Genomic DNA, 56,863 nt, shown 5'->3' on the forward strand with positions numbered 1-56,863 from the left:
ATCGCTTCGGGAGACAGGTCGTCAAGCAGCCGCGACAGCGCGGCCTGCATGGCGGCATAGGTGGCGAATTCGTGCGTCTTGAGATCGCGGAAGGCATCTTCGATGCTACGCTTGGCATCGAGATAGCCGGCTCGGCGCCGTGCGAACATGATTTCGAGGATGTCGTCGGTTCCCGGAACGAACTTCAGCGGATTGTTGTCGGCGGCACTGATCATCGTTCGCGGTGTGCTCTTGGCCAGCATCTTCGCCGCCGCGCGTGCCTTCAGCAGCAAGGTCAGTTCCTCGACCACCATTCGCAGCACCGCACCGATTTCGGCGGCAACTTCATGCGGGTCGCGCGATTGCAGCAATTCCGGCGAAATGCCGGCTCCGGTCGCGATTTCGCTCAGCACTTCGTCCCTGGTCGAGGGCAGGGGCGGTTGCGACGGGAACGTCGACGCCGCAACGCGCTGCCCGGACCGTTGCTCCGTGGGATCGAAAAACCTCCCATCTCCGAATTCCAGCGAGCGGCCTGCCGCGAGCGGCATTTCCCGCTTCATCGAACCGTGGCTAGGATGACCCGTCGCGGCGCGCTCCTCGACGATCGACACGAAGATGACATAGCGGCCGATCAGCATCCGGTCGCCGTTGACCATCTGATGCGGGCCGGTCATGCGCTGGCTTGAACCGTTGATGTAGGTTCCGTTGCGTGAGACGTCGTGCAGCCAGAACGCGCCTGCCTCGTAGCGGATTTCGCAATGCCGGCCCGAGATGAACTTGTCGGGGTCCGGTAAGATCCAGTCGCAAGCATCGCGTCCGATCTCGAAGCTGCGATCCTGCGCCGCGTAACCGGTCGGGATGCCCGGAGGCAAGGCGTCGACATTGTTGATTTGCAGACTGATGTACATCCAGGATCGCCGTCGAACACTGACCGATACTCCACATTCTAGCAGTTTGCACATCCAACAGGACAGCGGCGTTTCGAGGCGATGCATGGACAGGTTAAGGTTTTCCGCGGGCGTCCCTCTTTGGCCAGCGGGACAATATGTGGTAGGCTCAACATGGCCTGGGGCGGCGGGCCTGAAAAGTTCCTGATGAGATGGCGGGAACTTCAAATCCACCGCGCCGGCGGCCGCGTCCAGGAGGGGCACGACCCATGCCGAACGAACGTGCCACGGTTGTGCAGACACCGGTCGGCGCCGAGCTGACCTTCACGCATCTTGTCGGCCGCGACGAGATCAGCCGCTGCTTTGCCTATACGGTCGGGTTCGTCGGACCCAGTTCCGACATCGACCCGGCGAAGATGCTGGGGGGCGGGGTTTCGGTCGAAGGCGAATCCGATCCGAAACGGTGGTTCAGCGGCCTTGTGTCCGAATTTCGCCTGACGCGCATCGAGGACCGGCTGGCCTACTACGAAGCGGTCGTCAGGCCTTGGCTCTGGTTTCTCGGCAACACCACCGATTGCCGGATCTTTCAAAACATGACCGCGGTCGAGATCGTCGAAAAGATCTTCTCGAAATACGGAACGGCGAAATTCGAGAAGCGGTTGCAAGGGTCGTACCCGTCGCGCGAATACTGCGTGCAGTACGATGAGAGCGATCTCGATTTCGTGCAGCGCCTGCTCGAGCACGAAGGCATCTTCTATTTCTTCGAGCATGACGAGGGCAAGCACACGCTCGTTCTGTGCGACGCGATGAGCAAGCTGAAGCCGGCGCCGGGCTACGAGAAGATACCTTATAATTTCGAGGGACAGGGCTCGCGGCGCGACGTCGAATACATCACCGAATGGATTCCGGGCAGTTCGGTGCGGCCGGGAGCCTATGCTCACACTGACTATGATTTCAAGAAGCCGGGCGCCGATCTGATGGCGAAGTCCGCCCAGCCGTTCAGCCACAAAGAAGCCTCCGGCGAGAATTATCGCCAGCCAGGGGCACATCTTGATGTCGGACGCGGCGACACCCTGGCCGGTATCCGGCGCGAGGAACTCCAGGCCGTGCACCAGCGCATCACCGCGGTCGGAACCGTGCGCGGCCTCCATTCCGGCTGCACCTTCAAGCTGGAAAGCTTTCCGCGCGATGACCAGAACCAGGAGTATCTGGTGGTCAGCGCCGAATACAGGCTGTTCGATCCCGGCTACAGAACCCAGAACGAGGCCCACAGCGAGAATTACAAGGTCGTGCTGGGTGTCGCGCCAACTGCCTTACCCTATCGCCCTCCGCGGATCACGGCGCGGCCGATCATGCGCGGGCCGCAGACGGCGACGGTGGTCGGGCCTTCAGGCGAGGAGATATTCACCGACAAATATGCCCGGGTGAAGGTGCAGTTCCACTGGGACCGCCTGGGCAAGAAGAACGAAAACAGTTCCTGCTTCGTGCGTGTCTCGCAGACCTGGGCCGGCAGCGGCTGGGGCTTCATCCAGATACCGCGCATCGGCCAGGAGGTGATCGTCGACTTCCTCGAAGGCGATCCCGACCTGCCGATCATCACCGGCAGAGTCTACAACGCCTCGCAGATGCCGCCTTACGGCTTGCCGGGCAACGCAACGCAATCGGGTTGGAAATCCAACTCCTCGAAAGGCGGCGGCGGTTACAACGAGCTGATGTTCGAGGACAAGGCCGGTTCCGAACTGGTCAACTTCCAGGCGCAGAAGGACCACAACCTTCTCATCAAGCACGACCGCACCAAGCTCGTCCAGCACGACCAGTCCGACCGCATCGACCACGATGCCAAGCATTCCGTCGGCCACAACCTCGACGAGGACGTCGGCAACAACAAGACGGTCAAGGTCGGCGTCGACCAGACCACGAATATCGGCTCGAATGACACCGAGACGGTGGGCAAGAACCGGTCGCTGACGGTGGGGTCAAACGAGACGATAGGCATCGGTTCGAACTCGACGGAGACGATCGGCTCCAACCACTCGCAAACCGTGGGGATTGTCCAGACGGTGACTGTTGGCGCTGCCCGCATCGATACGGTCGGCGCGTCCGAGACACGAAGCGTTGGCGGCCCGCAAGAAAATACAATCGGTGCGACACGGTCGGTCACGGTCGGCGCGGCGCAGAGCCATACGATAGGGGCCAGCGACAGCTGGAACATATCCGCCAGCCAGAGCATCGAGATCGGCGCGGACCAGGGCATAAAAATTGGCGGCGCCCAGATGGCCGAGATCACCAAGACCCGCAAGACAGAGATAGGCGCCGACGACAGCACACAGGTGGCGGGCGCACATGAGCTGAAGGTCGGAAAAAAGAGCCTGGTCCAGATCGCCGACGACTCGGCCTTCAACGTAGGCAAGAATTATACGCTTGAGGCGAAGGACTCGATCACGCTGAAGTGCGGAAGTGCGGAAATCATCATGAAGAAGGATGGGACGATCAACATCAATGGCAAGGATATTTCCATTGATGCTTCCGGAAAGATCAGCGGCAAGGCATCCGGCGATATCAAATTCAAGGGCAGCAAGATCCACCAGAATTAGAGGGACGAAGCATGGCCGAAGTTCGTGATCGCATCGATGGTGTCGTGATCGGCATTTTCCTGGGATTTGACGACACATCGCCGCTGGTGGTCTTTCCTGGAAACCCTGTCGAGACAGCGATCGCCGCGCGAAGTCTGACCAAGCTCGACGCCAGCATGATCGGCGCTGAAGTTGCGCTGCTCTTTCAGGAGGGCGATCCCTTGCACCCGCTGATCGTGGGTAAACTTGTGGAGCCTTCGCGTCGGGCTCACGCGCAGCAGATCGTGCGCGACGGTGAATTGGTCCACATTGTCGGCAATGAGCGCATCGAACTGCGTTGCGGCAAGTCCGTAATTATCATGGAGAAGGATGGCCACATCACCATCCGGGGAACCTATGTCACCAGCCACGCCAGCGCGGCCAATCGAATCCGCGGCGGCTCCGTGAATCTGAACTGATGCCGGCACCAATCCTTTACGAGATCGTGCGGCAGCATGTGGAACAGGCAGCCTTCCTGTGGACGGTGTACCATTACCATTTGCTGCATCCTGATGAAAACCCGGACATGGATGATGAGCGCCTTGCGAGGTTGATAGAGCGCCTTGAAGCGTTTCTCGATGGAGCCAGGGTCGCGGGTGAGGCCGGCCGAAAGATCGCGCAACAGCGCTTCGAAGAATTCCCGGAAGCGGGAGAACTGTTCGTGGTTCAGATGCTCTCCGCTCATAAGCCGATCCGCATCATCGACCTTGATCTTGCCAAGGTGCAGCGCTTTATCGAAGTCAATTTGGGAAAGGCCTGAGGCGACCCTCCACGGGTAACGTCCCGAGGCAGACTATTCCGATCTTTCGAGGAGTTCGGGAGGCACAGGCATGAGGGTCCAGCCCGTGCCGTCGTGGCGAGCCAAGCCTTCACGATCGAAGTACCAGATGATGCCTTGCTTGACCTCGATGTTCTTCGGGCTGCGATACTCGGCGGGCAGGGGTAGGGTGTCCAACAGGTTCAGCTTGGTGTCGAATATGAAGATTGCTGTCTTGCCCAACACGTAGAGTTTCGAGCTGTCGAAGCGGATACGGAGGAACTTCTCGAGTAAACCTTCGACGGAGGCGTCCTCCATCGTGCCAGGTCCTGTTCCCGTAACAATAGTACCGCCGCCGCCCACGGCAACAAGCCGCGATGCGTCCACAAAGACAAGATCATACAAGGACTGATTGTTTGGGAGTTCTGCCTGGCCCCATTCCCCGTCGTTGTAGAAGTAGAGGCAACCTCGCGCGGCATGCTTGGGGCGGCTGTGGGTGTATCCGCAGACCGCCAGTTTGTTCGGGCTGATCGCGGCGATGCCCTCCAGGAAATTGTTTGCCATCCCATCGACGTCACGCTCGCAAATCCGGACCCATTCATCCTTCCTTGGTCTGAAATAGACTTGGGAACCGTCGCCGCAAACATAGAGGATGCCCGCTTTTTGGGTGATGCCAAGCGTCGAGCCGAGATCCTCGGCATCCTCGCTGAGGACGCCGGCACCGGGGATCTTTTCGTAGTCCACGTCCTCGGTAAGAAAGTAGAGGTCGCCCTCATTGGTCAGAGCGACGAACACATTCTCGTTGTCGCTCTCGAATGGGTAGGCGCAGACGGAAACGACTGTTCGCGGGATGTCGACATCCGCGACCTGTTGCTCTGTCGTGTCCTGAAACATGAGGAAACGCGAATACGGATCCTCGTCGTCGAGCTCGGTTGGGACCGCGGCGATAAGATCTGGAGCAATGTAGCCCGATGCTCGAATCTTCATCTGCGTACTCCTGGCGTGTCGGTCTATCTTCTGGGCTTTGGCGGCTTCATCGTCTTCTTGGCTTCCTTGCCGGGCAATGGGTTGGAGGTTCTGCCCTTCTGGCTGGCCGCGAATGCGCTTTGCTGCGCCTCAACCGCTTCCTTTGCCTTCTTGATGCAATTCGCATTGAGGTCCTGAAGGTCGTCAAGACATGAAATGGTTGCTTCGGTAATCTTGCTCATCGGCGCAACGCCGAGTTTGCCCTGCCCTTTCAACTTGGCTTTCGCATCCGCTAGTTTTTTGCCTTTGAGTTTGGCCAGACCGGGCCGGCCCAGCGTAACGATCTGTTCACGGTCAGCCTCATGAATCCGTTCGTGATCATCAGGACTGAGACAGATGCATACCCCCTCTCCAAGTGTCGGAGCATTGGCGATGCGCGTCGATGCAACATCCGCGTTCGCCCGACTGCCCGTTCGGAAACACTTGTCCGGTACGATATGATGTGCCTCGCCGCCATTGTCGTTGCAGACCGCCGCGATCGCGTCATAGGAGCCAATCAGGCATTTTTCCGTGCTGTAGATGACTCCGGCGCCGGTGGCCAGTTTCGGAAAGGTCAGCGTATTTCCCTGCGGTGAAGCGTGATTGTTGGTCGACAGGTCCGTCATCCGGTTGACGGGCTCGCCGTCGGCCTTGACATTGCTCGACCAGGCGACGGCGTACTCCTTGCCGGTATTCTTCGATGTGATGATGCCTTTCTTGGTCGCGCAGCCCGCTTCCGTGCCGCTTGTCTTGGTGTAGTAGGATTTGTTTTTCTGCGTGATCGTCTGGCCGCCGATCTTGACGGTGCTGGTGCCCTTGTCCGTGTCGCTGTCGAAGCCGAAAGAAGGATAGGGAATAGGAATGCCAGGGGGCGTTGCCGGATTCTCCGGCGGCGTGAAGCAGACATCGGGAAAGGCCGCTATGACCTTGTTGCCCTGCGCCTTGCAGGCGACTTCGAGACTGTTGGCGTAGACCGTCATCTATGCAGCCTCGCAGCGAAGATGGCTGCGCCGCACGCGCCGGAATCTTCGGACGCCTCGATCAGGACCGGATTGCCGGCCGCGTAGCCCTTCCTTGCCGCCGCGAAGGCCATGCCGATCATCACCGGCACCGCCGCCGCTCCGATATTTCCAAGCGATTCACCCGGCGACCACAGGTCCTGAAAGTCATGGGCACCTCGCACGAGCCGAAGGCTTGCCAGGGCCGTTTGCTTGAACCAGTACTGCTCGCCGATAAGGTCCGAAATACGGAACCCCAACTGGTTCATCTCAATGCCGGCCTCCTTGAGTGCGTGCCGGTAGGCGGTCGTCAATCCGTCCCCGCGCAGCGGTTCGTCAGCCTCGTTGTAGATGTATGCATTCTCTCGGGCGAGGCCCAGACCGTGCAGCCTCAGTCCGGATCCATGACCAGCATGGGTGCACAGCACAGCGGCCGCGGCCTCGCCGGGAATAAAACCGTTCGGATTGTTGGTGGCCAGCAAGCGACGGTTCGCCAGATAGAAGCCTATCGCCTCGGGAGTGAGGTAGCTGTCCACCCCTGCAACAATGACTGCTGAGGTTCCCCCTTCGGCCAGCAGCCGGCGCGCCTGTTCAAGTGCCACCAGACCGGATGGCCGGCCATGCGATATGGTGCGCGATCGTGGGTCGACGGCCATCTCAAGGATCGCACATACATTCCGCAAGAACGCGGAGGCATCCTGGACGGGTGAACCAGGCCGCGACGCCTCCGGAAGGCACAACAACATCGGCGTCCGTTCGCGCGCTTGCGTGCATATCTCGCTTATCGCAGCCGCCAGCATATGCGTCATACGTTTCTGGCCGATCCATTTTCGTGGCATGGTGACAGGGGAGCCAAGCAGCCACTCGCCTTCATCATCGGCGTACTGCGTCTCCTTGAAGCCGTCCAGGCGTGCGCGGAGCGCCGCACAAGACGACGGCGCATCAAGGCCGACAGCCGTCACCATCCCGGTCGCCACGATGTCGAGCGCAGCCGTCATGCGTCCTCTGCCTCCGGCTGAATCGGTTCCGCGATCGGCCGCACATATGGCTTCTTGACGGCTTTGGCGTGGAGCATGCCTGGCGTCGGCGGCCCGACCCAGCATTCGGTAAAGTCGAGGATCGTGCGCTGGAGGCGTTGCGACACACGCCAGACCAATGAAAAGCGCCGATTTTCGGTGTCGAACAAAACAGTGTCCGGATGAATATCGGCCTCGAATGCCTTGGTGTCGCCCTTGAACATTGCAACCTTGATGGCCGTGGCTGGCATTCTGAAATGTTCGCGCCCCCTTGGTGTCAAATTGATGAGCTGCATTTCCTCGCCACCGCGCGGCGGATCGATTTGCTGGTCGGACGGGGCCACCTGGAAGTAGCGTTCGTCGAAGTCCGGCGGCAGAAACGGGAAAATGTTGTTGGCCCAGTTGTCGTCATAGGTGCCGCCATATTCGATCCGGCCCGGCCAACCGCGGCCCATCGGGCCAAAGCTCATCGGCTTGTAGTCGCCGAATGGCGAGCGGATCTCTTCGCCAACCGCTTGCGTATTCGGCAGCCGCAGCCCGGGGATGAGGCGCTGGTTCCTGGTGCGCGACCAGCCGGTGCCGACCGGGTTGTATTTGTAGCTGGCCGGCAGCTTGTCCTCCGCATCCAGCCTGTCGACGCCACCCCAGGCGACGTCATAGGAAATGGGCAGTTTCAGGAAGGGTTGCGGCGATGTGGCGGTAAAAACCGGGCCGATGGCGCGCCATTCGCGGTGGCCGACGACCTCGAACAGTTTTGACCAGTTGCCAATCTTGATGCCGACCGGCACGCGCTCGGCCCGCCGCCCGCCCGGCGCGTAGGCGAAGCCATTGGCGATCACGTCGCAGCGCGGTTTGCGGAAGGCGAAATCGGTTTCCCATAGCGTGGCGGAGTAGCCGGGTTCACCGGTTTGCGTGTCGGCAAAAACCAGCGGCACCTGTTCTGCCGATCTTTGCACCAGCCCGCCGGGCGTCGCGGGAAAGTCGAACGTGCCCTTGACCACCACGACGACCCACTCACGCCCGGTCGTGTCGGCGCTCACGCTGAACTCGTGCCGGTAACCCATCTGGTTCCAGATCCGCATCAGCTGGTCTCCCAGCTGGCGGCGAGGATTTGTTCCAGCATCGTTTGTGGCGATTGTGGATCGATGTCGAAAATGTCCGAACGGGCTGTCCACATCACCATGCCGCCGATGACTTCTTCACCCGGCTCGACTGATGGCACCGGCAGCCCGGCCAGCGCGGCATCCAGTTCGTCTGGCGTCAGCTCGCCGTTCTGGGCGGCGATGGCCGCCGCTTCGATCTGGGAAAACCACGCGTCGGCGTCAGCCAGCAAAACGGGAGCTTCGACGAGCTGCGCGACGACGCTCAAAGGAAACTTCCTGCCGACCCTGTCGGCGCTTTGCACGATGATGCCCACCGATGCGCCGAAGGAAGCCGGGCCAGCCAGAAAGCGCAGCGCGGTTGTGCTTGGCCAAATTTCCGGGCCAAACAGCGGCACGAGATGTTGCGCCAGCCAGCGGTCCCAGTCGCGAACAAAGTCGCCCGGCAGCCGCCGCGTCACGAAGTCGCCGGTGGCGGGCATTTTGCCGTAGAAGCCGGGCACGGTCATATCTGCGGCGGACATGAGAATTTCTTGAACATCTGGAGATTGTAGGGGTTCTCGACGCTGGCAGCCTTGAGTTCGAAATCGGCCCACATTCCCTTCGTGCCCAGGCGCAGGCTGTAGACATCTGACAGCGACGTGCCGGCGAAACGGCCGTTGCGCAGCATCCGCAGCCACGCCCAGCTCCCGGTCTCGTTGAGCATGATTTCGGGCGAACCGTCGATCGGCTGGAAGGCGAGCGAAATGACCCCGGTGCCGTCCTTGCCCGGCCACGTCATCGGTTGCGGCCGCGTCGCATTGTTGAAATAGACGAGGGTCTGGCCATCGAGATTGAGCGTCACGCGCGTGACGTTCGGAGACAGGTCCTTCGGTTCGAGCGTGAAGCTCATTACCGGTCCGGTACCACCGGGAAAGAGATCGTCGCGGATATGCCTGGCCTGCTCGAACGCCGCCAGCGCCGACGGATCGAGGCCGAAATCGGCGCGCCATTTCCACGGCTGGCTGGTGGTGTCGACATAGTTGATCAAATGGTCGTTGATGAAACCGTCGATCAGCCCGGCCGGTCCGAACAGGCGGGCGAAATCACGCACATTGACGTCGACCGCGCTGTCGGCGCTGAATGGATAGCGGTCGTTCAGCGCCGCCTGGCAGAACGGCAGTATGTCCGCGCGCCAGATGGCGTTGAGCTCCGAAGTGACCGCCTTCTGCGTCAAATTGCTGGTGTCGCCGGCAATGCCGCTAAGCCAGACGTTGATAGGGTCGGGCAGGATCTGCGCTTGCCTGGCGACCGCGCCCGTCAGCTCGGCAAGGCCGCCCTGCTTCTTGATGGCATCCTGCGGATTGGGGTTGGCGGTGACCGTCTGCAGCACGTTCGACAGCGCGGTCAGCGCGACAACGGCGGCATCGAGCGCCGGCGACTGGCCGTCGACCTCGGCAATGGTGCTCTTCAGCGGTTTGAAATGTTCGGCCACCAGATTGCCGGTCAGGTCCACCTCGGTGGCCGAGCCGGCGCGGGGCAGCAGTTTCGCACCGCTTGTCGCCAGCTTGCCGAGTTTTCCCAGCTTGCCGAGCAGTTTCGAGGCGCCCTTGGCCGCTGCCTTGTTGTCGGCGGGCGCGTCGTCGGAACGCGTCAGTTCGGTCTCCTGAACGACTGCGGTCAAGAGCCGCTTCAGCGCTGAATCCGCACTCGAGAGATCCTTCAGGTTTTCGCTGGCGACATTGAGATCGGTCAAGGGCGCGAGCCGCATGTCGCGCAGGAAGCTGTCCCATTGCGCGATGTAGTCGTCATAGTAGAGTTTTAGAATATCCTCGGACAGCGCCGAGACCGAGGTCTCGGAATTCTCCGAGCAACCGCCGGCGAAAACCGCGCGATCGAGCGCTGCCTGGGCGGCGACATCGTCGATGCGGTCGAGAATGGCGTCGTGGAAGCCGGCATAGGTGAAGGCTCCGGAAATGCCGACGCGAAGCGTCTTGTCGGAGCGCCGCGCAAACACCTTGCCGCCATTGGGGCCGGCGAAATTGGCGGGGATCCACTCCTTGAGCCCGGCCACCTCAGGATCGGCCAGCAGCTGCTTGTAGGCACGTGCCGGCAACGAGATCGTGCACACCGTTTTCAGCGCTTCGGCGACCAGCGCCTGGTCGGGCGCGACGTAGCTTTCGTCGACCGCCATGCGGCGGATGGCGGCAAGCTGATGCTCTTCGGCATCGGCGGTCGGAAAGGGTGCCGCGGCCGCGAATTCCGGCAGGCTGTTCACCCACCAGTTCTGGGCGAAATCGGGGTCCATCTGCGACAGGCCCGTCATCATGCGATAGGTCTTCAATGCGCCGAGCATGAAATCCGGATCGCGGATCTGCCGCCACATGGTCGCCTCGAGCAGCGCCACCATGCGCGGCTCAAGCACGTTGCGGAGCGCATGGTCGTAGGTGTCGGTCTGTGCCCGCACCAGTTCGGCCGAGGCCGACGGCCCGAGCAGATCCTGGGGCGCGCCCGGCGGTGCTGTCCGGGCATTCGCGACCGCATCCATCGCCTCGAGCGCGCCGTCTATGGCCGGCTGCTGCACCGATGCCGGATTTGCGGCAGTTGCGGTCAGCGGGGTTTGCAGCGCTTCGAACTGGCTTGCCTGCGCCGTGATCGCGTTGCGGTTGTCGAAATAGGACCAGGTGAACAGCCCGCCCGCCAGCAAGGCGGCCGCAGCACAAGCGGCCGCGGCACCGCGCCAGATCCAGGCGCGGCGGCGCTGCGCCAGCGGGTCGAAGGTGCCGAGGCCGGCTTCCCTGAAGATGACGTCGGTGAGCAGGTTCTTCAGGAAGAAGCTGCGTTTCTCGACCCTTTGCGCGGGCAGGGCCCGCCGCGGCGGCAGGCCGAAGGACGACGACAGCGCCGCGGTCAGCCGGTCGATGGGGGCCCCTTCCTGCGTCGCCGATGTCAGATAGAGGCCGCGCAGCCAGGCGGCTTCTTCATACCGGCTTTCGCCGAACATCGCCTCGACCAGCACCTGGATCGGTTCGGACAGGCTGGACAGCTGGGCAGGGAACCTGAAGATCTCGGCGCGGGCGGCGAGCTTGTCTTCGTCCTCCAGGCGCGGCACCAGTCGCCGCTCCAACTCCGTCGCCAGCGTCGAAATTTCGCGTTCGATGGTCTTGGCATCGACACGCGCATCCAGCGCGAAGGTCGTTCCCCAGACCTGTTCGCGCGAGGCGGTCGACAAGCCGCCGAAGAAGGCCTCGAACCCCTTGATCAGGTCGGCCTTGGTCAGCATGAGATAGACCGGGAGGCGGATTTCGAGCCGGTCGTTGAGCTCGGCCAGCCGGCGGCGGATCTTGCGGCCGTGTGCCTTGATTGCTTCGTCCCCCTCCGAAAGCACGTCGATCGAAAGCGCGACGATCACGCCATTGAGCGCGCGGCGGCCGCGATGCTTCTTCAAAAGGTCGAGGAAGCCCAGCCATTCCGCCGCGTCGACATCGGGCTGGCTCTCCTGCTGGACATAGCGGCCGGCAGTGTCGATCAGAACCGCGCTTTCAGAAAAGAACCAGTCGCAGTTGCGCGTGCCGCCGACGCCTTGTAGATCGTCGGTGAGGTCGATCGGAAAGTTCAGGCCGGACTGGCGCAAGGCGGTGGTCTTGCCGGTGGCCGGCGGCCCGACGATCACGTACCACGGCATCTCGCGCAGGAACTTGCGCCCGCCGAGTTTGCGACGCTTCAGTTCGGCCATCACCTCGGCGAATTTGGCCCCCACGGCCGCGACGTTCTCTTCACCAGGCCCGAGGGGCTTCTCCGCAACTGGCGCGGCGATCTCGGCGACGAACATGCGGTTGGCGCGGATCGCCCGGCGTTGGGCGACGATCAGCCAGATCAGCCAGAAGATGATCAGCCCCGCGATCATGGCAATGCGCACATTGTCGGAATCGAAGGGCGAATAGGGGCCGACCCTGACGATCGGACCGAACACCCAGATGACCAGCGACAGCAGCGTGATGCCGATCAGCGTCCACAGCCAGCGCGACGTCAGGACCGCCCAGAGGAAGCGCAGGATGAACATCTCACAGCCTCTTTTCGACGAGCACCTCGACGCGGCGGTTCAAGGCTCGCCCCTCGCGCGTGCTGTCGCTGGCCACCGGATCGGTGGCCGCGCGGCCCTCGGAATGGACGCGGTCCTGCGGCACGCCGTTCTGCACCAGCATGTCGGCGATCGTCTGGGCGCGCGCCTCCGACAGCCGCTGGTTGGTCGACAGCGGATTTGTCTTTTGCAGGGGAACGCCGTCCGTATGACCGATCACCGTGATGTTCCCGATCAGCTCCTGATTGGCCAGGATCACTTTGGCGATCGAAGCAATCAGGGGCTCGAAGCCGTCGCTCAGTTGCGGCCGCGACGACTGGAACAGTTCGGGATTGGAGGCCTGGATGATCAGCTTGGCCAGCGAGACGCTCTCGGTACCGCTGAGCGCGGATTTGAGGTCGGCCGGTGCCCCGGCCTGGAATTCCGGCAACAGCGCAAAATCCACTCTTTCCGGCGGCGGGGCGTCGACCTTGGGCGAGGTCCGGCTGATGTCGCCGCGTTCAGGCGGCGGCAGCGCGCGCACAAGGGCCGAAAGCTCGACCGCCTGGCTGCTCAGCCCCATCGACAGCCCGATATGGATGGCCGTGGCGACAACCGCCGCGCCGAGCGCCATCACCCAGATCGGCACGATGAAGCGCTGCGGCTCGTCGGATGCGATGACGCCCTTCCAGTTTGGCGACAGCGGCGCGCCCTCGGCGTCGGCATCGCGCAGGAAACGTGCCGCCGCCACGCGAACGGCGTTGAGCGAGCGGTCGCCTGAGCGGCCGGGCACGCGATATTTGCCGCGGAAGCCGAGCGCCATGCAATCATACTGCAGTTCCAGCAATTCGCGATCGCGGTTGGGATGGCGTTCGAGTTCGTCGAGACGCGTGAAGAACTGCGTGCCGGCATCGACATCGCCGCGCAGCATGACCACAAGCGGCTGCCGCGGCCAGGCGCTGGCCCCGCCCCAGGGCGTGTTCAGGGCGAGATCGTCGAGCAACGCCGCCACCACCCAGGCTGCCTGGTCGGCACGGTCCATCGAGGAGCCGGTCGCCATCGCCGTGTCGCGTGCCCGAACCAGTTCTTCGAGCAATCGGGTGCGCAACGCTTCCGGGTTCTCCGGCGCCAGCGCGCTTTCAAGCTCGGGCGCGAATTCGAGCAGTGGCGCGAATGCGTTGACGAGCGCGTTCGGGTGGGTGCGAGACCGCTTCATCGCCGCGCCCGGCAGCAGCGGTGCCATCGGCCGTGGCGTCGGCGCGCCGGTCAGCCTTATGCGGGTGCGTTCGCGATCCTCCGACAGTCCGAAAGGATCATCGCGGCTCATCATCTCACCTGTTCACCGAGTAGCAGTCCACCTGCGGCTCGCTTGGCAACACGCCCGAAACGCCGATGACGAAGCCGGGGGCATCGAGCAGCGACGCCCAGTGCTCGCTCTTCTGGTCCAGCTCGAGGCATAGCCGATCGCCGTCGTAAGGGATCTCTCGCGGTTGGGAATGAAGCGGCTTCAGCGGAATGCCGGGCAAACGCGATTTCCACAGGCCCTCGAACTGGTCGGCCGAGCCGACAGTCGCCTGATTGACGAAGATCTTGCGCAGCGCGTCTTCCGACAGCTCCGAACCGACGCGGATGACGATGCGGCTGGCCACCAGCAGCTTCGGGTTGTCGATGCGGATCTTCCACACATTGGTCGAATGCCGCATGACCGGCAGCGCCCGCGATTTCGGCTCGATGTAGCGCAGGCTGAGGATGAGCGAGCGTAGCGCATCCGCCAGCGCCATGTAGGCGGGGCCGGGCGCCATGTGATCGTAAGCCGGCAACTCACCCAGCCGCCGCGCGCTCGATCCGTAGGTCGCCATCGAACCGGCGAGCCCGGCAAGTTCCAGGTAAAGCTCGGCCGGATGGAAGACATCCTGCGCCAGCATGTGGGCCAGCCGCGGCCGCGCCGCATTGGCGAGGTTGAGCATCAGCAAATCTTCGACGCTGCGCCCCGGTCCGCCCATCACCATCTTGCCATGCGCCTCGGCGATCTGGTCGAGGCCGGTGACGACTTCCAGCAGCAATTGCCGATACCAGGCCACCGCGCCGGTTACCAGCGTCGGCGGCAGGAAGGTCTCGTCCAGCGAGACGCCGCCATCGGCTCGCACCCCCTTGAGGTCGGCGATCGGCAAGGCGGTGTAGCCACCGACCGACTTGCCGGGTGCCAGCAGCAGCGCCTGCGGGCGGGCGATTTCAATTTCTTCAGGGTCTGAGCCGCCCTGGACGGCGTCACGCACCGAGACGATCCGCCCGTGATAGCGGGCTCCCGAGGCGGCGGCGTGTGCCGGATCGAAGCCGACACCGCCGGGCGGCTCGAGCGGCAAGGCGACCAGCACCGGTCCGGCGGCCGTGTCCGGGGTGACCGGTAACGGTCGCGGCGCGTCCATCATCTCGGGAATGGCGAAAGGTGTCCCGTCCGGGAAGATGCCCCGTGCCGACAGGATGGCGACCTGGCCGGCGTCGAGCAACGCCTGGTCCAGCGTCAGCTGTTGGAAGCCGAACGTATGCAACTGCCCGGCCTGCAACGCGCCGCGCACCGTCGCCTCGAAAAAGCGATCCTGCTGCTGGAAATGCTGGGTCCGCAGGAAAAGTCCTTCGGACCACAGCACCCTGTTTGCATCGCTCATGCCGCTACTCTCTGCATGGAGCTTCCCTTATCTTGGCCGCTAGGCGGAAATGCCACCACTGCCAAGCGTGACGTTGATGGTAAATTGTGATCCCGCCGACACTGATTTGGTTGTCCGCCAGTTCCGGCCGCCGGGTTCGCGGATAAGTGCAACAAAGCCCAGCGCCGTCGCGTCCGGCTCGACCGTGATGGTCTTGGACGCGGTCTTGCCCGGCCCGACGGCAATCTGGTCCGATCCGATGAGGTCGCCCGCGAGTGCCGTGCCGGCATCCCCCTGCAGCGCAAAATAATCTGCGGAATTGAATTTCCCGGTGCTTTTCAGCCGCATCACGAGGACTGTAACTGGCCGGTCGCCCCCACCTGGTCCCGGGTTCATGCCGGCTCCGCCGGTCAGTTTCACGGTGACCACGGATGGTTTTGGCGGACCGCTCTGGCAAGCCGCAAGCAGTCCGGTCGCGCCCAGGGCAACGACAAATTCGCGTCGGTCGATCATGTCTCACTCCTCCTCATATGCATCCCGAAAATCAGCGCCGATTTCGCCAAGGAAGCTTTTCTCGGCGCTCTCGGCAATTTCACGATGGCGTTTCTGGTAAAGCTCCCACAGCTTGGCGCCGCGCCCGCCCGCAAGCAGGTTGCCGAGCGCCGAATTCGACTTCAGCTCCTGCTCGATCGCCGCCGGCTCAAAACGGTCGACCATACGTCGCAAAGCGGCCTGCACGCCGCGCCAGGCGCGCACGTGGTGTTGCGCGAGATCGCGAACCGCGTCGGCGATTGACGCTTCGCCGGCGAGAAATCCGGGGCTGCGCTCGGCGATAAGCGTGACGATGGCGTCGTCGACCGTCGGCAGGAACTTGAGCGGATTGACTTCGGATGCCCCGACCATGGTCTGGGCGACGCGGGCGTTGCCCTTTTCCTCGGCCCGCTTGCGAAGAAGCTGCATCAGGCCTTCCATCATCAGGCGGTATTCGCGGCCGAATTTCTCCATTTCTGCGACGCTGTCGCGTCCGGGGAAATCGGCTTCCTCGACGCCCATGCCGCGCAGGAATGCGGAGCGAAGCGCCATGTCCCCCAGTTGCGCCGCTTGCGGCAGGCGGGCAGGTTTTGCGGCAGCGCCCGTCCGCGCTGCGGCGCCTGCTGCCTGCACAGGCAGATCCCAGGGATTGGCGGATTGCGGTCGTGAGGCGATGCGCTCATGCTGTCCGTTCGAGCCGACGCCGTTTGCCGAACTTGGAGCGGCCGCTGGTCCGAAACCAAAGTCATCATTGAATTCGAACGGCTTTCCGGCGGCGGGTTCAGTTGGGCGGTTAAGAGAGGGCACAGGGTCTATGCTGAACGGATCCGCGAAGCTTGCCGCACTGCCAGTTTCGGGATGAGGATCAACGCCCGTCGAACCAGGCGTCGAAACCGGATCGAGGCTGAACGGGTCATCGAAAGCAGGCGAGCTGCGCTGACTGGAAGCAGCACGCTCGAACGCGCCAGCAACCGGCTGCTCGAACGGGTTGGGCAGATCGGCCGGTCGTGGCCGTCGCGGCTCTTCCTCGACCTTGGCGGAAAAGAAGTCGTCACCGCCGATGCTTATCGGCCCCCGCGATGCCTGCGGCAGGCGTTCGGGAACCGGCTGGCTGGCTGCTGCCGGTGCCTGGGCGGTTGGCGTCTGCAGTTCGACATGGACGACATAGTCGCCAAGCCTCAACCGCATGCCGCTTTGAAGGCGCGTCGACTGGCCGGCACCGAGCGGGCTGTCGGAGTCGTTTATGTACAGTCCGCTGCTCGACGTGTCGGTGACGAAGTAGCCGTCTCGCCCGCCCGTGATCCTGCAATGGGCGCGGGAAACGAACATGTCAGGATCGTTGATCTGCCAGCCTGCGTCGGCGCTGCGGCCGATCACCAGCTCGCCTTCGTCCAGCCGGGTCTGCCGTACCGCCTGGGTGCGTGGCCCTTGCTCCAGCGTCAGCAGCAGGCTCATGCCGCGACCCCCGCCATTTCCGGCCGCCATCCGACAATTGTCCGCAGCCGCAGATCGTCAGCATCGCCCCTTTCGGCGGGCCGCGCAAGCCAGGCGGTCCGGCCGAGCTGGACCGCGCCGATACGCGGCGGCGGCACGGCTTCGCGCGCCAGCACGATGCGCAGGTCGACGTCGAGCGTCTCCCCGACCATGTCGCGAACGGCCTGCTTGAACAGTTTGAGGCGCGAACCTCCCGGCAGGAACGCCTTGAACTCGTCGAAGCCGAGAGGGCCGACGCGCAGCTCGATCCTGCTTTGGCGGTTGAACACGCGCGGGCCGATCGTCGCTCCCCGGCCTAGCCCCGTATAGGCTTTCGCGAGGCGCGTCTGCAGCATGGTCGGAATGGTTATCCAGGCGGCGATGAATTCCTTGATTTGAACCGGCACCCTGAAGGCTTCCGCCAGGAACAGAGTCAGCCGTTCCGGACCATCGATCTGACTGGCGAGCGAAGCGGCTTGCCGAAGCTTGACAGTGTCGAGATCAGGATTCTGGGTTCCGGGAAGCCCGATACCCGCCATCGCTTCAAGCATGGCGCGAACGCGACCGCCGACCGCGCGCTCGACCTGAACCGCCGGATGCGCATCCGCCCAGGCGCGGTAGTAGAGGGCCATCATGCGGTGCTGAAGGATGTTGACGAAGTCCACGAAGGTGGTGTCGCTGGTCTGCTGTGAATCGGCGCCCGCGAACCACCGCTGCGACAGGCGGTCGAGCACCCAGCGCGTCAGATGCAGCGGCATTGGCCCCTCGGGTCCCAACAGACCGAGATTTGCAACCGTGACCCGGGCCGGTGCCTTGTCGCTGGCCTCGCGAAATTGCACCAGGTCCCGCGCGGAAAAGGCCAGCCGCACATGCTGGCCGAGCCTTGCCGGCTCGCGGTCGGGGCTTCCGGAATGGCCGAACAGGCGGCTCCGCTGTTCGAGACGGCGCAGCAGTTCAAAAAAGTCGAATCCTTCAGACAGACCTGCGGCCCGGTCCGGGCCGGCCTTGTCCAGATCAGGCGTCTTGTCTAGATCAGGTAGCGATTGCCGGGCGTCATCGGCCATGGCACATCCTCCTGCTTCTGCAGCAGCCGCGTGCGGGTTCGCACGAAGCCGTTTATTCCGGCATGCCGGGCAAACAGCCGCGCTAGCAAGGCCGACAGCAGCAAGGTGCTTTGCCCGGCCAGCACCGACTGATCGACATGCAGCGTCACTTCGGTGCCACGTCCGAAGCACATCGGCCCGTCGATCTGCAGTCGCTCGATAACCGACCGCGAGTCGATGCGCACGATCGAATGCACGTTGCGGGCAAGGCTTGGATCGCCCCGGTCGGCATAAAGATCGAGCAGCGCATGCAGCGGATCAACGCCGCGGCCGTCTTTGGCAAGGCTCAAGAAATTGAGCGCCAGCTGCGCCACCAGTCGCCAGGCGAGATCGTCGGCTCGGGATTCACCATCGGCTCCGGCGGGCAGTGCCGCGGGGATGGCCGGCTGCGGTGGACGCAACGCGCCGAGCAGCCGGACGGATTCGACCGGATCACCGGCCTCCAGCGTCAAGGTCGGATTGTCGTCGAGGATCGGCAGGTCGCGATTAGTGCAAAGCGCCATGATGTCGAGACGCTTCACCGGCCGGTTCGCGGGGTTTCCAAGCGGCCGCGATACGGCCAGGAAAACGTCGTCCCCGGTGTATGAGGTGCGGGTCAGGCCGTCACGCCGTTCATCCTCCGTTGCCCGGCGTGGACGCCGCTCCGTCGAATATACCCAGCCGCTGCCGCGGTTCTGCCCGAGGCTGAACAGCTCCGGTATCTCGGCGTCGCTGCCTTCACTGTCGGCATCCTCGACGCGCAGGACCCGATAGATCTCGAAGTCGCGCGCCCGCGTGCGGTCGGCGTGCAGCACCTGCCGCGTCTTCCGCTGATCGAGCTCGACGACGTTGCACTCACGCTCGAACAGATTGATGATCGGCGTCGCGAAAAGCTCGAAATCCGCCGGCGTCAGGTCGGCGAGTTCAGGCACCGGGCGGCGGAACAGGAAGATGATTTCCAGTCCGGCCTCGCATTTGCGCACCACCTGTTGCAGTCCCATGACCCGCGCATAGTGAAAGCGCTCCGGCATGACGAAATATTCGCGCAGCAGGCGGTACCCTTCGAATGTCGGACGGGTGCGCGGCATCAGGGCCTCGTCGTCGCTGATGCCGACCATTTCGGGTGCCGGCAAGGGCGACAGCCGGTTGGTCTTGCCTTCCGGTCGTGCGCCAATGGCCACGCAAGCGCCGAAAATGGCGTCGAACAGAAGCGGCGCCTTGGTGCGTCCAGCAAAATAGAGGTCGAGCCGGTCGAGCGCCAATTCGTCGAGTTTGCCTTTTCCGGTCCGCGTCAGCGCGAGGCGCAGCGCCGCCTCGCCGGCGATGCCACCAATCGGTCCGATGCCGGCCGCCGCCAGCGCGCTGCGGTCCTGAAAATAGCTGACCGAAGTGATCGCTATCGGCCATAAGGTCATGTCCTGTGCGGTCGAGAACGTGCAGCGCGTTGACAGGCCGGGTTGCAGGCTGGAGACCAGCCGCGTGTTGCGCTTGACGACGTGGCCGGCCGGCATGATCTGCACCTGCTGTCCGGGTTTCAGCACCGCCATTGCCGTTGCCGGCGCCGGCGTGACGAGATCGGGATAGAGGACATCGAGCATGCTGCGCGAAAATCGCGAGCGCTCGGCGTCGACCTTTAGTCGGGTACGCGCGGCGAGGAAGGCGACACCGTCCAGCAGCCGTTCGACATAAGGATCCGGGCAGGGCACCGTATCGAGGGAGAGGTTGCGCGCCACTGCCGGATGCATGTCGGCGAATTCCGCCGCAAGGCCGCGGATATGGGTCAGTTCCTCCTCGTAATATTCGATGAAGACCCGGTCCATCTCAGGCGTCCCTAATTTCGGTCCGCGCCAAGCCGTTGTCGAGATTGATCGTGGTGCGCAGGCGCATGCGTTCCGGTGTGGGCGTCATGATCAGCACGGCGTCTATCTCGATCTTCAGGCCCACGGTCTTGTCGCCGACGGTGACGCTAACCTTCGTCGCGCTTTCCTTGAGCCGGGGCTCAAAGGTGGCGAGCACCGAGCGGATTTCGCGTGCCAGCACGTCGCGGTCGAAGTCGCGGGACGACCTGCCCGAGAAGGAAGGCACGCCGTAATTGACCACGCTTCGACGCACCTCCGGAAAATCTGCGAGCGACGGCGGATTGTCCGCCATCTGCTCGTTTTCCAGGTCGGAAAGCAGCAGCGTGGCCTCGAAGCGCTCGGTATTGAACAGCGCCTCGATGTCCCGCCGCACTGCTTCCCGCAGCACGCGGGCCGACACCACCACGCCACGGCTTTCGATCTCGACGCGGTGCTGGGTCTGAAAGGCCAGGCGATGCAGACGTCGTTTCTGATCGGGCGTCAGCTCCGCATCCGCATCGATGGTCCGCGCACTGCCGGCAACGAGGGTATCGAGACGGTCCGCGCCAAGCTCGTCCAGCAGGACATGGCGCAGCCCGTCTATCTCCGAGGTCAAGCCCGGCAGGTCGTTGACGAGGCGATCCCACAGCGACGGCTGGACCGCCTCGCTTTTCGCCCGCAGGCTGCCCGCGATCTGCTGCTTGCCCGCGCCGGGCCGCCGAACCTCACTTGCCGACATAGACATCCATTTCGGCTTCGTCATTGCCGTCATAGACGAACTTGATCTTCTTGTAGGCGAAGCTGACCTCTTCCTGGATCAGGTCTTCCTCATCCTCTGCCTGCGACATGTCGTATTCCATGATCGAGGCGTCGGTGAGTGTCACGACCAGATAATCCTTGGTCTCGCCATCGATGGTCCGGCGTGCGGAGAACACCACTTCATCAAGCGCTTTGTTCTCGAACAGGGCCTTTTTCAGATAGGGCGAGGATTTGTCGTAGTGCTTGATGAACTTGATCATGCCCATGGATACGCGCCCACGGCGTGACAGCGAATTTGGATCATAAGGTGCGACCATCTTGTAGTCGACGCCATGGATTTCGATCTCGTCATCGTGGCCGTCGCGGGTGCTGGGCCCTTTGATATCGGGAACCTTCAGAAAACCATCAATCTTGACTGGCATTGTCTTTCTCCACCGCTTTCAAACAAAACAAGGTCTGGTTGCTGCAAATCAGGTCTTCACGGACGGCAGTTCCGATACCAGCCGCAGCGAGGCGTTGATGCCTTCCAACTGGTAATGCGGGCGCAGATAGAAGCGGGCGTTGTAATAACCCGGCCGTCCTTCCACGCTGTCCACCTGGACTTCGGCTGCGGCAAGCGGGCGCTTGGCCCGCGCCTTGTCGTCGGCAAAGGCCGGGTTGGCCAGCACGTAGCGGTTGATCCACTCGGTCAGCCATATCTGCATGTCGGAGCGTTCCTTGAACGAGCCGACCTTGTCGCGCGCAATCGCCTTGAGATAGTGCGCGAAGCGCGAGACCGGAAAGAGATAGGGCAGGTTGGCGCTCAGCCTTTCGTTCGACTGCGCGTCGGGGTCGACCAGCCGGCCGGCGCGCGTCTCGTCGTCCTGCAGCGAATGGGCGCCGATGAAGGCGGCCAGATCGGTATTCTTTCGATGCAGGATCGGCATCAGGCCGAGCTTGGCCAGTTCGGCCTCGCGCCGATCGTCGATGGCGACTTCGGTCGGACATTTCATCGCGATCGAGCCGTCGTCGGTCGGGAAGCTGTGCACCGGCAAATTGAGCACAGTGCCGCCATTCTCGACGCCGCGGATCTGCGTGCCCCAGCCGAAAAGCTTGTGGCTGCGGTTGATGTTGACGCCCATCGGGAAGGCGGCGTTCATCCAGACATATTTGTTGTGATCGCCTTCCACCTCTTCCTCGAAGGTGAAGCCCTTCACCGGAACGGTATCGGTGCCGTAGGGCAGCCTGGCTAGAACGCGGGGCATGGTCAGGCCGATATAGCGGGCGTCCTCGCTCTCGCGCAGCGACTGCCACGAGGCATAGGCCGGGTTGGAGACGATTTGCTGCAGGTCTTGCGGGTTCGGCAATTCCTGCCAGCTGTCCATGCGGAACAGGCGCGGCGAGGCGGCTGCGATAAACGGCGTGTGCGCCGAGGCGCAGATGCCGGAGATGTTGCGCAGCAGACCGACGTCGCGCGGGTGGTTGGAGAATTCATAGGCGCCGATCACACAGCCGATCGGCTCGCCACCCAGCATCGAATACTCGTCCGTATAGACCTTCTTGAAAATCGGGCTCTGGTCCCACATCTGACCTTCATAGTCTTCAAGCGTGTCGGCCAGCTGCTCCTTGGAGATGTTCATCACCCGGATCTTCAGCTTCTGATCCGTCTCGGTGTTGTTGACGAGATACCACAGGCCGCGCCATGTGCCTTCCATCTCGCGCACTTCCGGCGCGTGCAGGATCTCGTTGACCTGTGTCGTCAGCATCTTGTCGATGCCCGCGATCAGCGACTTGATCGACTTAATCGCATTGGATGAGATGGTCGTGGTGTCGGAACGCGATTGCGCCGCGAGCGCGAGATTGCGCACGAGTTGCTGCAGCTTCTCGCTGTCGTCCTTCTTGACCTTGAAGTCCTTCTCGAGGAGGCCGCTGAATTCGTCGAGGTTTATGGCTTCGGCCTCGGCGGTGACGGCGGCGGTCTTTTGCTGTTCGGCCATGGTCTACTCCCCTGCCTTGTCGTCGTCGGCCAGTGCCTGGCTGGCGATCTTGCCAAGCAGCGGCTCGTTGTTCAGCAACTGCGCGATGCGTTTCTCGGCGTCGACGCGGCCGTCCATGAAGCCGAGCAGTTCCTCGAGTTGGCGGCGCATCTTGAGGATCTCGGCCAGTTGCGGCACCTGCTCGGCGACCTTGTCGGGAGCGAAATCACCCATCTTGGTGAAGGTCAGATCGAGCGCCAGTTCCTCGTCGCGCTCCTGGCCTTCGGCTTGCGGCAGCGTGTTCTTCACCCGGGCTTTGACGCGGGGCCCGAGCGCTTCCATGAATTTGGGGAAGCGGTTCGCGTCGGTCTCGACGAAGGACCGGTCCAGCACCGATTTTGACGCTTCCTTGGTCTGCGAAGCGCCGGAAAGGTCGGCCATCACGGCCATGACAAACGGCAATTCGATCGTCGTCGGGCTACCGTAGGTTTCCACGTCGTAGGCGATCTGCACCCGTGGCGCGCGATTTCGTTCGATGACCTTCGCTTTGCTTTCGGCTGGCATGTCTGTTACCTTTCATCCTTCTGAGCCGCCTTCTTGACATCGGGAACGCCGGCAAGGAGCCGGAATTCCTTCAGCCCAGACGGGGCGAGATCTTCCATCAGTTCAACGAAATCCATGTGCACCATGCGGCGCACACGCCGCGCCAGATGCGGTATAGGGCTCGACGGTTCGGTGCGGTCATAGAAGGCGACGACCAGGTCGAGGCACTTCACCACGTCGTCGCGCGAGGAGATCCGGTCGGGAAGCCCCGTGCTCGAGTCCGTGTAGCTTGCCGCACTTGTCATAGTCTCGGCTCCATGACCGTTTCGAGCTGGCGTTGCTGGTTCTGCCGGAATGGGCGGCTTGGCCGCGCCATTCGCCACCGCACCCGCTGCCGAATTCCGTTCGAGGGTCGTCAGCAAACGCTGCAGAAACCGCTTTAAGTCCGGGACCGGAGCGCCGCCGCCTTCGAGGCGGGCGCTCAGCGCGGTTTCGACCGCGTCAAGGGCCGCGATCGCCGCCCGCGCGTCGGCGACCAACGCGACCATCTCTGAACCGGCCTGATCGATCTGTGCCGCACATCCGGCGCGCACCCGGTTCAATAATTGCCCGTGCGTACTCACCAGTGCGGCCTTTTCCGCCATGTTCAATCCCGAGGCGGCTTCCTGGAGCATGACACGGTCGTCGAGCGCGCTTTGTTCCAGGTCGCGTCCGCTGATTGGCCCGATCGCGCGTGGCGCAAAGAAAATCATTTGCCGCAGGTTCGCCAACAGCCCGTCCTGACCATTCTGCAGGTCGAGCAGCGCGTTGATCCGGCGCAAGGCGGCATCGCGAGGCAAAGCGTTGGGCCGCATGGCCGGATGCATGGTTTCCCAATGCTGATCGAAGGTCTGCGCAATGAGGGTCAGACCCTGCGCCAGCCCGGCCAGTCCGTCTTCATTGGCCAGCGCACGCGTTACGATGACCAGCAGGCGCAGGTCCCGGCCATGCGCGCGCAAGTCCGCCGCCTTTTCCAGCACCGCGGACCAGTCGACCGGAATGGTGCTTTGCGAAGTGGGCTTGTTGTTGCCGTCGTGGACGACCTTGACCTCGGGCTCGGTCAGGCGCTCTAGCTCATGGAAAGCCGGGTCGTTGCGCAAATCCTCCCCTGACGGATTTTCACCGTCGAGCGGAGTAAGCCAGAGTGCGACATCAATCACACCAACCCCCAACGTCCGACCCTCGAACCGTACGTGACCTAACGTTATCACACCGTTGCACTTTACCACAATTCGACGACTGCTTAAAAATTAACAGAAGCTAAATGCCGCCGCCCTTGAGCGTGATTGCCGAACCCTGAATGTGAAATGCATTGCATGAAACCGCCAATTCCATGGTTATTTGCCGCCGGTGGTGCGGGACTTTGCACAAACGGAAGGTAGCGGCTGAACCGCGTATCGAGGCCCCGTCCATCACACGTTTTGTCAAGTGACGGCTTATGTGGCAGTTTATCGGCTGGCAGATCGCAGGAGCACGGTTCGATGGAACAGCGCCGGTCATCGCAGACCTTCAAACGCAAGGAGTTGGTGGGCAAGCTAAATCCTGTGGGTGTCCGCGCCTTCAAGGCTGCTGCCGACAGTGCCAAACTGCGCGGCAATCCTTACGTCGAGCTCGTACACTTCATCGAGCAACTGGTGCTTTCCGACCGTTCGGATGTGCAGATGATCATCTCCGATGCCGGCGTGGACGCGAGCAGGCTTACGGCCGATATGCCCCGCGCTGTCGACAAGCTGCCTTATGGGGCCACATCGATTGAGGAGTTCTCCGACCATATCTTTCATGCCATTCAGGAAGCCTGGAACCTCGCGACGTTGGAGTTCGGCGTCGAAGAAGTCCGCAGCGGCCATATAATCCTTGCCTGCCTGAAGACACCGGTTCTGGAAGGCTTGCTGTCTAAGATTAGCGGCGAGTTCGACAAGATCGACGCCGACGCGGTCATCGCGCGGTTCGCCGATGTCGTAGAGGGCTCACTCGAAGCCGGTGCTTCGACCACGGTCTCCACCGCGGAGGCGCCGAAGCGGGCTCCGGGCGGCGATTCGGCGCTGGCGAAATACGCCACCGACCTCACCCAGCGCGCCCGCGACGGCAAGATTGATCCGGTCGTCGGCCGCGATCCGGAGATCCGGCAGATCGTCGATATCCTGATGCGGCGCCGGCAGAACAACCCGATCCTGACCGGCGAGGCCGGGGTCGGCAAAACTGCGGTCGTCGAAGGCTTTGCCTTGCGTATCGCCGCGGACGACGTGCCGCCCACACTGCAAGGGGTCAGTGTGCGCATGCTCGATGTCGGATTGATGCAGGCGGGTGCCAGCGTGAAGGGCGAGTTCGAAAAGCGGCTGAAGGCCGTCATCGATGAGGTACAGTCTTCCGAAACCCCGGTCATCCTGTTCATCGATGAAGCCCACACCTTGATCGGCGCAGGCGGCGCTGCTGGAACCGGCGATGCGGCCAATCTCTTGAAGCCGGCGCTGGCGCGCGGCGAACTGCGTACGATCGCGGCAACGACCTGGGCCGAATACAAGCAGCACATCGAGAAAGACCCAGCCCTGACCCGCCGTTTCCAGGTGGTCAAGATCGACGAGCCTTCGGAGGCGGTGGCCGTTCTCATGTTGCGCGGCGTCGCCGGCGTTCTGGAGCAGCACCACAAGGTGCAGATACTGGATGAGGCGATCGAGGCGGCGGTCAGCTTATCGCATCGCTACATCCCGGCGCGCCAACTGCCTGACAAGGCGGTGAGCCTTCTCGACACCGCTTGCGCCCGTGTCGCCATATCGCAGCACGCCACGCCAGCCGAGGTCGAGGACATCATGCGTCGCCGCCAGGCGCTGGAGGTCGAGCGCGGCATCATCGGCCGCGAGGCCGCGATCGGCATTGAGGTGACCGATCGGCAGGCGCGCGTCGAGACCGGGCTTGCCGAGAGCGAGTTCACTCTGGCCGCGGCGCAGCAGCGTTGGGATCGTGAAAAGGCGCTGGTTGCCGAGATCCTCGAATTGCGCGCCAGGCTGCGCGGCGAGGGCGTGCCGCTCGATGTGGCGACGGACGCAGTGGCCGATACCGAAACGGCAGTGGCGGACGCAGAAAAGGCACCAAAGGCTGAGCCACCCAAGACTGAGCCCAAGGCCGAAACGACGAAGACCACTGCGGCCAAAGCCAAGGTCGAGGTGCCAGTGGTTGCGGATCCTGCGCCGTCAGATCCGGCGGCCGACCTTGCGCGTCTGCGCGAACTCATGCCTGAGCTTGCCGCCGCTCAGGGCGAGACACCGCTGATCCTGCCGTCCGTCGATCGAAATGCGGTGGCGACCGTGGTCCAGGACTGGACTGGTATCCCGACGGGACGGATGCTGTCCAGCCAGACCGAAAAGGCGCTCAAGCTCGCCACCACGCTTTCGGAGCGGGTCGTCGGCCAGGATCACGCCATGGAGATGATCGCCAAACGCGTGCAGACCAGCCGCGCCGGGCTTGGCGCGCCGGAAAAGCCGGTGGGGGTGTTCCTGCTCTGCGGCCCCTCGGGCGTCGGCAAGACTGAAACCGCCTTGGCGCTGGCCGAAACGCTTTATGGCGGCGAGCAGAACCTCATCTCTATCAACATGTCCGAGTTTCAGGAGGCGCATACAGTTTCTACCTTGAAAGGAGCGCCGCCAGGTTATGTTGGCTACGGGAAGGGCGGCATCCTGACCGAGGCGGTCCGCCGCAAACCCTATTCGGTGATCCTGCTCGACGAGGTCGAGAAGGCGCATCCTGACGTGCACGAAATCTTCTTCCAGGTCTTCGACAAGGGGATGATGGACGACAGCGAGGGCCGGCGGATCGATTTCAAGAACACGCTGATCCTGCTCACCTCGAATGTCGGCTCCGAAGTCATCATGGACCGGACCAGGAATGGCACGCTACGGGCAGGGCTCGACGATCTGGACACTGAATTGCGCAGCCCACTGCTGAAGGTCTTCCCTGCGGCCTTTCTCGGCCGAGTGGTGACCATTCCTTATTATCCGCTCTCGGATTCGATGATCGAAGCGATCACCCGCCACCAGTTCGCCAAGATCGCTCGTCGGCTGCGTGCGACCAACGACGCGGAATTGGTGATCGGCGACGGCGTCATGGACCTAGTCAAGGCTCGCTGCACCGAGATCGAATCCGGTGGGCGGATGATCGACGCCATTTTGACCAATACGCTCCTGCCTGAATTGAGCCGCGGCGTGCTAAACCGCTCGCTCGAGGGCGAAAAGATGACAAAGGTGACTGTTGGTGCCTCCAAGGAGGGCTTCACCTATTCCTTCGAGTAGCTTCACGCAAATGTTGATGACGCATCAGACGATTTGCTTCGGGTTCTCCATGCAAAGGCACACTAAGCTACTAGCCGAGGCTTGCTATGATGCGCCCCGCGGCAATCAGGGCTCCGGAATCCAGGTTAACGGGTTAGGTTTCCGAGGATAGTCTGGAGGTAGGCGGTATCCCATCCGGCGATCTTGCGCCTGCTCTTGAGGGATCGCTTGTCGGCGATTGTTCTGAGGAGGTTGAAGGCGAAGTGTCTGACGACCGCCATGTTTTTGGCGCCGTGGCCTTTGCGCAGGTGTGACTGGTCGTCGTTGAAGACGACATCGAGCACCCAATGCAAGCTGTTTTCGATGGCCCAATGGCCTCGCACCGCCTGCGCGGCCTGTTTGGCCGATAATGCGGCGGAACTGATGTAATAGCGGGTATCGAAGCGCCCACGATCCTTGAGTTCGGTGCGCCACGTGACCCGAATGATGGTGCTGGCGTCGGGCAGGCGCAGTTCGCCGGGAAAGCGCTGGTCGCCGCTGAGCCAGTCGGCTTCTTTGGCTGACGGTGACCATGCGCTGTTCGATGCGGCCATGGCCCTTGTCGACATCGGTGTATCGCTGTCCAGGCTGGTCAGCGGCGCATCGTTGAAGAAGGTCTCGATCTCCTGGCGAAGCGTCGGCTGGTTGGCTTTGACGGCAAGCAGATAATCGGCCTTTGCGTCGCGGATGGTCCTGGCGATCGTGGCATTGGTGGCGACGGCATCGATCGAGACGAGCGCACCCTTCAAGCCGTCGTTGCCGGCAAGTCTTTCGATGAGCGCGGGAATCGCCGCGAGTTCGCTGGATTTGTCGGCCACCGCTTCCTGCCCGAGCACCAGGCGCGACGTGGTGGCGAAGGCCGAGACCAGATGCAGAGCTGGCTGGCCGGCGCTGCGGTCATGGCTGCGCCGCGAGGTCTTGCCGTCGATGGCGATGAGTTCGGGACGATCGGGCCAGACCTGTCGGACCCAATCGGTGAAAGCCGCCGAGAACAGGTTGGGATCGATCCGGTTCATCAGGATTGTCAGCCAGCGGCCGCCGGGAACACCATGATCATAGGGCAGATAGCGGCGCAGGAACGCAAGATGCGTCTGGCCCCAGTCGGCGATCAGATCGTAGTCGTCGAAATCGCAGATCGTGCCGCACACCACTAGAAACAAGACTTCGGGCAAAGATGAGCCACCCGCCAAGGCTCACGCGGGTCCTTGATCGCGGCAAATGATCGAGCAGCGCCCGCAGACGCGATTTCTCAAACCCTTCAAGCACTACAACTGCCATGGCGACGCTCCGAATCAATCGAGCCCATGGAATCAGCTATCCCGCAATCCCGAAAGCGCGTTAACCCGAGTTCGAAGCCCTGCCGCGGCAATAGATTGGCTTGACGCAAACGGCTAGAAGAACGACGGTAATTTTTTGCCTGCCACGGCCGTGCATCTGCGCGGGTCCGGCGTTCCCGCGGTCGTAGTCGCCTTCCTGGTTGGAGCGGTGACGGTACTTTTTAGAGACGGCTTGGGCATGTCGTAGGACAACGCGAGTTGTGAAATCGCCCGATTGGTCCTGATAGTTGGTGAAACCTCAAAATATTTTTTCCGACGATTTTCACTTTAAAATCAAAAGCGTAACTTTTTGACGGTTTCGATGTCGGAATTTGCGCGGCGATGAAAAGTATTTCTTTTTAATTTCAACGGGTTATATGCTGTTTAAACAATCGAGTGGAGTAGGGGCCTGCCGACCGCAGCTAGCACTCGGCGGACTATCCCTCCGTCCACTTACACACCTCGATCTGCTCTCGGCTTTCGCACTCGTTCCTAAACAGGTTGATCTGAACCGCGATTGGCGGGGATGTAAAGCGCCAAACGCATTGCATAGCGCTTCGGCGTAGAACGGCGTGCAATTCGGCGGGACTGCTACTCTTAATGGCTTGGTAGCGAAGCGGAGAGTTTGATGCGGAACACGGCATGAAGGCGGCATCGGTGTTACTGATTCAAGCGTATGGCGAGTCCTCATCGATCGATGCCGCTATCGTCGGCAATGCTGGGCGAATTAGATGGTTTGATCTGCCAGGTGTTCATGTCGCAAAAGCTGGACGTTGGAACGGCGACCTGTGGACTTTCCGGCCGGCGACTTCGAGCGTGATCCCTGCGATAGCGGACGGCGTGGTGTGATGCTTACGACTGCTGAGGAGCGGCGATGGTCAGCGCATCCGGCGATGCGTCGGCACCATAGCAACTCGATAGCAGGTTCCGTCGGTGCTGGACTTTCATGGTCAACCTTCTCATGCATTGGCGCCACCGTCGATGGTGAGCCCGGCACCATTGATCGATTGAGCTTCGGGGCTGGCGACGAAGGCGACCAGCGCCGCTACATGGTCGGGTCGTCCATATTGTTTTATTGCCATACGCTGGCGTTGGTGCTCGGCGTAGGGACCATCTGCGGGGTTCATATCCGTATCGGTTGAGCCGGGATGGATAATATTCACAGTGATGCCGCGTGGCCCTAGATCGCGTGCCAGCCCCTTAGTAAAACCTACCAATGCGGCTTTGCTTGCCGAATAAAGCGTGGTCCCAATGTCAGGTACGCGCTCGGCGAGGTTGCTTCCGATAGAGATGATCCGGCCTCCATCAGAGAGATAAGGCAGCACCGCAAGCGAGGCTAGCATGACGGCCCGAACGTTGATGGCGAGAGTATCGTCGATGTCCTTGAGGGAAACTAGCTCAAATGGGCCGGCACGCCAGATGCCGGCGTTGTTGACAAGGATGCTGATACCGCCCAACTCTCTGGCCGCCCGATCCACTGCGGTCTTGATTGAGGTTGGATCAGATGCTTGCATCTGAATGGCAATGGCGCGTTGTCCAGATGTTCGAAGCTCGTCTGCGAGGCTGTTGGCAGCATCGGCCGACCGTTCATAAGTTATGGCTACGTCGGCGCCCTCTGCCGCGAGCCGGCGCGCGATTGCAGCGCCGATACCCCGGCTCGCACCAGTTACAAAGGCATGCTTTCCTTTAAGGGACATTTGGATCTCCATGCGATCTGACTGAATTAGTTTTGGCAAATGTCACTTGAAACCGGCGCAAAGAATGGCTGGTCAAGTTCTGAATATGATCTTGTTGTTCGATCATGCGGGCACTACAGCCAAGTGCGAAGGACCACTTCCCGGCTTCTCAAAGGCGATCATGCTGTCCCGGTATGTCCCTATCTTCTGGACATAGCGAACCCCAGCCGCTTTCATGTTCGTCAGATCGTCGGATCCAAGCTCCCTTACGACGCGCCCGGGGTTTCCCACCACCAGACTACAGTCTGCGATCACGGTGCCTGCCTTCACGAGTGTGTTGGCCCCAATCAGGCAATTCTCGCCAATGCGGGCGCCGTTCAGAATGGTCGCTCCCATGCCGATCAAGCTTCCGGCCCCGATCGTGCAGCCATGGATGATCGCACGATGGCCGACCGTAACGTTATTGCCGATGTACAGGGGAAATCCGGGGTCAGTGTGAAGGACGGCGCCGTCCTGAATATTGGTCCCATCGCCGATGATTATCGGATCATTGTCGCCACGGATCACGGCGCCAAACCAGATGCTGACATCCTCGCCCAAGGTGACATTGCCGACGAGCACCGCGTCGGGGGCAATCCAGAACCGTTTGTCATTAGCTATTCTTGGCCGGATACCCTCGAGGGAATAGATTGGCATGAGCGTCTCGCTTTGAGAAATTTAAGGAGCTTCGATTGGCTTGTGGCCGGCTAAAGGCATTGCCAACAGTATGGACGCGTCGGTGCCGGAGATGTTGCGCAGTCTCCTAGCCTCGCCAGGTGCAAAGCGGCATGAATCCCATGGCGAAAGGACCACTTCCTCTGCGCCGTTGGAAACCAGCACTTGTCCGGCCAGAACGACATAAAACTTTTCGGCAGGCGACGTATCCAACGTAGTGCCGCCGCCGGGCTGTATCGTCGACACACCCAGCCACAACTGATCTGCGGGGCCCGCTTCGCGACCCTGCAGCCTGACCATCGTCATATGGTCGTGGCCGGCTGTTTGGTAAGCGGGGGCCGCCTCGAACCGCGTTATGTGCACGGATCGAAGTCCTGTGGCATGAGAATGACGCGGTCCCGAGACGAGCCCATGACCAGCTGATACGCATCATAAGCGCGTTCAAGTGGGTACATCGCGTGGGGCAGGATCGGAAACGGTCTGAGAGCCTTTGTCGCAAAGCCCTGCACGAGCTGCCTAAGGATCGCCCCGCTCGCCAACGATCCAAGGGCAATCGTATCGATCCCTACATAGGTGTGACGGCCTTTGTAGAAAGCCAAGATATCGAATGTCACAAGCCGTTCAACGGCCGCGATGAAGATCGCCCTTGCGCCGGCGGCCATGGAAGCTTGGCCCATGTCATAGGCGGGATCGCCCACTGTGTTGAAAACGACGCTGGCTCCGCTTCCTGCTGTCAGTTCACGAACGCGCGCCGGCACGTTGTCGTGGGTGGCGTTAATGATCTCGACCGTGCCCGTGGAATGGCCAACATAGCTCTCTTCGCGCCGCACCACGCCGATGACACGAGCGCCGCGCCACGAGGCGATCTGTGCCGCAGCCTGTCCAACCTTGCCGTTGATGCCGAGGATCAAAACTGTATCTTCCGATGTCGGAAGACCCGCACGGGACAGACCCTCCCAAGCGGTGACGAACGGTACGCCGATGCCGGCGGCTTCCTGCATGGTCAATTCTTCTGGAACAGGGACGATGGCATCGGCCTCGACAATAAGATGGCTCGAGTGGCTGCCGTCAGTGCGGATACCAAGATCGCCGGATGAGCCAAAAACCTTGAGGCCAACAAGCGTTTCTGGTCCGGCTATGACTTTACCGGCGTAGTCACGACCTGGCGTGCGCGGGAAGACGGCGTATGGCATGAGGCCGGTCGCCGCCTTGGCGTCCGAAGGATTGACAGCAGCCGCTAGTACCTCGACGATAACTTCGTGATCCTTGGGCACGCGCAGTCGGTGGCTGGCAACCGGAAGCGCGATTTCGGCATAGCTTGACACTTTTGCCTCGAGGCGCAGCGCATGTGCCTCAATGCCTTGCGTTCGCCAGTTTCCAGCGGGTTTCATATTCATCTCCATGGCATCAAAGGATGAGACGGCAGCGAAGGATTTGGCGGTTCAGGCAGCCAAGGGCGACAGGCCAATCAGCGCGCGTGCCTCGGTGGGCGAGGCGATCTGACCGCCCAAGTCTTCGACGATCCGCCGCGCCTTCGCGACCATCGCTGCGTTGGACTGAGCCAGGACGCCGCGTTCCAGATAGACAGAATCCTCGAGGCCGACGCGGATATTGCCGCCGGTCAGGTAGGAAAGTGCGACCGCCTGAAAGGCGCTCCTGCCAATGCCGATCGCGGTAAAGCAGGCGGTTTCAGGCACGAGGTTGCGTGCGTAGACAACAGTTTCTGCGCTCGGTTGGAAGCCGTACTGCACACCAAGGATAAAACAAGTCAGCAAGGGCCCGCGCAGCGTTCCGTCCTTGACCAAATCATGCAGCAGGGCAATGTCGCCGGAATCGAACAGTTCCAGTTCAGGCTTTACGCCGGCCGCGTTGATCACTGCTGCCATGCGCCGGACATTGGCTGGCGTGTTTATGACGACCTGGCCAGCGGAGTTCATCGTGTTAAGATCGAGCGTGCAGATATCCGGCTTTAATGCTGCGATATGCTGCACCCTCTTTTCCGGGATAAGCAGTGTGGTGCCAGGACCTGCAACCCTGGGGTCTTGTTCCGAAGGTACGAATCGTCCGCCTGGACCGGTGGTCAGGTTGATGATCAGCTGAGAATTCCTGGATCGTATGCGGTCGATGACTTCCCGGTACATCGCGATATCCATGGAAGGCGCCCCGGAAATCGGATCGCGCACGTGAATATGAATAATGGCCGCGCCGGCATCCGCCGCGGCCAAACTCGAGTTGGCGATCTCCTCAGGCGTTACAGGCAGATAGGGCGTCTGCGACGGGGATGTGAGGTTGCCCGTGACGGCACATGTGATGAACACCTTCGGGAGGGGAGAGCGCATCCGACACACCCCTACAATGCACGGCCGCCATCGACCTGGATCGTGTGTCCGGTCGAATAGGTCAGCATTGTTGCGCAAGCGAGGATCGCGGCGGCGATATCATCTGCCTCGGCAATTCTGCCGAGCGGTGTCGAGGCGGCAACCTTCGCGTTAAAATCCTCGCCACGTCCCGGCACGAACTGTGTGTCCACCACGCCCGGCGAAACAGCGAGCACCCGGACCTGGGGGGCCAGCGCCCGGCCCAGCGCCTTTGTCATCACGTCGATTCCAGCTTTGGCCGCGCAATAGGCTATTGATGATCCCACGCCCGTGAACGCGGCAATGGACGACAATGAAACCACGAGTCCATCGCCCGATGCCTTGAGCAAGGGAGCAAACGTCCGGATCGCCGCGAACTGACCTCGCCAGTTAACCGTGAACATGCGGTCGATAAGATCATCGGTCAGCGCGTCGAGATCACCGTGCGGAACTGGCACGGTATAACCGGCCGCATTGATAAGCACATCGAGCCTTCCGTAGCGCTGCTCAATCACCTGCTTCAAGGCAAGCAGCGATTGCGTGTCGGCAATGTCCGCGGGCAATGCCTCGCAATGGGCGCCGCTCAGTTCCGCCACGATCTCCCGCGCGGCCCTTGTGTCCTTCTCGGTTTCCAGATGCGTCACGATCGCTTTGGCACCGGCCTGGACAAAAAGCCGACTTGTCGCGGCCCCAATGGCGCCCGCGCCTCCCATGACGAGGGCGATCTTGCCTGTCAGCAATTTGGGAAACGGCGCTCGAAGAACCTCGCTTTGGGTCTGTGTGGAGTGTTCGCTCGTCAATGGATGCATCGCGGTCGGATCCTTCTTGGAGACTATTTGATGGGCGGGACAGGGAGCTTCGCTTCGCCGGGTTCCATGACGAACGCATAGTCGAGGCTGTACCAGTCGCCTTTGACGTCGGCGTCGGGCGCAGCGCCCGCACCTTTCCGATAATCGCCGATCAGGTGGCGCGTTACCCCGAAGACGACGTCGCTCTCCAGATGGGTGTCGTCATCGACGAAAACTTGGGTGATGAGTGTCTTGTATCCCGCCTTGAAACCAAGGAAATGCAGGTGCGCCGGCCTGTAAGGGTGACGGTTCTGCGCTCGCAAAAGATCGCCCACCGGACCCGACGTTGGCACAGGGTATCCCGCAGGTTTGACGGAACGGAACCAGAAGCGTCCGCCGGCATCGGTCCGGAACTTGCCGCGAAGGTTCATATCGGCCTGCGTGGAATCCTGGTTCTCATAGAGGCCGACCGGTGAGGCCTGCCAGACATCGACCTCGACTCCGGCGAGCGGATTGCCTTCGGGGTCGCTAATGGAGCAGGTTGCGAACAGCGCTGAGCCAGGCGTATCCGAACGAAGGATACTGCCGCCGTTGTGCGTTTGCGGCGAATACATTCGCCAGAACGGACCAAGCAGTGCTGCCGCGGTTTCGGTGGCCCCGCTCCGCCCGTTGTTCAAGAGACAGACGAGGGAGGACAGGCCGAGGGCGTCGGAAAAGAGAATTCCTTCGTTATGGTGATCGTTCGTTGCCTGACCAATGCGATTGAGGAAGTCGATACCGATCTCAAACTCATCTTCAGAAAGCGCGGCCTCACGCGCGAAGGCGTGAAGATGCCGGACCAAGGCCGACATCACGTGCACCAATCGCGGGCTGCTTGCTGACGTCATGGCATCGAGCACAGCAGCCGTGACGCTCTCCTCGCTCTCAATGATCATTGGCCCGTTCTCCTAACGCTCTATTTGGCACCAGTATAAGGGGTGCAGTCATTTTGCAAGAGGGTTTTGCGCGCGTCCTCAAAGGAGAGATTTGTGCTGAAGGCGTTTTTGAGGCAAACAAGAGTGGCACCACTAATACCGGTTGACAACCTATACGCAAATGCGCTTACCTATCGCCAGGTTCGATGGCTTGCTCGCTATGCATTGCGGGCGAATTTTTCTGGAGGTGCAGTGTGGCAAGGCAGCCGGGTTTCAGATCCTCACCGTCCAATGCGGACGTGGTTGAGGTTCAGACCATTCCTGAACGGCATGTCGACATGCCTTACGCTCCGGCGATACGCGTTGAGAGCCCTGGTGACCTTCTTTTCATCTCGGGCGCAACGCCGTCGCCACTCTATCACAAGCACCCTCATGAGTTGCATGAGCACAACCATCCCGTCGACATCCGCGATCAGACGCGCCTCGCCATGGAGACCATCGGATCTATCTTGCGCCACGAAGGGCTTCAGTGGAGCGATGTGGTCAAAGTAACGAAGTACCTGACGGATATCCGTGATCAGGACGGGATGGTGGCGGTCCTGAAGGAGTATTTCGGGGACTGGAAGCCCGCCAGCACGACAATCTGCATCAACCAGCTCTCGACCCAGGGCGCACGGATTGAGCTCGACATGATCGCCGTCTTTCCGAGATCCTCAACTTTGGTGGGCAACACATGACAGTTGTCGGGGGGCTCGCCGCGCTGCTGGCTATCGTCTTCCTGTGGGCCGGCGCGCTTAATTTGATCGGGCCTGCGTTTGTGCGCGCGGAATTCGATAAGTGGGGCTATCCGGCCTTCATGCGGATAGCGGTCGGATTGGTCGAAATCTCGGCGGCGGCGATGTTGTTTTGGCCGCACGGCCAACGATCTGGGGCGGCGATAGGGGGGGTCGTCTTGGTCGGTGTCATCGCTTCGCTGCTACGTACGCGCGAGTGGCTGAGGCTCGAGTATCCGGCTGTTTTGCTCGTCGCGTGCGTTTTGCTTGTCGCATTGTGATGTCGAAGGGCCCGGATGAAAAATAATAGCGGGCAGGCCGGCCAGGGGAGGCCGATTGGCAGAACAATGCAAGTCGGTGCTGCGTCAAGGGAGGAGTTCACTCATGTTGGAAGAATCCGGCACTGAAGGGCCTGTTGGAATAGACCGCGGCGTCGCTGACCCTGACGTCGGGGTTTTGTCGGCCGCGCGCGCCGATACGCCAAGGCCGATGATGGTGCTCAACGGGGTTAGCAAGTCATTCGGCCAGATGCAGGCGCTCTCGCAGGTGGATCTCGAGATCCATGCTGGCGAAGTCCATGTCCTGCTTGGTGAGAATGGCGCCGGCAAGTCGACGCTGATCAAGACGCTCGCGGGAATCTACGCGCCCGATGCCGGCGAAATTCTGCTCGATGGTAATCGGTTGGTGCTTGGCGGACCATCTGATGCCCGCCGCGCCGGCATCAGCGTCATCCATCAGGAATTGGCGCTTGTTCCCCACCTTACGGTCGAAGAGAATATAGTTTTGGGGCGTGAGCCGAGGTTTTCAATCCCCGGATCGATCGACCGTCGGGTTCAGCGCGAAACCGCGCAACGTGCCCTCGAACTGGTTGGCTTCGACGGCGATCCACGCGGTAAAGTCGCAAACCTCACCACGGCCAGGCAGCAGTTGGTTGAAATTGCCAAGGCCCTCGCGCATCGATCGCGCATATTGGTCATGGATGAGCCAACAGCCTCAATATCGGAGCGGGACGCTACGAACCTCCATGCGATCATCGGCGATCTGAAGCGTCGCGGCGTGGCGATCGTGTTCATCTCGCATCGAATGCGCGAGGTTTTCGAACTAGCAGATCGGGTGACGGTTCTGCGGGACGGTCGGAAAATCCTGACCGCGCTTCCGCATGCAACGACGCCCGAACTGCTGATCAAGGCGATGGTCGGACGGACTGTAGGATCCTTCTATCAGCGGCTGGAGCGGTTCGTGGCTGGCGAAGTCATTCTTGAAACGCGGGCACTTTGTTCAGCGGCCGGACTGGTTGACATGAATATTGTCGTGCGCAGCGGCGAGGTTGTCGGTCTTGCCGGTCTTGTTGGATCGGGGCGAACCGAGTTCGCACGGGCGGTTTTCGGGCTGGACAGGCGCACCGGCGGTGAAGTGCTTCTTCACCAGCTACCGCTCCCTGCGGACCCGGTTCGTGCTGTGCGGTCCGGAATAGCCTTTGTGCCGGAAAGCCGGAAGGAGCATGGACTGGCGCTGACCAAATCAGTCTGTGACAATCTCACGCTTCCCGCCCTTTGGAAGATCTTTCCGCATGGCTTGCGCTCGCGCCGCAGGGCCGACCAGGTGGCACGTGGTCTCATCGAGCGCCTGCGCATAGCGACACGTTCGACGCGGCAGCCGGTGCGGACCCTCAGCGGCGGGAACCAGCAGAAAGTGGTCATCGGGAAGTGGCTGCCGATCGAGGGAAACCGCCGGCTCATCATTATTGACGAACCGACGCGCGGCATCGACGTAGGCGCCAAGGCTGAGATTTTGAAACTCGTCGAAGGTCTTGCCGCAGAAGGGTGCGGTATTCTGATGATCAGTTCCGAACTGCCAGAAGTCGTCGGCTTTTGCGATCGTGTCTATGTGCTGCAAAGTGGCACGGTGCGTGGCGAACTGTCCGGTGCTCATTTGACCGAAGAAGCCATCATGAAGCTCGCGGTGCATCATGATAGCTGAAGTTGCGCGCACAACGAGGCTGCGGGGCAATCGCGCCCGCAACCTTTTGCCGTCCAAGACGCTGGGCGCGAGCGTGGTCCTGATTATCCTGGTCCCGCTTTTCGGCGTGTTTGCGGGCGGCTTCTTGTCGCCACACAACCTCGTCAATATCGCGCTGCAGAGCTCAATCCTGCTCCTGATCGCGTTACCCATGACGTTGGTTATCCTGACCGAGGGTCTGGACCTTTCCTCCGGTGCGTTGCTGAGCCTATGCGGCGTTGTGCTGGCGCTGTTGCTGGTGGCCGGCTATTCGATTCCCCTCGCTACCTTGGCGGCGATGGCAGTGGGATTGCTCTTCGGCATTCTTAACGGCTTTTGCGTCGCAAACCTCGGTATGCCGCCTTTTGTCGTGACACTGGGTACGTTGGGGATGGCACAAGGTTTGGCGTTGGCTCTTGCCGACGGCAACGCCGTGTCGGGACTTGGACCCGAGATCGAAGCATTTTCCGCGTTCCGTTTTTTCGGCCTGCCGGTGCTGGTCCTGATAGCCATCGCTGCGTACGGCATCTTCCACGTGGTGCTCTACCGCACGACCTTTGGGCGCTATGTGATTGCGGTCGGGGGCAATGCCGAGGCCTTGCGTCTATCAGGTGTCAGTGTGCGGCTTGTTCACGGCGCCGTCTATGCGATTTCCGGAGCAACAGCCGGTTTCGCGGCTCTGTGCATGATCGCGCGCACCAATGCAGGTCATCCCACGATTGCGCTGGGCATGGAGTTCGATGCGATCGCCGCAGTCGTGCTCGGAGGTACATCATTTGAACGCGGCAATGGTTGGTTGTTTGGCACCGTCCTTGGTGTTCTGGCCATTGGCGTCTTGCGCAATGGTCTCAACCTGATCGGTGTCGATACGTCTCTGCAACTGGTCGCGATCGGCGCCTTGGTGATTGCCGTCCTGCTGGTTGAGAGACTGGCCAGCGACAGGAGTGCTTCAGCATGACTGAGACCACGCAGACCTCGGCCTTTCGCACTTTTCGGGGCGACACAGGCGCACCGCTCGATCCGGAGCTGCGCTCCATCATTGCGCGTTTTGTTGTTTTGGCGGTGCTGTGTGCGGGCGTAGCGCTGTTGAACGAAAACTTCCTGTCCGTCGCCAATTTCACCAACGTTCTTCGGCAGGCAAGCCTGCTGTTCCTGATCGCGGCCGGCGCGACACTCGTCATTATCGCCGGTGCCATCGACCTTTCCGTTGGTGCCATCCTGACTTTGTCGGCTTGCGTTGCGGCCGGGGTCATCCACGCAACTGGATCCTCTGGTCTTGGCATAGCAACAGCTCTTGCCATCGGCGTCTCGGCAGGTTTGGCAAATGGCATTCTGGTGGCGGGGCTGAGATTGCCCCCATTCCTCGTCACCTACGGCATGCTGTGGATTCTGTCTGGTGGGGCGCTCTATTACATGGGCGGCATTCCCATCACCGGCTTTCCCCGTGAGTTCCGCTTCCTGGGCAGCGGATTTCTGCTCGGCATTCCCGTGCCGATCCTGATTATGATCGCTATCGCGCTCGCCGGCAGTGTCGTGCTGCACATGACAATGGTTGGTCAGCAGATTGTCATGATGGGAGCCAACCGCGCGGCCGCTACACTTGCCGGCATACCTGTGCGGCGCAACCTGATCTGCGTTTACGTGGCCAGCGGCGCATGCGCTGGACTGGCAGCCGTAGTCGCCCTTGGCCGTGTGAACTCGGCAGACCCAGGCATGGGCGACCCGCTGTTGCTGCCATCGATCGCGGCAATCCTGGTGGGCGGCACGTCGCTCTTCGGCGGCACTGGAACGCTTTTGGGCACGGCGCTTGGCGCGCTTCTACTTACGATCGTCCTCAATGCGATGAACCTGCTTACGATCGGCTCTGCTTGGCAGCCTTTCGCAACAGGTATCGTCCTTGTTGGAGCCATGCTTGCCGACGCCTTTCTAAATCGACGTCGCAGTTAGCGTCGTTGGTCAATAACCATAATAAATATCCAGAGTGGGAGATGGAGAGAGAAAATGAAAACTGCATTAGTCTCGGTAATTCTTCTAGTCATCTCAGCCTCCTGCGCCATGGCCCAGGACAACGGTGAGATCGCCGTCTTCACCAAGAACAAGGTCGATCCGTTTTTCGAGGAAGCCCGCGTCGGCGCCGATGTGGCCGCCAAAGGCCTTGGCTATTCGACGGTCCAATACGCCCCAACACGACCGAACAACTTTCAGGAGCAGATCGCTCAGGTCGAGGACGCCATCACACGCAAACCCAAGGGCATGGTGTTTGTCCCTGTTGATACGAAGGGCCTCAAGCCGTCGGTCGACAAGGTTCGGGAGGCCGGCATTCCAATCGTCAACTTCATCGATACAGGTGACGGCAATTTCAATTCCTACGTGATTTATGACGACCATAGGATGGGCGCCGATGTCACCCGCATCCTTGCCCAGAAACTTGGTGGCAAGGGCAAGATTGTCATCATTGAAGGCATCAAGGGATCAGCAACCAGCGACAATCGCACCGCTGGCGCGCAGGAAACCTTGAAATCCTATCCCCAGATCCAGGTGGTGGCCGTTCAGGCCGCAAACTATCAACGGCTCCAGGCTCTCCAGGTGATGGAGAATCTGATGCAGCAATTTCCGGAAATAGACGGTGTCATCGCGGCATCCGACAACATGGCTTTGGGGGCGATCGAGGCGATGGAATCGGCCGGGCATAGCGGCACCCAGGTGGTCAGCATGGACGGAACGATCGACGGCGTCCAAGCCGTAGCGGCTGGCCGGTTGCTGGCTTCGGCGGAATTCTCCGGATTTCAGATGGGCTGCACCGCGGTTGAAATAATCGACCGGGTGACCAGGGGCGAGGCGGTTCCGGAACGGCTGGAACTGAAGGCGGAAATGATCACCAAGGAGACAGCCGACAAATTCGGTCAACCGCTCGAAAAGCGGACCTGCAAGTCGCTCAAGGATCTTGGGGTTGCATCCTGACGTAAGGCAAACCGGCTCGCCCTGGGGGCGTTGTCGCCCGGGCGAGTCTCGACGAGAAATGGGGTGGTTCCATGCGGTTCGAGGGTCGCGTCGCCATTGTGACCGGCGCCGCACGTGGGTTTGGTGCGGCAATCGCTCACTTGTTGGCCTCGGAAGGCGCACAAGTCTACGCGGCGGATCTGAATGCGCCTCAGCAGACAGGTCTGCGGGCGCTGCAGCTCGACGTCTCTGATGAAAAAGCCTGGGTTGCCGCGGTTGCTACCGTTTTCTCCGAAGCCGGCAAGATCGACATCCTTGTCAACAATGCCGGTATCAACATCTATCCGGCGGCACACGAAATCGAACTCGCCGAATGGAACCGGGCGATTGCCGTCAACCAGACGGGTGTGATGCTGGGGTTGCGTCATGTTCTCCCGCTTATGCTGCTTCGAGGCAATGGGGCGATTGTCAACGTCTCGTCCACGCTTGGCGTGGTCGCGGTTGCCGGGGCGATCGCCTACCATGCCACCAAGGGAGCGGTGTCCCAGATGACCCGAAACGCCGCCATCACGTATGCGGCCCGCGGCATCCGCGTGAATGAGGTGCTTCCTGGAATTTCGGACACCGATCTCGTGCGCTCGCAGGCGGACGAATTTACACAAGCCAGCCTGACGCGAACGCCGATGGGAAGGCTAGGCCGCGCTACCGAAATTGCTGCCGCGGTAGCCTTTCTTGCGTCCGATGACGCAAGCTTCATCACCGGTGCAAGTCTTGCCGTCGATGGTGGCTATCTCGCTCAATAGACCAGATTGTCCCATCCATACAGGTTTAACAGCAATCCAGCGGAGGACGATTCATGCCCAGCAAAGGCGACAATATCTTTGTCTGCATCAGTCAATATCGAAAGCCGACTGCAGAGGTTGATATCCACCTTCCTGCCCATATTGAGTGGCTGAAAGAACAGGACAGAAACGGGCGCACGATCGCCACTGGGCGGCAAGTGCCCGGTACCGGCGGCGTCAACATCATGGCGGCGCACGATCGACAGGCAATGCTGGACATTCTGGCCACCGACCCCTTCACTGTTCACGGCTGCTCTTCCTACTGGATATTTGAGTTCGAGCTCAATCTCGACCCGCACAAGGGCCGCCTGATGGATCATTTCTTCAGCGAGGACTTTTCCATTTCCGCAGAAGCCGTTCAGAAATCGGGAGCGCGCTCGAAATGAGGCTGGCGCGGAAGGTCGCCATCGTTACGGGTGCCGCGCGCGGCATTGGGCTCGCCATCGCGCGCCGGTTTGCCGAAGAGGGCGCCTGCGTGATCGCGGCAGACCTCCATGTCGAGGATTGGCCGGCCGGGCAGCTTACGCCATTCCTGCATGACGTCACCGATGAGAAATCCTGGGCAAGCTTGGTTGACGAGAGGACCACAATGTTTGGCGGGTTGGATATTCTCGTCAACAATGCCGGTATCATCAGCCACAATACCATCGAGGCCGAGACGATGGAGTCGTGGCAGCGGGAAATCGATGTCAACCAGACTGCCGTCTGGCTCGGGATGCGCGCGGTGGTACCCGCGATGCGACGCGGCGGAAGCGGCTCTATTGTCAACGTATCGTCCACTTGGGGCCTGGTCGCGGTACCGAGCGCAATTGCCTACCATGCGTCGAAGGCTGCGGTTGTGAATATGTCGCGCTGTGGCGCGGTGACCTTCGCCAAGGACAGGATAAGGGTCAATGCGCTTCACCCAGGCCTGACACTCACGGAGATGATACGAGCACAGTCTGAAGAGATCACGGGCCGCGTTGTTGCCATGACGCCGCTTGGCCGTGGCTGCGAGCCGCGAGAAGTCGCCAACGGGGCGTTGTTCCTCGCCAGCGACGAGGCGAGTTTTGTCACCGGCACATCGTTGATCGTCGACGGCGGTTACACGGCACAGTAGCGCGGTTGCCCAACCAACGTCATCAACCAAGAAAAAGCCCGGTAACCAGGTTACCGGGCAGGTGTCAGCGGTAGGGGGAGAAATCCACCGATGAAGCCTGGGACGTCAGCTATCCGGGGCGTCGCCGCGCGGCGCGAAGAAAGCGAAGTCCTCCCTTATCGGTTGCCAATACTGCATTACTCTTGGCGCCCTCAGGATTTCGGGTAGGCGCGCTTCATAGGTTTTCCGGTACTCCCTGGTCATCTGCACCTCCAGGAAGTCCGCCTTGTCGGCCCAGGTTTCATAAAGCATGAAACGGGTGGGATCCTCGGGATCTCGATTGAGGACTGTGTTGATGAAGGTTTTCTCATGCCGCATGGCGTCGAGAACGGGTGTGACGAGCTCGACATATTCTGCCTCATGCCCCGGTTTCACGTGGTTTGAAACCACCACCACGAACTCGCACATCGTCACCTCGCATCATTAAAGGATTATCTGCCCTTGAACCTGTCGATAGCACCGCTTTAACCGGTGCGCAAGCGATTCTCTCTTGGCAAATCAACGAACACCACTTAAACTGGTGCTATGATGGAAAATGACGCCACACATCGTAGCAAGGAAGACTTTCGTTTTCGCGACACCCGCCTTTGTTTCACCCTTCCGGCAACGCTCGGTGACAGGGGGTCTAAGCAACCCTTTGAGCGCATGCGGTCTCCGGAGGATCTGGGTAGATGGTGCGTGGAAAGCGGATTGCTTGACAGGGCTCCGGCGGTAGATGAGCAGAAGCTTGCCAAAGCTATTTCCCTGAGGGAATCGCTTCAGCGAATTGGTGAGTCTATAGCCACGAGGCGATCTCCCGATCAGTCTGACATCGCTCAAGTCAATGTTGCAGCGTCGGTCGAGGTAACACCTCAACTGTCGGAAGACGCGGCTTCAGTGCGATGGGTCGCGGGCGGCGTCGAGGCTGCCTTGTCGCGCGTCGCGCGCGATGCGGTAGATCTGTTCTCAGGGAGCTTTCGCGACCGCATCAGAATTTGTGCCAATCCAAAATGCCAAGGACTTTTCGTCGACGAGTCGCGACCTGGACTTCGCCGTTGGTGTTCGATGACAACATGCGGCGACCAAGCCAAGAAGGCGCGGTTTCGCAAGAAGGCGCATTCGTGAAGTCAGCTATGATCTGAAGTGCGGTTTTATGCCGTGCTGCTCTCATGGTTCCTCCCACCGATAACAACTGTGGGTGGAGCAGAAAGAGCACATAGATGACACGTGCTCCGTGCCTGCTGTATCATTTGATTTTTGGGGTTGTGACGGTACTTTCCAGGACTGTTTAGATGCTCTGTCGGACGCCGCAAGGTGCAAAAATCGCCCGATTGGTGCCGATAGTTGGTGAAACCTCAAAATATTTTTAGCGGCGATTTCCCCTTTGAAATCAAAAGCGTAACTTTTTGGCGGCCCATGTGTCGGGTTTTCGAGCGGCAAACAAGAAAAAACCCAGCTAGATCAATAACCTAGCTGGGTAAAAACAATCGAGTGGGAGTAGGGGAAATAGCGGCAATGGCGTAGTTTCGGCACGTAGCGCCTCCGCTACTGTGCCTACGCCAATGACCCCAAACCGGCCTCGATCGCCTTTCCAAAACAATCTGACGGCCCTTGGCCGTGCCTCAGCCGACCTGATTGTTTGGGGGCGCCTGCCTGCCGACTTGCTCGCGAACGGACTATCCGAGAGGGATCTTTCGCCGGCGCGTTTGGTCCAGGCGTAGTCGCCTTCCTGGTTAGAGCGGCGGCGGTACTTTTCCAGACGGTTTGGGCGCGCCCTCGAAAACCGCAAAGTGCAAAAAACGTCCGGTCTGATATCGGAGTCTACGCGACGATCAAGAAAGAATACATAGTAATTCGACGGGTTATATGCTGTCAGATAAATCGAGTGGAGTGAGTAGGTAGACGTGGCGGAACCGCCGTAGGTTCGGTGACAGATTTTTTCTGTCAAAGTCATTTTATCACCGTTTCTAACACGCGCAGAACTGGCATTCTTTATCGTTGGTCTACAAATCCGATCTGCGCCCACGCCTTTCATAAAGCAGACCTTAAAAAGGAAGAGGCTACAGTGTAGGGCGGCGTGCACAAAGGCGGGTCTGCTCCGCGCCGCGTCATCTTAGAGCGATCTCCGTGAGTAAGGGCATGAAGCTTCCCGGCTGTCCGGCGCGTGAAGTGATCTCAGTTGAATCCCCTACCATTCAAGCGAACTGGCCTGCTGTCGGGTTGGCGTGCTGCACGAGAAGTACTCAGCGATCAAGGTGCGGCGTTAATATGGAGCTGCGCTGGGGCTCTCGTCACGCTGAGCCGCACGTCTGCCGCCTGGCTCTTATCGGGCGTGCGCCGGTTCGATCTCACAACTCGGTTCTGGTGACTGTGGCTCCCCCTTATGTTCGACTATTAACTGTTCGGCCAAGTTGGGCGTTGACGCTTCCTCTCTATAAGAGTTAATAATCTCCTAATATAAGAGGCATCTAAAGTTTGTGGTCGGTAACCACGGGTTTGACGATGTAATATGGGGTAGGGAAGGTAGCGCGACCACCAGTCGTCGCGTCCAGCAGCATCGGGTCAATATCCGTCTGTGAATGGCCAGCTTGAGGCGGCTGTTCCAAGCGCGGTGGTGTGCCTGGCGACAATTCGTGCCTCCCGGATTCGCGATTTTCTTCGGCTGGAATCAGCCGGTCGTTCAGTACTACCGATAATGATAATACAGATGAGGCATCTGTTCTTAAAAAGGGGGGTTGAAAATGGCTACTCAGGTCATCGGTGCCGGCGGCACCACGACGTCTTTCTCCAACACACCGCAGGCGAAAGATGATCTCCTGACGACCGCCGCTTCAGGCGCTCTTCTCACGGAGGATCTGTCAGGCGTGATCAAGCTCGACGTGCTCGCCAACGACAGTGGCGGTGCCGCCAAGACACTTTGGTCGGTCGACGATGCATCCGGTCCGGTAGGGACCAGCACAAACGGAAACACCTACCCCTCCGATCTCCTCGTGAAGGACGTCGCTTACGCAAACGATACGACCGGACTCGCTGGCAGCTTGGACTTCAGCGCCAAGGGCGCGAAGATCTGGATCGGCAGCGACGGGTACGTCCACTACGATACAAGCTTGGTCGCTTCTCAATTGCAGGCGCTCGGGGCGGGCGACTCTTTCACCGACACGTTCACATACGCGATCAAGCTCGGAAACGGGACGCTGAGCTGGGCGACCGCGACTGTTCGCATCGCCGGCACAAACGATGCGCCCGATATCCATCTGGTGACGACCGACAGCGCGGGTGCCTCGCTGATCGAGACCAACTCGGCTCTGACCAAGAGCGGCACGCTGACTGTGAACGACGCTGATGTCTCCGACACGGTAACCGCAAGTGTTACCTCAGTGTCACTCGGCGGCACCGCAGGCGGACTGAACAGCGCCGCCGTCCTCGGCATGCTCTCGGTTTCGCCAGCCTCGCTGACGGCCAATCCGGGCGAAGCCCACAATCTAGGCTGGACCTTCAACTCGGCACCACAGGCCTTCGACTTCCTGGCCGCAGGCGAGACGCTGACCCTCACCTACACGATCAAGGCAGACGACGGCCACACCGGCACCGACACGCAGACCGTGACCATCACCATCACCGGCACCAATGATGCAGCGATCCTGTCGGCCGACGTCGCCAACCTGACCGAAGGCAACACCGCAGCGGCAATCAGCACCAATGGCACGCTGACCATCTCCGACGTCGACAGCCCAGCGACCTTCGTCGCCCAGGCCGCAACCGTCGGAACCTATGGCACCTTCGCCATCAATGCGGCTGGTGCCTGGACCTACACGGCAAGCTCCGCCCACAACGAGTTCGTCGACGGCCAGCACTACACCGAGAACTTCGACGTGGTCAGCGCCGATGGCACCCACACCTCGGTCCACATCGACATCCTGGGTACCAACGATGCCGCCGTGCTCTCCTCCGCCTCGGTCGACCTGACGGAAGCCGACACCGCAGCGGCAATCAGCACCAATGGCACGCTGACCATCTCCGACGTCGACAGCCCAGCGACCTTCGTCGCCCAGGCCGCAACCGTCGGAACCTATGGCACCTTCGCCATCAATGCGGCTGGTGCCTGGACCTACACGGCAAGCTCCGCCCACAACGAGTTCGTCGACGGCCAGCACTACACCGAGAACTTCGACGTGGTCAGCGCCGATGGCACCCACACCTCGGTCCACATCGACATCCTGGGTACCAACGATGCCGCCATCCTGTCGGCCGATGTGCGCAACCTGACCGAGACCAACTCGGCCACCGACATCTCGACCTCCGGCACGCTGACCATCTCCGACATCGACAGCCCGCAAACCTTCGTGGCCCAGCTGGCCAATGTTGGAACCTATGGCACCTTCGCCATCAATGCGGCTGGTGCCTGGACCTACACGGCAAGCTCCGCCCACAACGAGTTCGTTGGCGGCACCACCTACACCGACACCTTCGATGTCGTCAGCGCCGACGGCACCCACACCTCGGTGACCGTCAACATCCTCGGCACCAACGACAACGGCGCACCAGTCGCTGTCGCTGATACCAATTGGGCGAAGGAAGACACCAACACAAATGCAACTGGCAACGTGCTTCAGACACTCGTGCATGTCGGTGCGCCGTCGGGAACGTTCTCGGACCATGCGGACACCGATCCTGACGCCGATACACTAGCTGTCTCCGCGCTCTCCGGCGGCATCGACAACGGCGCCACATTCACCAGGACCGGAACTTACGGCTCGCTTGTAATCACCAAGGCGACCGGGGCCTACACCTATACTCTGGCGAACGCGCAAGCCAATGTTCAGGCTCTGGCGGCGGGCCAGACGGTCACGGATAGCTTCACCTACACCGTCTCGGACGGGCATGGCGGAACATCATCGGCCAACCTGGCTGTGACGGTCTTCGGCACGGACGAAGTTACTCCTGGGCTGATTACCTTGGTAGCCGATGGCAAACAGGGGAGTAACTCCGACCCAAGTACCGTCACCATAACGTTTACTACGGCCGTCCATACGAATTTTGTCAATCTATCCGATGTGATGCATCTATCCGGCTTGGCAAACGCAACGGTAATAAATGGCTCCGGCTTTTTCGTTGATGCGACTCACTATCGGTTCCTCGTCGACAAGGGTACTGGAAGCAACAACGGATCATCCTACACTCTTAACATCGATAGCGGGGCATTCTCAGATACAACCGGCCATACGAACGGTCCCGTCAGCCAGGGCAACCTCAAGCCCGCCGGCACCTCCGGCGAGCCGATCAATCTCGCCCTGACCGATCCATCGCATGAAGGCGCCCTCATCACAGTCACGGTGAAGGACGTGCCTTCGGGCTGGACCATCGATGGCGCCACCCACAACGCCGACGGAAGCTGGACGACACAGACCAGCGACCTGCACGGGCTGACCGTCACCACCCCGGTGAGCTTCACCGGCGCCGCCGTGCTCGACGTGCAAATGACCTGGACCAATGCCGACGGCACGACGGGCAGCGCGTCGATCGCCGACAATGTCGAAGCCTATGCTCCGGGCTCGCCGATCTTCGCCTGGTCGGGCGACGACGTGCTGACCGGGTCCAGCGGCAACGACCTCTTCGTCTTCTCGCAGCCGATCGGCGCCGACACGGTGCACAATTTCGACGCCACGGCCGACCAGATCGACCTTATCGGCTACAATGGATTGGCAGGCTTTGCCGACCTCCAGACCCATATCGCCGACGATGCCCACGGCAACGCGGTGATCACGCTCGGCGACGGGCAGTCGATCACGCTGGACGGCGTCCATTCGGGTGCGCTGACCGCAGGCAATTTCGTCTTCGACCAGACGCCGGTGGTCAACAATGCCGGGACCATGACGATCGGCGACGGCGCCTTGCTGCCGCTGAGCGGCACGATCAACAATAGCGGCCTTATCTCGCTGGATTCGACCGGCGGTGAAACGCTGCTGCAGATCATCCAGCATGGCGTGACGCTGCAAGGGGGCGGACAGATCCTGCTGTCCGACAGCGCCGCCAACGTCATCTCCGGCACCGGGCCGGACGTCACTCTGGTCAATGTCGACAACACGATATCGGGTGCCGGCCAGTTGGGCGGCGGGATGCTGAGCCTCGACAACCAGGGCACCATCATCGCCACCGGTGCGAATGCGCTCGTCATCGACACAGGGGGCAGCGTCGTCACCAACTCCGGCACACTGGAGGCGACCGGTTCAGGCGGCCTGACGGTCACTGGCGGGCTGGCGAATTCCGGCATGCTGTTGGCCAATGGCGGCGACATCGTCATCCACGGCCAGGTCACCGGCGACGGCGATGCCACGATCGGCAATCTGTCGAAGCTCGAATTCGGCGGCGCCTCGTCGACGGACGTCACCTTCGCGCACGATGCGGCCGGCACGCTGCAGCTCGACGATTCCTTCGACTTCAGCGGACGGATCGGCGGCATCACCAATGATGACAGGCTGGAGCTCGAGGACATCCTGTTCGGCGCGGGAACGACGGCCGTCTATCAGGCTAACCAGGATGGCAGCGGCGGAACGCTGACCGTTTCGGATGGCACCCACGGTACCGCGCTGCATCTGGTCGGCTCCTATGATGCGAACGGCTTCAAGCTCGCCGATGACGGCCAAGGCCATACCGCCGTTTCGTACAATCCGGCGGAGTTCACGCTGACGGGCGTCGACAATGGAGGGATTTCAAGCGACTTCGTGGTGTGAACCAAAAGGGCGGCCGTCAGCGGCGGCGGCTCACCTGGCCTGACGAGTATCGAGTGGGGTTTTGGACGTGGATAGCAAGTCTCGAATTGTGAAGGATGCGCTTCGGGTATGCCGCCGCTATTTCGTGGTTGCGGCGGCATTCAGCCTGGCGATCAATCTGCTCTACCTTGCGTCCCCACTCTACATGCTGCAGATCTACGACAGGGTCGTCACCAGCGGCAGCGAAACCACGCTGGTGATGCTGACCCTGGTGTTGCTGGCGGCCTTCCTTTCGTTGGCCGGCCTCGATTTGGTGCGCGCCTCCATCCTGACACGCGCCAGTGCGCGGCTCGACCGGTTGCTCTCGGCAAAAGTTCTCGCCGCGTCGGTCGAGACCCCATCGCCGGGCTCCTCGCAAAGCCAGCCGATCCGTGATTTCGATACGTTCAGGCAGGTGATCACCGGCAGCGGCATCCATGCCCTGTTCGACCTGCCGTGGTCGCCCATCTACATCGGCATCATCTTCCTGCTGCATCCGTGGCTCGGCTTCTTCGCACTGGGCTGCTCGCTGCTCCTGATCGCCATGGCCGTGCTCAACGAACATCTCGTGCGTTCGCCGCTGAAGCAGGCCAACGATCTGGCGACGACCAACTATAACTTTACCGAGATGAGCCTCCGAAACGCGGAAGTCGTTCGCGCCATGGGGATGATCGACGGTCTCATCCGCCGCTGGGGGCGCGACCGCAACCTGGCGCTGCGGCGCCAGGCGGAGGCAAGCGATCGCGCCGCCCTGATGTCGGGCCTGATCCGTTTCCTGCGGCTCACCATGCAGTCGCTGATCCTCGGCCTCGGCGCCTATCTGGTGATCGAGCGGCAGATCACCGGCGGCACCATGTTCGCGGCCAGCCTCTTGCTGGGCCGGGGGCTGCAGCCGGTCGAGCAGATCGTCGGCCTTTGGCGCAGCCTGATTCTGGGGCGGGCGGCGTTGGCAAGGGTCGAGAAGCTGGTCGACGGGGGCGCGCGGAGCGAAAGATCTTTCAACCTGCCGAAGCCCACCGGCAAGATTTCGGTCGAGCAGGTCAGCTTTGCAATTGCCAGCCAGCAGAAAGTGCTTTTGCGGGACGTATCGTTCCGGCTGGAAGCAGGCGAGACGCTGGGAATCGTCGGCCCTTCCGGCGCCGGCAAGTCGACGCTGGCGCGTCATCTCGCGGGCGTCATGCAACCCAGCCGCGGCACCGTCAGGCTGGACGGGGCCGACCTGTCGCAATGGGGGCACGACGCGCTCGGCGACCACATCGGCTACCTGCCGCAGGATATCGAGCTTTTCTCCGATACGGTTGCCGCCAACATTGGCCGCTTCAAGACCAATGTCGACCAGGAGGTGATCGAGGCCGCGCGGCTCGCCGGCGTGCATGAGATGATCATCCGCCTGCCGCAGGGCTACGAGACCCAGATCGGCGAAGGCGGCGCAGTGTTGTCAGGAGGATATCGGCAACGGATTGCTCTTGCCCGGGCGGTGTTCGGAACGCCGAACCTGATCATTCTCGACGAGCCGAGCTCCAATCTCGACGCCGATGGCGACCGCGCGCTGAGCGACTGCGCGATCGAACTCAAGCGCCGCGGCAGCACGGTGATCATCGTGTCGCACCGGCCCTCTACCTTGGCCAATGTCGACAAGATCCTTCTGCTGCGCGATGGCGCCGTCGAGGCCTTCGGCATGAGAAACGAGATCGTGGCGCTGCTCAACCAGCGCGCGGCTCCAATGGCGGTGGCAACCCAATGAGCCGTGGCCGGAGAGATCGATGAGCGACGGCGCCCTTACCTACCGGAGCCTGCCCGGCGAAACCGGTATCCTCGCTCCGGATTCGATCCGGGTGCCGGCCTATATCGGCCTACTGATCATCGTTGCCTTCTTCGGCATCTTCGGGGGCTGGGCAGCCTTTGCCCCGCTGAATGGCGCCGTGCTCGCCGACGCCATCGTCAAGGTGGAAGGCAATCGCAAGAGCGTACAGCACTTCGACGGCGGAACCGTGAAGGAGATCCGCGTCAAGGATGGCGACGTCGTCAGGAAGGGCGACATAATGCTGAAGCTGGACGACACCAGGATACGGTCCGAGTTCAATCTCTATGCCCAGCAATATGCGCTGCTGCGTGCAACCGATGCCAGGATTCGGGCCGAACTGGATGGCAGCGAGGCTGTTGCCTTCCCGAAGGACATCCTCAAGGAGCACGAGGCCTACCTCAAGGATGCGATGGCAAACCAGATCGCCGACCTGGAAAGCCAGCGCGCCTCGATGGCCGGTGCCAGGCAGATCCTCGAGCGGCGGATTGCCGAGCTCGAAGAGCAGATCCAGGGCAAGCAGGCGCGGGTCCAATCCTACCAGGCCCAGATGCAATCGACGATCGACGAGAAGGCCAGCCTGTCAAAGCTGCTCAAGGCTGGGTTGACGACCCGCCCACGCATTCTGGAACTGGAAAGATCGGCCTCGGATCTGCAGGGCCTGATCGACGAGAACCTCGGCGCCTTAGCCGGCAGCCAACAGAGCAAAGCCGAACTCAAGGGCCAGATCGCGCAATTGACCTATGAGCGCCGCGCCAAGCTGTCGGCCATGCTGATCGATACGCAATCGAGCCTTGCCGACCTCGTGCCCAAGATGTTTGCCGCCCAGGCTGCGATGGATCGGGCCGAAGTCCGCGCGCCCTATGATGGCCAGGTGATGGATCTCAGCGTCTTCTCGATCGGCGCGATCGTTTCGCCGGGCCAGACCATCCTCGACATCGTGCCGACCGAGAATTCGCTGATCGTCCAGGCGCAGGTTCGCGTCGAGGACATATCGAACCTGCGACCCGATATGGCTGCCGAAGTTCGTTTCACATCATACAAACAGCGCTCGATACCCATAATCCATGGCCGCGTCACCCGCATTTCGGCGGATCGCATTACCGACAGCAAGACCGGGTTCCCCTACTATCTTGCCGACGTAGCGGTCGATCCGATGGAATTGGCAGCAGCCCCGCAGATTGCCCTTTATCCAGGCATGCCAGCGTCAGTCATGATCGTCACCGAGGAACGCACCGCGCTCGACTACATTCTGGGCCCGCTGGTTGCGTCGTTCCATTCCGCCTTTCGCCAGAAATGACGGATTAGCTAAAATGACTTCGCTTTTGAGGTGATTCTAACGCAGAGCGGTCGGAGATTATCGGCAGAGGACCTGACAATTCTCGCTGCTCCAATAGAGGCAGGACCAGTCCTCTCGGTCCGGCCATCGCGACGTTCTGAAGACCCCGAGCCAACAAGCCGACAACCAGTCGCTCATGGTCTGCATGTTCCGTGCCGACCGCTCCGTTTCTTTGGTGCTGGATATCTGATGATCCTAGCGATCGCAATTTTGGGCGGTGGTGACGGTACTATTGGTGCTGGCGGAGACAGTCTGCGGAAGCCGCAAAGCATCGTCGGAACCGTTTAGGCGGGTTTGAGCGAGCGACGATGGCTCGGCTGAAAGTGTGGCTCGAACAGTACGTTCCGCATCGCAACGAGCGATATGACTTTCTGTCACCCGATTCGGGCAGCGCGCTGGCTGTTTCCAGGAACATACTTGACTGGATTGCGTTTCCTATTCCGGACCTTTCCAAAACAGGGAGAACGGTGTCATGGACTGGAACCGCGTGGAAGGAAACTGGAAACAGGTGAAAGGCAAGGTCAAGGAGCAGTGGGGTAAACTCACCGACGACGACCTTGACCGCATCGCAGGCAAGCGCGATCAACTCGAAGGTAAGATCCAGGAGCGTTACGGCATCGAAAAGGACCGTGTGCGGCGCGATGTCGATGATTGGTACGGGCGGCAGGGTTGGTAGGCATGTGAGCCCGCCTGTGGCCAATTCCGGGACGCCGCCCAACGGTCCGGCAGGACCATGCAGGCGCTGAGCCTTGTCGTCAGCTGAATTTTGCAGCAAGGATTTCGTACTGTGGCAGAAAATATCTCTCGCAAGCAAGAGCAACGCGGGACAAGAAGGATTCTCATGTGGGCGATCGCAGTTATCGCTGTGATCTTTCTTGTTCTACTGACTATATTCGTGCTCGGCCCGTTGGCATGATTTCGATGATTGAGCTGTCTCCGATCTGATCCGGGGACGATCGGGCGTTGGTCGAGGACGCTGGCAGCGGCCATCAGATATATTGTTTCAGGCGAGGGCATGCGGCTAACGCTGCTTCCGCGGCCGGACGATCCCAAAGCGGCGCACCCACATCGACCGCCGGCGCGCGGCCAACCACTTTGCCGGCCTGCAATATCGGTACGAAAACCCGTTTCACAAAAATTTTGCTGAACACGATTTCGCCGGGAACATATCAGGAAAAGATTGGTTCGGTGGCGATACACCCAACCAGGAGATCCACCATGATTGTCAAACTTCTCTCCGCCGCTGTGTTCGCGCTCACATTGGCCACATCGGTAATGGCGCAGTCGAACGGTTCCGGCTCCAACAGCGGTTCGGGTTCGACGCCCGGGACCACGAATGATGCCAATGGTACCGCCGGCTCCGGTTCTGGTACTTCGACAACCCCCGTTGACCCGAACGCAACAAATTCGACAACCACTCCGAACGGCATGAGCGACCGCTGCAAGGACGCCGCGGGCAATGATACCGACACAAACACCGCCTCCGGCACGACAACGTCGAATGTGCAGAACTGCAACAAATAGATTGGGGCCTCGGAGCGCTGCCGGACGTTGCTCCTTTCCCTGGGGCTGCGATCGAGCCGCGTTTCGCGACTGCGATGGCAGCAGGCGCGGATGAGCCGACAAGCCGTCAGGCGGATGCCATCCGCGCTGCCTTGGGTGGCAGGCGTATCTGCGGCAGTTGCCATTATTTCGGTTGTTTGCACCGTTGTTCTGATCCGCGGCGACAATCTCCGGGAAACCACTATTGTGCAGGCCATCGGCGGCGACCCTGGACGGGCCGTCCCGGCGATGATCCGCAACGGCTGCGGCGGATGTCACGAAATCCCGGGAGTGCCCGGCGCCCACGGCACCGTCGGTCCGTCCCTGCAAGGCGTCGTCGACAGAGGATATATCGGGGTGTCGCGAGCCACCCCGGATGCGATGATGCGCTGGATCAGCAGGGCGCGGGACGTAGACCCGAAGACGGCTATGCCCAATACAAATCTGTCGCCTCAAGAGGCGCGCGACATTACCGCCTATCTCTATGCGCGAACATGAGGCGCGCTGAACTCATCCCACGGCGCAGGCGTCTTGCCAGCAAAAGCAGCAGCCCAAGCATCAACACGGCGGCGCCCGCCACAAGTGATTGAGCCGCCAGAACCATGATTGTCTGGCCTGTTGTCGAGCCTGCCCGCATCTGGCGTACATCGGCCGCGGTGACGCTGACGTTAGGATTTCCGAACCGAGCAGTGACGTAATTTGCAAGGGCTGCCACCTGGCCATCGTCCAGCCAGCCGCCGAAGGCCGCCATCGACTTACGTCCCGCCACGTCGCCAGCTTTGACGCCTTCAAGGATGGTCATGACGACATCCTCGGGCGTGGCCGCGCCGGGGGTGCTGTTGCGGGTCAAGGACGGATAGGATCCGTCGGGCGATCCGCCTCCGTTCTCCCCATGGCAGGTCGAACAGAGCGATTGATAGAGATCACCGCCGGTTGCGGTCCCGCTGCCTTTCGTTATCCCTTTGGTTCCAGCATTGCCGTCGACCGCGGTTGCGTTACCCCACGAGAAACGCGGCTGCTTCTCGTCTCCCGGTTGGGCGGGCACGTCTCTGAGATAGGCGACAATAGCCTGGATGTCGTCATCGGAAAGATGCTGCAGGCTGTTCATGACCGTTTCAGCCATCGGCCCGCCCGCATAGGCCTTTCCGGGCACGGCGCCGGTTTTGAGAAATCGAGACAGCTCTTCGTTGCTCCAGCCGCCGACGCCTGCGATCTTGTCGCTGGTGATGTTGAAGGCGTGCCAGATGCCGGCGGTGCCGCCGGCAAGCTTGTGGTCTTCATCCATGCCGAACGTCGCATTCCTTGGCGTGTGGCAGGCACCGCAGTGGCCGAGCACCTCGACCAGGTAGGCCCCCCTGTTCCATGCGGCCGTCCGGCTCCGATCAGGCGTGAAACTGCCGGTGTGCAGGTTCGCGAGCTTCCACAGCGCAACCGTCCAGCGCTGGTTGAATGGAAAAGGCAGGATGTTTCGCGGCCACGGCTGGGAAATCGGCGGCTGCGCAAAGAGGTAGGCCCGGATCGCAAGCACGTCCTCGCGGCTCATCGCGGCGAAGCTGTCATAGGGCATGGCGGGGTAGAGATCGGCTCCGTCGCGCCTGATACCTTTCTGCACGGCTCGCACGAACTCGTCCGCTGAATAGCGTCCGATGCCCGTGTCGGCATCAGGTGTGATGTTGGTCGAGTATACATCGCCGAAGGGTGTCGGCACGCGATAGCCTCCAGCGAACGGGCGGCTCGGATTGGACGTGTGGCAGCCGATGCAGTCGGCCGCTCGGGTAAGGTATTCACCCTTCTGGATTTCGCTCGCCCGCAGCTCAGTGCAAAGGGCCAGTGATGCCAAGACGAGCGCTACCGCCCGAGAGATGATAGCTGGGAATGGAATGCCCGTGGCAGGCCGAAGCGCGCACCGGCAGCGGATGGCCAATCTTCGGGTCTTTGGCATCGTCACAGTTCGCACCCGCTGAAGATCAGCGCTGCCACCACTTGCGTCAGCAAGACGAGCGTGAACAGCGCCCCGATGCCCACGGAAGTCCTGGCAAGAAACCCGCGCGTGCGCGCCTTCAGGGGCGGGATCGTGCCACATCCGCGGTCATGAACGGCGTGCCACGACAGCAGCGCGCCTGCCAGGGCGACAGCGGCGCCTATCAATGAGAACAAGGCGGTGGGACGAAAGCCGGCATGGCATTGCCAGGATGCAATGGAATAATCGAGCTGCAGCGTTATTGCCCACGCAACCGGTCCACTGACCAGGCCTGCCCAGGAAACGCCGGTACGGATCGCCTGCATCTCACATCCTCGGAACCCAATAAATCACAAGATAGAGCACGACCCATGAGACGACGACGAAGTCCCAGTAGAAGGCGTTGTCCGAGACGTCGCTGAAGCGGCGGCCCGCTTTTCCTTTTTGTGTGAACATGAGAACCGTCAGGACGATCGTG

General features: G+C 61.2%; 52 protein-coding genes (2 of these 52 running past the window's edge). 21 read left to right on the forward strand and 31 right to left on the reverse strand.

Annotated features, from left to right (window positions below):
• Nucleotides 1–887, reverse strand: the 5' portion of a protein-coding gene (gene tagH, locus EOA16_RS01020; RefSeq protein WP_127254917.1) for a type VI secretion system-associated FHA domain protein TagH. 166 nt of this gene lie to the left of the window's left edge; 887 of the gene's 1,053 nt are visible here — the first part of the coding sequence; it begins with the start codon at nucleotides 885–887; its stop codon lies beyond the left edge, outside the window.
• A 248-nt stretch (nucleotides 888–1,135) separates the two neighbouring features.
• On the opposite strand from tagH (EOA16_RS01020), the gene tssI reads away from it, so the two are divergent.
• The 3 genes from tssI to EOA16_RS01035 are packed head-to-tail and all read left to right on the forward strand — an operon-like array spanning nucleotide 1,136 to nucleotide 4,238.
• The gene (tssI, locus tag EOA16_RS01025) at nucleotides 1,136–3,460 is read left to right on the forward strand and encodes a type VI secretion system tip protein TssI/VgrG (RefSeq protein ID WP_127254919.1); all 2,325 of its coding nucleotides are present in this window, start codon (nucleotides 1,136–1,138) and stop codon (nucleotides 3,458–3,460) included.
• An 11-nt stretch (nucleotides 3,461–3,471) separates the two neighbouring features.
• Nucleotides 3,472–3,897, forward strand: a complete 426-nt coding sequence (locus EOA16_RS01030; protein WP_127254921.1) for a DUF6484 domain-containing protein — start codon at nucleotides 3,472–3,474, stop codon at nucleotides 3,895–3,897.
• Complete coding sequence (locus EOA16_RS01035; protein ID WP_127254923.1) at nucleotides 3,897–4,238, forward strand: hypothetical protein; 342 nt, start codon at nucleotides 3,897–3,899, stop codon at nucleotides 4,236–4,238. The genes EOA16_RS01030 and EOA16_RS01035 overlap by 1 nt, the downstream gene beginning before the upstream one ends.
• Nucleotides 4,239–4,271: 33 nt before the next feature.
• Here the strand turns inward: EOA16_RS01035 and EOA16_RS01040 are convergent, their stop codons facing one another.
• From EOA16_RS01040 to tssA, 17 genes are read right to left on the reverse strand one after another with little or no spacing between them, the layout of a single operon-like run.
• Complete coding sequence (locus tag EOA16_RS01040) at nucleotides 4,272–5,222, reverse strand: hypothetical protein (protein ID WP_127254924.1); 951 nt, start codon at nucleotides 5,220–5,222, stop codon at nucleotides 4,272–4,274.
• Between the two features lie 23 nt (nucleotides 5,223–5,245).
• Nucleotides 5,246–6,220 (reverse strand): DUF4150 domain-containing protein, encoded by a 975-nt coding sequence (locus tag EOA16_RS01045; protein ID WP_127254926.1) that lies wholly within the window; start codon nucleotides 6,218–6,220, stop codon nucleotides 5,246–5,248.
• On the reverse strand, nucleotides 6,217–7,236 hold the full coding sequence (locus tag EOA16_RS01050) for a beta-ketoacyl synthase N-terminal-like domain-containing protein (protein ID WP_127254928.1): 1,020 nt from the start codon (nucleotides 7,234–7,236) through the stop codon (nucleotides 6,217–6,219). The genes EOA16_RS01045 and EOA16_RS01050 overlap by 4 nt, the downstream gene beginning before the upstream one ends.
• Nucleotides 7,233–8,336, reverse strand: coding sequence for a DUF2169 domain-containing protein (locus EOA16_RS01055; RefSeq protein ID WP_127254930.1), 1,104 nt, complete (start codon nucleotides 8,334–8,336; stop codon nucleotides 7,233–7,235). The genes EOA16_RS01050 and EOA16_RS01055 overlap by 4 nt, the downstream gene beginning before the upstream one ends.
• On the reverse strand, nucleotides 8,336–8,878 hold the full coding sequence (gene tagF, locus EOA16_RS01060; RefSeq protein ID WP_245455817.1) for a type VI secretion system-associated protein TagF: 543 nt from the start codon (nucleotides 8,876–8,878) through the stop codon (nucleotides 8,336–8,338). The genes EOA16_RS01055 and tagF overlap by 1 nt, the downstream gene beginning before the upstream one ends.
• The gene (gene tssM / locus EOA16_RS01065) at nucleotides 8,860–12,396 is read right to left on the reverse strand and encodes a type VI secretion system membrane subunit TssM (RefSeq protein ID WP_127254931.1); all 3,537 of its coding nucleotides are present in this window, start codon (nucleotides 12,394–12,396) and stop codon (nucleotides 8,860–8,862) included. Before tssM ends, tagF begins: the two co-directional genes overlap by 19 nt.
• A gap of 1 nt (nucleotide 12,397) precedes the next feature.
• Complete coding sequence (gene icmH, locus EOA16_RS01070; RefSeq protein WP_127254933.1) at nucleotides 12,398–13,720, reverse strand: type IVB secretion system protein IcmH/DotU; 1,323 nt, start codon at nucleotides 13,718–13,720, stop codon at nucleotides 12,398–12,400.
• A 4-nt stretch (nucleotides 13,721–13,724) separates the two neighbouring features.
• Nucleotides 13,725–15,059, reverse strand: coding sequence for a type VI secretion system baseplate subunit TssK (gene tssK, locus EOA16_RS01075; protein ID WP_127254935.1), 1,335 nt, complete (start codon nucleotides 15,057–15,059; stop codon nucleotides 13,725–13,727).
• 39 nt (nucleotides 15,060–15,098) lie between these two features.
• Entirely contained in the window at nucleotides 15,099–15,551 is a 453-nt protein-coding gene (gene tssJ, locus EOA16_RS01080) for a type VI secretion system lipoprotein TssJ (protein WP_127254937.1), read from the reverse strand.
• Nucleotides 15,552–15,554: 3 nt separating this feature from the next.
• Nucleotides 15,555–17,024, reverse strand: coding sequence for a type VI secretion system-associated FHA domain protein TagH (tagH, locus tag EOA16_RS01085; RefSeq protein WP_127254939.1), 1,470 nt, complete (start codon nucleotides 17,022–17,024; stop codon nucleotides 15,555–15,557).
• A complete protein-coding gene (gene tssG, locus EOA16_RS01090; protein WP_127254941.1) occupies nucleotides 17,021–18,106 on the reverse strand; it encodes a type VI secretion system baseplate subunit TssG in 1,086 nt (361 codons plus the stop codon). The genes tagH (EOA16_RS01085) and tssG overlap by 4 nt, the downstream gene beginning before the upstream one ends.
• The gene (tssF, locus tag EOA16_RS01095) at nucleotides 18,070–19,944 is read right to left on the reverse strand and encodes a type VI secretion system baseplate subunit TssF (protein WP_127254942.1); all 1,875 of its coding nucleotides are present in this window, start codon (nucleotides 19,942–19,944) and stop codon (nucleotides 18,070–18,072) included. Before tssF ends, tssG begins: the two co-directional genes overlap by 37 nt.
• A gap of 1 nt (nucleotide 19,945) precedes the next feature.
• The gene (tssE, locus tag EOA16_RS01100; protein WP_127255317.1) at nucleotides 19,946–20,701 is read right to left on the reverse strand and encodes a type VI secretion system baseplate subunit TssE; all 756 of its coding nucleotides are present in this window, start codon (nucleotides 20,699–20,701) and stop codon (nucleotides 19,946–19,948) included.
• Entirely contained in the window at nucleotides 20,688–21,143 is a 456-nt protein-coding gene (locus EOA16_RS01105; protein ID WP_115143971.1) for an Hcp family type VI secretion system effector, read from the reverse strand. The genes tssE and EOA16_RS01105 overlap by 14 nt, the downstream gene beginning before the upstream one ends.
• Nucleotides 21,144–21,191: 48 nt before the next feature.
• A complete protein-coding gene (tssC, locus tag EOA16_RS01110) occupies nucleotides 21,192–22,697 on the reverse strand; it encodes a type VI secretion system contractile sheath large subunit (RefSeq protein ID WP_023767751.1) in 1,506 nt (501 codons plus the stop codon).
• A 3-nt stretch (nucleotides 22,698–22,700) separates the two neighbouring features.
• Complete coding sequence (gene tssB / locus EOA16_RS01115) at nucleotides 22,701–23,240, reverse strand: type VI secretion system contractile sheath small subunit (RefSeq protein WP_023767752.1); 540 nt, start codon at nucleotides 23,238–23,240, stop codon at nucleotides 22,701–22,703.
• 5 nt (nucleotides 23,241–23,245) lie between these two features.
• Nucleotides 23,246–24,418, reverse strand: a complete 1,173-nt coding sequence (gene tssA, locus EOA16_RS01120) for a type VI secretion system protein TssA (protein ID WP_127254944.1) — start codon at nucleotides 24,416–24,418, stop codon at nucleotides 23,246–23,248.
• 321 nt (nucleotides 24,419–24,739) lie between these two features.
• Between tssA and tssH the strand changes: the two genes are divergently transcribed.
• Nucleotides 24,740–27,541, forward strand: coding sequence for a type VI secretion system ATPase TssH (gene tssH / locus EOA16_RS01125; RefSeq protein ID WP_127254945.1), 2,802 nt, complete (start codon nucleotides 24,740–24,742; stop codon nucleotides 27,539–27,541).
• A gap of 125 nt (nucleotides 27,542–27,666) precedes the next feature.
• Here the strand turns inward: tssH and EOA16_RS01130 are convergent, their stop codons facing one another.
• Nucleotides 27,667–28,731 (reverse strand): ISAs1 family transposase, encoded by a 1,065-nt coding sequence (locus tag EOA16_RS01130; protein ID WP_245455818.1) that lies wholly within the window; start codon nucleotides 28,729–28,731, stop codon nucleotides 27,667–27,669.
• A gap of 786 nt (nucleotides 28,732–29,517) precedes the next feature.
• Here EOA16_RS01130 and EOA16_RS01135 point away from each other — a divergent pair.
• Nucleotides 29,518–29,724, forward strand: coding sequence for a hypothetical protein (locus EOA16_RS01135; RefSeq protein WP_127254947.1), 207 nt, complete (start codon nucleotides 29,518–29,520; stop codon nucleotides 29,722–29,724).
• Nucleotides 29,725–29,834: 110 nt separating this feature from the next.
• On the opposite strand, the gene EOA16_RS01140 is transcribed toward EOA16_RS01135, so the two are convergent.
• The 7 genes from EOA16_RS01140 to EOA16_RS01170 form a co-directional block, all read right to left on the reverse strand.
• Nucleotides 29,835–30,572, reverse strand: a complete 738-nt coding sequence (locus EOA16_RS01140; RefSeq protein WP_127254949.1) for a 3-oxoacyl-ACP reductase family protein — start codon at nucleotides 30,570–30,572, stop codon at nucleotides 29,835–29,837.
• Nucleotides 30,573–30,674: 102 nt separating this feature from the next.
• Nucleotides 30,675–31,247, reverse strand: coding sequence for a gamma carbonic anhydrase family protein (locus EOA16_RS01145; protein WP_127254951.1), 573 nt, complete (start codon nucleotides 31,245–31,247; stop codon nucleotides 30,675–30,677).
• A gap of 21 nt (nucleotides 31,248–31,268) precedes the next feature.
• Nucleotides 31,269–31,571: a cupin domain-containing protein gene (locus tag EOA16_RS01150; RefSeq protein WP_245455819.1), complete on the reverse strand. Its 303-nt coding sequence runs from the start codon at nucleotides 31,569–31,571 to the stop codon at nucleotides 31,269–31,271.
• 47 nt (nucleotides 31,572–31,618) lie between these two features.
• Nucleotides 31,619–32,656 (reverse strand): zinc-binding alcohol dehydrogenase family protein, encoded by a 1,038-nt coding sequence (locus EOA16_RS01155; protein WP_127254954.1) that lies wholly within the window; start codon nucleotides 32,654–32,656, stop codon nucleotides 31,619–31,621.
• 51 nt (nucleotides 32,657–32,707) lie between these two features.
• The gene (locus EOA16_RS01160; RefSeq protein WP_127254955.1) at nucleotides 32,708–33,604 is read right to left on the reverse strand and encodes a 3-keto-5-aminohexanoate cleavage protein; all 897 of its coding nucleotides are present in this window, start codon (nucleotides 33,602–33,604) and stop codon (nucleotides 32,708–32,710) included.
• An 11-nt stretch (nucleotides 33,605–33,615) separates the two neighbouring features.
• Entirely contained in the window at nucleotides 33,616–34,431 is an 816-nt protein-coding gene (locus tag EOA16_RS01165) for an SDR family oxidoreductase (RefSeq protein WP_206517297.1), read from the reverse strand.
• Between the two features lie 23 nt (nucleotides 34,432–34,454).
• Nucleotides 34,455–35,345, reverse strand: coding sequence for a dioxygenase (locus EOA16_RS01170; protein ID WP_127254956.1), 891 nt, complete (start codon nucleotides 35,343–35,345; stop codon nucleotides 34,455–34,457).
• A gap of 233 nt (nucleotides 35,346–35,578) precedes the next feature.
• Between EOA16_RS01170 and EOA16_RS01175 the strand changes: the two genes are divergently transcribed.
• The 9 genes from EOA16_RS01175 (at nucleotide 35,579) to EOA16_RS01215 (ending at nucleotide 42,976) form a co-directional block, all read left to right on the forward strand.
• Nucleotides 35,579–36,061, forward strand: a complete 483-nt coding sequence (locus EOA16_RS01175; RefSeq protein WP_164754055.1) for a RidA family protein — start codon at nucleotides 35,579–35,581, stop codon at nucleotides 36,059–36,061.
• Nucleotides 36,058–36,378: a DoxX family protein gene (locus tag EOA16_RS01180; RefSeq protein WP_127254958.1), complete on the forward strand. Its 321-nt coding sequence runs from the start codon at nucleotides 36,058–36,060 to the stop codon at nucleotides 36,376–36,378. Before EOA16_RS01175 ends, EOA16_RS01180 begins: the two co-directional genes overlap by 4 nt.
• A 103-nt stretch (nucleotides 36,379–36,481) precedes the next feature.
• Complete coding sequence (locus EOA16_RS01185) at nucleotides 36,482–38,077, forward strand: sugar ABC transporter ATP-binding protein (RefSeq protein ID WP_127254959.1); 1,596 nt, start codon at nucleotides 36,482–36,484, stop codon at nucleotides 38,075–38,077.
• The gene (locus EOA16_RS01190; protein WP_127254960.1) at nucleotides 38,067–39,053 is read left to right on the forward strand and encodes an ABC transporter permease; all 987 of its coding nucleotides are present in this window, start codon (nucleotides 38,067–38,069) and stop codon (nucleotides 39,051–39,053) included. Before EOA16_RS01185 ends, EOA16_RS01190 begins: the two co-directional genes overlap by 11 nt.
• Entirely contained in the window at nucleotides 39,050–40,042 is a 993-nt protein-coding gene (locus EOA16_RS01195; protein ID WP_127254961.1) for an ABC transporter permease, read from the forward strand. The genes EOA16_RS01190 and EOA16_RS01195 overlap by 4 nt, the downstream gene beginning before the upstream one ends.
• A gap of 54 nt (nucleotides 40,043–40,096) precedes the next feature.
• Nucleotides 40,097–41,056, forward strand: a complete 960-nt coding sequence (locus EOA16_RS01200) for a sugar ABC transporter substrate-binding protein (protein WP_127254962.1) — start codon at nucleotides 40,097–40,099, stop codon at nucleotides 41,054–41,056.
• 71 nt (nucleotides 41,057–41,127) lie between these two features.
• Nucleotides 41,128–41,838, forward strand: a complete 711-nt coding sequence (locus EOA16_RS01205; protein WP_127254963.1) for an SDR family oxidoreductase — start codon at nucleotides 41,128–41,130, stop codon at nucleotides 41,836–41,838.
• A gap of 53 nt (nucleotides 41,839–41,891) precedes the next feature.
• Nucleotides 41,892–42,263, forward strand: a complete 372-nt coding sequence (locus tag EOA16_RS01210; protein WP_127254964.1) for a YciI family protein — start codon at nucleotides 41,892–41,894, stop codon at nucleotides 42,261–42,263.
• On the forward strand, nucleotides 42,260–42,976 hold the full coding sequence (locus EOA16_RS01215; protein WP_127254965.1) for a glucose 1-dehydrogenase: 717 nt from the start codon (nucleotides 42,260–42,262) through the stop codon (nucleotides 42,974–42,976). Before EOA16_RS01210 ends, EOA16_RS01215 begins: the two co-directional genes overlap by 4 nt.
• A gap of 105 nt (nucleotides 42,977–43,081) precedes the next feature.
• On the opposite strand, the gene EOA16_RS01220 is transcribed toward EOA16_RS01215, so the two are convergent.
• Nucleotides 43,082–43,423: a putative quinol monooxygenase gene (locus EOA16_RS01220; protein ID WP_127254966.1), complete on the reverse strand. Its 342-nt coding sequence runs from the start codon at nucleotides 43,421–43,423 to the stop codon at nucleotides 43,082–43,084.
• Between the two features lie 120 nt (nucleotides 43,424–43,543).
• Here EOA16_RS01220 and EOA16_RS01225 point away from each other — a divergent pair, with 120 nt between their 5' ends.
• From EOA16_RS01225 to EOA16_RS01245, 5 genes are all read left to right on the forward strand, one after another.
• Entirely contained in the window at nucleotides 43,544–44,119 is a 576-nt protein-coding gene (locus EOA16_RS01225; RefSeq protein ID WP_164754056.1) for a CGNR zinc finger domain-containing protein, read from the forward strand.
• A 1,616-nt stretch (nucleotides 44,120–45,735) separates the two neighbouring features.
• On the forward strand, nucleotides 45,736–49,725 hold the full coding sequence (locus tag EOA16_RS01230) for a VCBS domain-containing protein (RefSeq protein ID WP_127254968.1): 3,990 nt from the start codon (nucleotides 45,736–45,738) through the stop codon (nucleotides 49,723–49,725).
• A 67-nt stretch (nucleotides 49,726–49,792) separates the two neighbouring features.
• Nucleotides 49,793–51,487, forward strand: coding sequence for a type I secretion system permease/ATPase (locus tag EOA16_RS01235; RefSeq protein ID WP_127254969.1), 1,695 nt, complete (start codon nucleotides 49,793–49,795; stop codon nucleotides 51,485–51,487).
• A gap of 19 nt (nucleotides 51,488–51,506) precedes the next feature.
• Nucleotides 51,507–52,844 carry an HlyD family type I secretion periplasmic adaptor subunit gene (locus EOA16_RS01240; RefSeq protein ID WP_127254970.1) on the forward strand — a complete coding sequence of 446 codons (1,338 nt, stop codon included), beginning with the start codon at nucleotides 51,507–51,509 and terminating at the stop codon, nucleotides 52,842–52,844.
• 511 nt (nucleotides 52,845–53,355) lie between these two features.
• Entirely contained in the window at nucleotides 53,356–53,559 is a 204-nt protein-coding gene (locus EOA16_RS01245) for a CsbD family protein (protein WP_013533227.1), read from the forward strand.
• Between the two features lie 313 nt (nucleotides 53,560–53,872).
• On the opposite strand, the gene EOA16_RS32835 is transcribed toward EOA16_RS01245, so the two are convergent.
• Entirely contained in the window at nucleotides 53,873–54,034 is a 162-nt protein-coding gene (locus EOA16_RS32835; RefSeq protein ID WP_206517298.1) for a hypothetical protein, read from the reverse strand.
• A gap of 67 nt (nucleotides 54,035–54,101) precedes the next feature.
• Here EOA16_RS32835 and EOA16_RS01250 point away from each other — a divergent pair, with 67 nt between their 5' ends.
• Together EOA16_RS01250 and EOA16_RS01255 are read left to right on the forward strand one after the other, a co-directional pair.
• On the forward strand, nucleotides 54,102–54,407 hold the full coding sequence (locus EOA16_RS01250) for a hypothetical protein (protein ID WP_127254971.1): 306 nt from the start codon (nucleotides 54,102–54,104) through the stop codon (nucleotides 54,405–54,407).
• Nucleotides 54,408–54,497: 90 nt separating this feature from the next.
• A complete protein-coding gene (locus tag EOA16_RS01255; protein ID WP_127254972.1) occupies nucleotides 54,498–54,923 on the forward strand; it encodes a c-type cytochrome in 426 nt (141 codons plus the stop codon).
• On the opposite strand, the gene EOA16_RS01260 is transcribed toward EOA16_RS01255, so the two are convergent.
• The 3 genes in view from EOA16_RS01260 to EOA16_RS01270 are tightly spaced (at most 20 nt apart) and all read right to left on the reverse strand, a layout consistent with a single transcriptional unit that may run on beyond the window.
• Entirely contained in the window at nucleotides 54,895–56,349 is a 1,455-nt protein-coding gene (locus EOA16_RS01260) for a cytochrome c (protein WP_164754057.1), read from the reverse strand. The two genes, EOA16_RS01255 and EOA16_RS01260, sit on opposite strands and share 29 nt — an antisense overlap.
• A 20-nt stretch (nucleotides 56,350–56,369) precedes the next feature.
• On the reverse strand, nucleotides 56,370–56,711 hold the full coding sequence (locus EOA16_RS01265; RefSeq protein ID WP_127254973.1) for a hypothetical protein: 342 nt from the start codon (nucleotides 56,709–56,711) through the stop codon (nucleotides 56,370–56,372).
• Nucleotide 56,712: 1 nt separating this feature from the next.
• Nucleotides 56,713–56,863 carry the 3' portion of a cytochrome c oxidase subunit 3 gene (locus EOA16_RS01270; RefSeq protein ID WP_127254974.1) on the reverse strand. The gene runs 452 nt beyond the window's last position, so 151 of the gene's 603 nt are visible here — the last part of the coding sequence; its start codon lies beyond the right edge, outside the window; its stop codon occupies nucleotides 56,713–56,715.

Origin of the sequence: Mesorhizobium sp. M7A.F.Ca.US.008.03.1.1 (assembly GCF_003997495.1) — a bacterium.
In the GTDB taxonomy this organism is placed as follows: Bacteria; Pseudomonadota; Alphaproteobacteria; order Rhizobiales; family Rhizobiaceae; genus Mesorhizobium.

What these genes read in the sequence shown, in the direction of transcription:
- EOA16_RS01200 (WP_127254962.1), top strand. Translation starts at nt 40,097, where the DNA reads ATGAAAACTGCATTAGTCTCGGTAATTCTTCTAGTCATCTCAGCCTCC.
- tssB (WP_023767752.1), bottom strand. Translation starts at nt 23,240, where the DNA reads ATGCCAGCCGAAAGCAAAGCGAAGGTCATCGAACGAAATCGCGCGCCA.
- EOA16_RS01215 (WP_127254965.1), top strand. Translation starts at nt 42,260, where the DNA reads ATGAGGCTGGCGCGGAAGGTCGCCATCGTTACGGGTGCCGCGCGCGGC.
- tssG (WP_127254941.1), bottom strand. Translation starts at nt 18,106, where the DNA reads ATGGCCGATGACGCCCGGCAATCGCTACCTGATCTAGACAAGACGCCT.
- tssE (WP_127255317.1), bottom strand. Translation starts at nt 20,701, where the DNA reads ATGTCGGCAAGTGAGGTTCGGCGGCCCGGCGCGGGCAAGCAGCAGATC.
- EOA16_RS01145 (WP_127254951.1), bottom strand. Translation starts at nt 31,247, where the DNA reads ATGCCAATCTATTCCCTCGAGGGTATCCGGCCAAGAATAGCTAATGAC.
- tagH (WP_127254939.1), bottom strand. Translation starts at nt 17,024, where the DNA reads ATGAGCCTGCTGCTGACGCTGGAGCAAGGGCCACGCACCCAGGCGGTA.
- tssM (WP_127254931.1), bottom strand. Translation starts at nt 12,396, where the DNA reads ATGTTCATCCTGCGCTTCCTCTGGGCGGTCCTGACGTCGCGCTGGCTG.
- tssK (WP_127254935.1), bottom strand. Translation starts at nt 15,059, where the DNA reads ATGAGCGATGCAAACAGGGTGCTGTGGTCCGAAGGACTTTTCCTGCGG.
- EOA16_RS01230 (WP_127254968.1), top strand. Translation starts at nt 45,736, where the DNA reads ATGGCTACTCAGGTCATCGGTGCCGGCGGCACCACGACGTCTTTCTCC.
- EOA16_RS01140 (WP_127254949.1), bottom strand. Translation starts at nt 30,572, where the DNA reads ATGTCCCTTAAAGGAAAGCATGCCTTTGTAACTGGTGCGAGCCGGGGT.
- EOA16_RS01170 (WP_127254956.1), bottom strand. Translation starts at nt 35,345, where the DNA reads ATGATCATTGAGAGCGAGGAGAGCGTCACGGCTGCTGTGCTCGATGCC.
- EOA16_RS01030 (WP_127254921.1), top strand. Translation starts at nt 3,472, where the DNA reads ATGGCCGAAGTTCGTGATCGCATCGATGGTGTCGTGATCGGCATTTTC.
- EOA16_RS01265 (WP_127254973.1), bottom strand. Translation starts at nt 56,711, where the DNA reads ATGCAGGCGATCCGTACCGGCGTTTCCTGGGCAGGCCTGGTCAGTGGA.
- EOA16_RS01195 (WP_127254961.1), top strand. Translation starts at nt 39,050, where the DNA reads ATGACTGAGACCACGCAGACCTCGGCCTTTCGCACTTTTCGGGGCGAC.
- EOA16_RS01220 (WP_127254966.1), bottom strand. Translation starts at nt 43,423, where the DNA reads ATGTGCGAGTTCGTGGTGGTGGTTTCAAACCACGTGAAACCGGGGCAT.
- tagF (WP_245455817.1), bottom strand. Translation starts at nt 8,878, where the DNA reads ATGTCCGCCGCAGATATGACCGTGCCCGGCTTCTACGGCAAAATGCCC.
- EOA16_RS01240 (WP_127254970.1), top strand. Translation starts at nt 51,507, where the DNA reads ATGAGCGACGGCGCCCTTACCTACCGGAGCCTGCCCGGCGAAACCGGT.
- icmH (WP_127254933.1), bottom strand. Translation starts at nt 13,720, where the DNA reads ATGAGCCGCGATGATCCTTTCGGACTGTCGGAGGATCGCGAACGCACC.
- EOA16_RS01040 (WP_127254924.1), bottom strand. Translation starts at nt 5,222, where the DNA reads ATGAAGATTCGAGCATCGGGCTACATTGCTCCAGATCTTATCGCCGCG.
- EOA16_RS01255 (WP_127254972.1), top strand. Translation starts at nt 54,498, where the DNA reads ATGAGCCGACAAGCCGTCAGGCGGATGCCATCCGCGCTGCCTTGGGTG.
- EOA16_RS01180 (WP_127254958.1), top strand. Translation starts at nt 36,058, where the DNA reads ATGACAGTTGTCGGGGGGCTCGCCGCGCTGCTGGCTATCGTCTTCCTG.
- EOA16_RS01205 (WP_127254963.1), top strand. Translation starts at nt 41,128, where the DNA reads ATGCGGTTCGAGGGTCGCGTCGCCATTGTGACCGGCGCCGCACGTGGG.
- EOA16_RS01135 (WP_127254947.1), top strand. Translation starts at nt 29,518, where the DNA reads ATGAAGGCGGCATCGGTGTTACTGATTCAAGCGTATGGCGAGTCCTCA.
- tssF (WP_127254942.1), bottom strand. Translation starts at nt 19,944, where the DNA reads ATGGACCGGGTCTTCATCGAATATTACGAGGAGGAACTGACCCATATC.
- EOA16_RS01050 (WP_127254928.1), bottom strand. Translation starts at nt 7,236, where the DNA reads ATGACGGCTGCGCTCGACATCGTGGCGACCGGGATGGTGACGGCTGTC.
- tssI (WP_127254919.1), top strand. Translation starts at nt 1,136, where the DNA reads ATGCCGAACGAACGTGCCACGGTTGTGCAGACACCGGTCGGCGCCGAG.
- EOA16_RS01045 (WP_127254926.1), bottom strand. Translation starts at nt 6,220, where the DNA reads ATGACGGTCTACGCCAACAGTCTCGAAGTCGCCTGCAAGGCGCAGGGC.
- EOA16_RS01165 (WP_206517297.1), bottom strand. Translation starts at nt 34,431, where the DNA reads ATGCATCCATTGACGAGCGAACACTCCACACAGACCCAAAGCGAGGTT.
- EOA16_RS01150 (WP_245455819.1), bottom strand. Translation starts at nt 31,571, where the DNA reads ATGACGATGGTCAGGCTGCAGGGTCGCGAAGCGGGCCCCGCAGATCAG.
- EOA16_RS01105 (WP_115143971.1), bottom strand. Translation starts at nt 21,143, where the DNA reads ATGCCAGTCAAGATTGATGGTTTTCTGAAGGTTCCCGATATCAAAGGG.
- EOA16_RS01055 (WP_127254930.1), bottom strand. Translation starts at nt 8,336, where the DNA reads ATGCGGATCTGGAACCAGATGGGTTACCGGCACGAGTTCAGCGTGAGC.
- EOA16_RS01245 (WP_013533227.1), top strand. Translation starts at nt 53,356, where the DNA reads ATGGACTGGAACCGCGTGGAAGGAAACTGGAAACAGGTGAAAGGCAAG.
- EOA16_RS01160 (WP_127254955.1), bottom strand. Translation starts at nt 33,604, where the DNA reads ATGCGCTCTCCCCTCCCGAAGGTGTTCATCACATGTGCCGTCACGGGC.
- EOA16_RS01225 (WP_164754056.1), top strand. Translation starts at nt 43,544, where the DNA reads ATGGAAAATGACGCCACACATCGTAGCAAGGAAGACTTTCGTTTTCGC.
- tssH (WP_127254945.1), top strand. Translation starts at nt 24,740, where the DNA reads ATGGAACAGCGCCGGTCATCGCAGACCTTCAAACGCAAGGAGTTGGTG.
- EOA16_RS01210 (WP_127254964.1), top strand. Translation starts at nt 41,892, where the DNA reads ATGCCCAGCAAAGGCGACAATATCTTTGTCTGCATCAGTCAATATCGA.
- EOA16_RS01035 (WP_127254923.1), top strand. Translation starts at nt 3,897, where the DNA reads ATGCCGGCACCAATCCTTTACGAGATCGTGCGGCAGCATGTGGAACAG.
- tssC (WP_023767751.1), bottom strand. Translation starts at nt 22,697, where the DNA reads ATGGCCGAACAGCAAAAGACCGCCGCCGTCACCGCCGAGGCCGAAGCC.
- EOA16_RS01190 (WP_127254960.1), top strand. Translation starts at nt 38,067, where the DNA reads ATGATAGCTGAAGTTGCGCGCACAACGAGGCTGCGGGGCAATCGCGCC.
- tssJ (WP_127254937.1), bottom strand. Translation starts at nt 15,551, where the DNA reads ATGATCGACCGACGCGAATTTGTCGTTGCCCTGGGCGCGACCGGACTG.
- EOA16_RS01155 (WP_127254954.1), bottom strand. Translation starts at nt 32,656, where the DNA reads ATGAAACCCGCTGGAAACTGGCGAACGCAAGGCATTGAGGCACATGCG.
- EOA16_RS01185 (WP_127254959.1), top strand. Translation starts at nt 36,482, where the DNA reads ATGTTGGAAGAATCCGGCACTGAAGGGCCTGTTGGAATAGACCGCGGC.
- EOA16_RS01250 (WP_127254971.1), top strand. Translation starts at nt 54,102, where the DNA reads ATGATTGTCAAACTTCTCTCCGCCGCTGTGTTCGCGCTCACATTGGCC.